This window comes from Corallococcus sp. CA053C, from assembly GCF_003611675.1.
Taxonomy (GTDB): domain Bacteria; phylum Myxococcota; class Myxococcia; order Myxococcales; family Myxococcaceae; genus Corallococcus.
In genome coordinates this window covers 1-57,671 of sequence record NZ_RAWA01000007.1, presented here as the reverse complement: position 1 = coordinate 57,671, position 57,671 = coordinate 1, and the positions used below count along the sequence as shown (strand labels likewise).

Annotated in this window: 34 protein-coding genes and 1 pseudogene (1 of these 35 running past the window's edge); 21 read left to right on the top strand and 14 right to left on the bottom strand. The window is 69.4% G+C overall.

Features of this window, described 5'->3' with window-relative positions; translation table 11 throughout:
• Positions 1-911: the 3' portion of a hypothetical protein gene (locus D7V97_RS02125; RefSeq protein ID WP_147444652.1), read on the top strand. The gene continues 388 nt to the left of window position 1, outside the view; the window shows 911 of its 1,299 coding nt (coding positions 389-1,299); its start codon lies off the left edge, out of view; it ends in the stop codon at positions 909-911.
• A 378-nt stretch (positions 912-1,289) separates the two neighbouring features.
• On the opposite strand, the gene D7V97_RS02120 is transcribed toward D7V97_RS02125, so the two are convergent.
• Both D7V97_RS02120 and D7V97_RS02115 read right to left on the bottom strand, forming a co-directional pair.
• Positions 1,290-2,255 carry a polysaccharide deacetylase family protein gene (locus tag D7V97_RS02120; protein ID WP_120608895.1) on the bottom strand — a complete coding sequence of 322 codons (966 nt, stop codon included), beginning with the start codon at positions 2,253-2,255 and terminating at the stop codon, positions 1,290-1,292.
• A gap of 37 nt (positions 2,256-2,292) precedes the next feature.
• The gene (locus D7V97_RS02115; protein ID WP_120608894.1) at positions 2,293-2,778 is read right to left on the bottom strand and encodes a DoxX family membrane protein; all 486 of its coding nucleotides are present in this window, start codon (positions 2,776-2,778) and stop codon (positions 2,293-2,295) included.
• A gap of 96 nt (positions 2,779-2,874) precedes the next feature.
• On the opposite strand from D7V97_RS02115, the gene D7V97_RS02110 reads away from it, so the two are divergent.
• The 4 genes from D7V97_RS02110 to D7V97_RS02095 all read left to right on the top strand — a co-directional run bounded on the left by D7V97_RS02110 (position 2,875) and on the right by D7V97_RS02095 (position 27,053).
• Entirely contained in the window at positions 2,875-3,828 is a 954-nt protein-coding gene (locus D7V97_RS02110; protein ID WP_199728674.1) for a LysR family transcriptional regulator, read from the top strand.
• 374 nt (positions 3,829-4,202) lie between these two features.
• Entirely contained in the window at positions 4,203-5,498 is a 1,296-nt protein-coding gene (locus tag D7V97_RS44470; protein WP_158623247.1) for a hypothetical protein, read from the top strand.
• A 151-nt stretch (positions 5,499-5,649) separates the two neighbouring features.
• The gene (locus D7V97_RS02100; protein WP_120608892.1) at positions 5,650-25,929 is read left to right on the top strand and encodes a non-ribosomal peptide synthase/polyketide synthase; all 20,280 of its coding nucleotides are present in this window, start codon (positions 5,650-5,652) and stop codon (positions 25,927-25,929) included.
• Positions 25,930-25,970: 41 nt separating this feature from the next.
• Positions 25,971-27,053 carry an SMI1/KNR4 family protein gene (locus D7V97_RS02095; RefSeq protein WP_120608891.1) on the top strand — a complete coding sequence of 361 codons (1,083 nt, stop codon included), beginning with the start codon at positions 25,971-25,973 and terminating at the stop codon, positions 27,051-27,053.
• A 211-nt stretch (positions 27,054-27,264) separates the two neighbouring features.
• On the opposite strand, the gene D7V97_RS02090 is transcribed toward D7V97_RS02095, so the two are convergent.
• Positions 27,265-28,482, bottom strand: coding sequence for a hypothetical protein (locus tag D7V97_RS02090; RefSeq protein ID WP_147444651.1), 1,218 nt, complete (start codon positions 28,480-28,482; stop codon positions 27,265-27,267).
• A gap of 348 nt (positions 28,483-28,830) precedes the next feature.
• Here D7V97_RS02090 and D7V97_RS02085 point away from each other — a divergent pair, with 348 nt between their 5' ends.
• Positions 28,831-30,861 (top strand): PHB depolymerase family esterase, encoded by a 2,031-nt coding sequence (locus D7V97_RS02085; protein WP_233582462.1) that lies wholly within the window; start codon positions 28,831-28,833, stop codon positions 30,859-30,861.
• A gap of 310 nt (positions 30,862-31,171) precedes the next feature.
• Here the strand turns inward: D7V97_RS02085 and D7V97_RS02080 are convergent.
• Positions 31,172-31,465, bottom strand: a pseudogene (locus tag D7V97_RS02080) (helix-turn-helix domain-containing protein); the annotation flags it as partial.
• Positions 31,466-31,692: 227 nt separating this feature from the next.
• Here D7V97_RS02080 and D7V97_RS46430 point away from each other — a divergent pair.
• Positions 31,693-31,821: a hypothetical protein gene (locus tag D7V97_RS46430; protein WP_255424743.1), complete on the top strand. Its 129-nt coding sequence runs from the start codon at positions 31,693-31,695 to the stop codon at positions 31,819-31,821.
• Positions 31,822-31,873: 52 nt separating this feature from the next.
• Here D7V97_RS46430 and D7V97_RS02075 read toward each other — a convergent pair whose 3' ends face one another.
• On the bottom strand, positions 31,874-33,673 hold the full coding sequence (locus tag D7V97_RS02075; protein WP_120608888.1) for an SIR2 family protein: 1,800 nt from the start codon (positions 33,671-33,673) through the stop codon (positions 31,874-31,876).
• Positions 33,674-33,796: 123 nt separating this feature from the next.
• Positions 33,797-33,940, bottom strand: a complete 144-nt coding sequence (locus D7V97_RS02070; protein WP_199728676.1) for a hypothetical protein — start codon at positions 33,938-33,940, stop codon at positions 33,797-33,799.
• Between the two features lie 389 nt (positions 33,941-34,329).
• Here D7V97_RS02070 and D7V97_RS02065 point away from each other — a divergent pair, with 389 nt between their 5' ends.
• The gene (locus D7V97_RS02065) at positions 34,330-35,040 is read left to right on the top strand and encodes a CARDB domain-containing protein (RefSeq protein WP_158623246.1); all 711 of its coding nucleotides are present in this window, start codon (positions 34,330-34,332) and stop codon (positions 35,038-35,040) included.
• A 100-nt stretch (positions 35,041-35,140) separates the two neighbouring features.
• Here D7V97_RS02065 and D7V97_RS02060 read toward each other — a convergent pair whose 3' ends face one another.
• Both D7V97_RS02060 and D7V97_RS02055 read right to left on the bottom strand, forming a co-directional pair.
• Positions 35,141-36,373, bottom strand: a complete 1,233-nt coding sequence (locus D7V97_RS02060) for a cytochrome P450 (RefSeq protein ID WP_368668863.1) — start codon at positions 36,371-36,373, stop codon at positions 35,141-35,143.
• Positions 36,374-36,576: 203 nt separating this feature from the next.
• A complete protein-coding gene (locus tag D7V97_RS02055) occupies positions 36,577-37,350 on the bottom strand; it encodes a lipoxygenase family protein (protein ID WP_233582461.1) in 774 nt (257 codons plus the stop codon).
• Between the two features lie 35 nt (positions 37,351-37,385).
• Between D7V97_RS02055 and D7V97_RS02050 the strand changes: the two genes are divergently transcribed.
• Positions 37,386-38,783: an Ig-like domain-containing protein gene (locus D7V97_RS02050; RefSeq protein ID WP_120608886.1), complete on the top strand. Its 1,398-nt coding sequence runs from the start codon at positions 37,386-37,388 to the stop codon at positions 38,781-38,783.
• 28 nt (positions 38,784-38,811) lie between these two features.
• Here D7V97_RS02050 and D7V97_RS02045 read toward each other — a convergent pair whose 3' ends face one another.
• Entirely contained in the window at positions 38,812-39,384 is a 573-nt protein-coding gene (locus tag D7V97_RS02045; protein WP_120608885.1) for a hypothetical protein, read from the bottom strand.
• Positions 39,385-39,530: 146 nt separating this feature from the next.
• Here D7V97_RS02045 and D7V97_RS02040 point away from each other — a divergent pair, with 146 nt between their 5' ends.
• On the top strand, positions 39,531-41,318 hold the full coding sequence (locus D7V97_RS02040; protein WP_120608884.1) for a serine hydrolase: 1,788 nt from the start codon (positions 39,531-39,533) through the stop codon (positions 41,316-41,318).
• A gap of 92 nt (positions 41,319-41,410) precedes the next feature.
• On the opposite strand, the gene D7V97_RS02035 is transcribed toward D7V97_RS02040, so the two are convergent.
• Positions 41,411-41,689 carry a hypothetical protein gene (locus D7V97_RS02035; RefSeq protein WP_120608883.1) on the bottom strand — a complete coding sequence of 93 codons (279 nt, stop codon included), beginning with the start codon at positions 41,687-41,689 and terminating at the stop codon, positions 41,411-41,413.
• A 258-nt stretch (positions 41,690-41,947) separates the two neighbouring features.
• Between D7V97_RS02035 and D7V97_RS02030 the strand changes: the two genes are divergently transcribed.
• Positions 41,948-42,604, top strand: coding sequence for a hypothetical protein (locus tag D7V97_RS02030; RefSeq protein WP_120608882.1), 657 nt, complete (start codon positions 41,948-41,950; stop codon positions 42,602-42,604).
• 82 nt (positions 42,605-42,686) lie between these two features.
• Here D7V97_RS02030 and D7V97_RS02025 read toward each other — a convergent pair whose 3' ends face one another.
• Positions 42,687-42,926 carry a hypothetical protein gene (locus D7V97_RS02025; protein WP_147444650.1) on the bottom strand — a complete coding sequence of 80 codons (240 nt, stop codon included), beginning with the start codon at positions 42,924-42,926 and terminating at the stop codon, positions 42,687-42,689.
• Between the two features lie 302 nt (positions 42,927-43,228).
• On the opposite strand from D7V97_RS02025, the gene D7V97_RS02020 reads away from it, so the two are divergent.
• Positions 43,229-44,614, top strand: a complete 1,386-nt coding sequence (locus tag D7V97_RS02020) for a bifunctional lysylphosphatidylglycerol flippase/synthetase MprF (protein WP_120608880.1) — start codon at positions 43,229-43,231, stop codon at positions 44,612-44,614.
• Between the two features lie 67 nt (positions 44,615-44,681).
• Here the strand turns inward: D7V97_RS02020 and D7V97_RS02015 are convergent, their stop codons facing one another.
• Positions 44,682-46,214, bottom strand: coding sequence for an FAD-dependent monooxygenase (locus D7V97_RS02015; protein ID WP_120608879.1), 1,533 nt, complete (start codon positions 46,212-46,214; stop codon positions 44,682-44,684).
• 318 nt (positions 46,215-46,532) lie between these two features.
• Between D7V97_RS02015 and D7V97_RS46585 the strand changes: the two genes are divergently transcribed.
• From D7V97_RS46585 to D7V97_RS01995, 4 genes are all read left to right on the top strand, one after another.
• Positions 46,533-48,443: an ATP-binding protein gene (locus D7V97_RS46585; RefSeq protein ID WP_120608905.1), complete on the top strand. Its 1,911-nt coding sequence runs from the start codon at positions 46,533-46,535 to the stop codon at positions 48,441-48,443.
• Positions 48,440-49,069 (top strand): response regulator transcription factor, encoded by a 630-nt coding sequence (locus D7V97_RS02005; protein ID WP_120608878.1) that lies wholly within the window; start codon positions 48,440-48,442, stop codon positions 49,067-49,069. Before D7V97_RS46585 ends, D7V97_RS02005 begins: the two co-directional genes overlap by 4 nt.
• Positions 49,070-49,182: 113 nt before the next feature.
• Positions 49,183-50,397 (top strand): DUF5050 domain-containing protein, encoded by a 1,215-nt coding sequence (locus D7V97_RS02000; RefSeq protein ID WP_120608877.1) that lies wholly within the window; start codon positions 49,183-49,185, stop codon positions 50,395-50,397.
• Between the two features lie 59 nt (positions 50,398-50,456).
• Positions 50,457-51,737: an ETX/MTX2 family pore-forming toxin gene (locus D7V97_RS01995; protein ID WP_120608876.1), complete on the top strand. Its 1,281-nt coding sequence runs from the start codon at positions 50,457-50,459 to the stop codon at positions 51,735-51,737.
• A 128-nt stretch (positions 51,738-51,865) separates the two neighbouring features.
• Here D7V97_RS01995 and D7V97_RS01990 read toward each other — a convergent pair whose 3' ends face one another.
• Complete coding sequence (locus D7V97_RS01990; protein WP_120608875.1) at positions 51,866-52,483, bottom strand: hypothetical protein; 618 nt, start codon at positions 52,481-52,483, stop codon at positions 51,866-51,868.
• Between the two features lie 81 nt (positions 52,484-52,564).
• Between D7V97_RS01990 and D7V97_RS01985 the strand changes: the two genes are divergently transcribed.
• From D7V97_RS01985 to D7V97_RS45665, 4 genes are all read left to right on the top strand, one after another.
• Positions 52,565-53,527 carry a LysR family transcriptional regulator gene (locus tag D7V97_RS01985; RefSeq protein ID WP_120608874.1) on the top strand — a complete coding sequence of 321 codons (963 nt, stop codon included), beginning with the start codon at positions 52,565-52,567 and terminating at the stop codon, positions 53,525-53,527.
• A 100-nt stretch (positions 53,528-53,627) separates the two neighbouring features.
• Positions 53,628-54,932: a cytochrome-c peroxidase gene (locus D7V97_RS01980; RefSeq protein WP_120608873.1), complete on the top strand. Its 1,305-nt coding sequence runs from the start codon at positions 53,628-53,630 to the stop codon at positions 54,930-54,932.
• A 12-nt stretch (positions 54,933-54,944) separates the two neighbouring features.
• On the top strand, positions 54,945-56,063 hold the full coding sequence (locus tag D7V97_RS01975; RefSeq protein WP_120608872.1) for a metallophosphoesterase: 1,119 nt from the start codon (positions 54,945-54,947) through the stop codon (positions 56,061-56,063).
• A gap of 24 nt (positions 56,064-56,087) precedes the next feature.
• Positions 56,088-56,888, top strand: coding sequence for a c-type cytochrome (locus D7V97_RS45665; RefSeq protein WP_233582460.1), 801 nt, complete (start codon positions 56,088-56,090; stop codon positions 56,886-56,888).
• Positions 56,889-56,898: 10 nt separating this feature from the next.
• On the opposite strand, the gene D7V97_RS01965 is transcribed toward D7V97_RS45665, so the two are convergent.
• On the bottom strand, positions 56,899-57,198 hold the full coding sequence (locus tag D7V97_RS01965) for a hypothetical protein (protein ID WP_147444649.1): 300 nt from the start codon (positions 57,196-57,198) through the stop codon (positions 56,899-56,901).
• On the opposite strand from D7V97_RS01965, the gene D7V97_RS01960 reads away from it, so the two are divergent.
• Positions 57,197-57,671 (top strand): hypothetical protein (locus tag D7V97_RS01960; protein ID WP_147444648.1); only part of this gene is annotated, 475 nt, incomplete at its 3' end. The two genes, D7V97_RS01965 and D7V97_RS01960, sit on opposite strands and share 2 nt — an antisense overlap.

Genomic DNA, 57,671 nt, shown 5'->3' with positions numbered 1-57,671 from the left:
TCTGGGATTGCCTCTGTTGTTGCTGGCCTTCGGAGGATCAACGGGTGACGGAAGTCCGGTCCGCCACGCTCCACTCCTCCGGCAAGGTCCTCTCAAGCGACTGCATCCAGGTGAACTTCTCCTCGAACCTGGACTACCTGGGCGACTGTCTTGTCAATGGCCGGCACCCCTTCGAAGCACTGTTGGAGGAAATGCATTTCAAGGTCGAGATGCAGGTCGTCAATGCCATCCAAGACCTGTTCCTGCGCAAGCAACTCGGCCGCAAGTACACCCGGCTGATGGCGTATCTGTTCCTGGTCCTGCACCGGCTGACGTTCGAACATCACAAGGGGGCGGGAAAGAACCGCTTCCTCTTCCTGCCGCGCTTCGACCTCCTGGACCTCCGCGAACGCTGCCTGAACGGCAAGGACCGACAGGTCCTGGAGGGCATGGCGCTCGAGGACATCGCCCAGCTCCGGCCCACGAAGGGGCACCTGCCACTGACAAGCTGCTTCAGCCCGGCGTATCAACAGGTGCAACGCGGCGGTCTCTCCCCGGTGCAGAACACGGTCGAGGAGTTCCTTCGTGCGGTCCTCCATGGAGACCTGGGGGGACTCGACCGGAAGGTGGTCACCGAACACGTCATGCGCGTCCCTGATTCGACCCTGCCCCGCTGGGTGGACGGGGCCGACAACATCGTCTTCGAGGGGCGGCTCGGTACCTGGACGCAGTTTGCCGGAGAGGACACCGACCTGGATGACCTGAGCCACCAGGGCATCCTGGATGCACTCAAGCAGGGCCTGACGTGCCTGGGCGACATCGTGACGGGGTACGACGTCGCTCCCATCACGGAAATGGTCTCACTGGACGTCTCCGACTCCAGCGAGAGTGATCACGACGGCCTGCTGATCTCCCTCCACGAGAGCCTCTGAGCCCTGACAGCAGGCGGCAGGGCGCACCTGCTACCTTCGCCCCATGACCGCGTTCATCCGTGGCGACGACGAAGCCTCCCGTGAGCTCGAAGCCGTCGAGCCCGACCGGGTGGGGGCACGCGAGGAGGCCCTGCTCCTCGGGCTCCGGACGCAGCCGGATGACGTGGCCCGGTGGCGGGAGTATGCGGAGGCGATCTCCGAGGCCCGGCCTGACCACGCCGCACGGATCCGGTCCGCCTGCGACAGGGGAGCCCCGAGCGGACTGGAAGGCGTCCTCGCGGCCCTGCTCGACACGCTGCCGGATGCGCTCCGGGCCCCTCCGTCCCTTCGTCGAGACGGCCAAGGAGCTCGCAGCGAAGGCAGTGTGAGCCTCGCGGGTCACGGTGCGGGGGACGTGGCCTGCTCCAGCGTCCAGCGTGCCAGGGCGTCCTTGCGCGCGAACCAGACCCCTGGCTGGCGCTGGGCATACCGGATGAACTCCTCCAGCACCTTCACGCGGCCCGGCCTGCCGGAGATGCGGTCGTGCATGCTGATGGACATCATCCTGCGGCGCTCGCCCGCCTCGGCGTACAGCGCGTCGAACTCGTTCTTCAGCTCGCTGGCGAACTGCTCGGCGGTGTAGTTGCGCGACTCGTAGTTGACGATGTCGTTCATGCCCAGCGTGTAGGGCACCACCGCGAAGGGCCTGCCCCGCACGTCCACGACGAAGGGCTCGTCCCGGCTCACGTCGTCAATGTGATACAGGAAGCCCAGGTCCTGGAGCAGCTCCAGCGTCCGGGGCGTGCCTCGCATCCAGAAGGCATTGAAGCCCACCGGCGTCTGCCCCGTGGCCCGCTGGATGACGCGCACGTTGGCCTCGTAGGAGGCGCGCTCCTCCTCGGGCGTCATGGAGAACTGGGGCGTCCATGTCTGTCCATGCGCGGCGGCCTCATGCCCGCGCTCGACGATCTCCTTCGCCAGCGCCGGGTGGCGCTCCACCGCCTGCCCCACCATGTGCGAGGTCACCTGGACGCCCCTCCGCCCGAGCATCTCCAGCAGGCGCGGGATGCCCTCCCTCACGCCGTACTCGTACCAGGTGGCGGCGGGCAGGTCCGGGTACTTCGCGTCGATGGGTGGGAACGGGCTGCTCGCGCCGCGCTCGGGCTGCGCGCCCGACTCGAATTGGAGGGACAGGGAGATGGCCAGCCGGGCGCCTCCCGGCCAGAAGCCCTTCTTCGCGGAGGCGGTCCGCGCCTTCCTGTCGCTCGGGGGGGCTTCGGGTGCGGCGGCGCTCGCGGCGCGTGACATCGCGAGGGCGCCACCGGCGAGGGCGCTGCGTGAGAGGAATTGGCGTCGGGTGCTCATGGAGGACTCCAGACAGGAAGGCGGTGGTTCGTGGAGGTCACGGCGCCGGGCGCGACGTCGTCGTCGCAATGACAGGCAGGCGCAGGCGATCCAAGGACAGCTTGTTGAAGCGCGCGGTGCCCAGCAGCGCGGAGTAGAGGCCGACGTAGAGCATCTGCACGCCCAGGGTCTCCCACTCGCCTCGGAGCGCCGTGCCGAAGACGAGGGCCAGCATCAGCAGTCCCCCCGCGGCGAGCACCTGTCGCGTCAGCAGCCCGACCAGCAGCAGCGCCCCCACCAGGGTCTCCGCGAAGGGCAGGCCCAGCGCGAAGGGGCGCACCAGCACCGCAGGCATCAACGAACCCGTGAACGCCTTCACCAGGCTGTCGGCGAAGGCGCCGGGGCCGCTCACCAGCCGTGTCACGCCGTGCAGCAGGATGTTGAGGCCCAGGGTGACGCGCAGCAGGGCGTAACCGGCCTCGCCGTCGGTGAGCCCGAACAGGTGCCCGGAAGTGGGGGGATTCTCAGTGGGAAGCGTTCGCATGGGTTCGACTCCTCCGGGGACGCGGTTCACGTCCCGAGGCCCTTGTCTTGCGCCCGGAGGCCGGGATTGGGAACGTGGCCCCGAGGAACGACGCCTGTGCCCCCGCGGAAAAGAACGAACCCCCTGCTCTTCGACGAGATGATGCCCCTGCACGCCTTCGTGCGGGCCGTGGAGGACGGCGGCTTCTCCGCGGCCGCGCGCCGGCTGGGCGTGACGCCTTCCGCGGTCAGCAAGCAGGTGGCCCACCTGGAGGCGCGCCTGGGTGCCCGGCTGCTCCGGCGGACCACGCACCACGTGAGCCTCACGGAGGCGGGCAGCGTCTTCTACCAGCACTGCCGCCGGGTGCTGGCGGAACTGGAGGACGCCACGCTGTCGGTGACGGCCCTGGATGCGCGGCCCCGGGGCCTGCTGCGCATCTCCGCGCCCGCGGTGCTCGGGGAGGTCCACGTCGGAGCCATGGCCGCCGCGTTCCAGGACGCCTTCCCCGATGTGCGCGTGGACCTGGACGCCAGCGACCGGCTGGTGGACCTGGTGGAGGAGGGCTTCGACGTGGCGATCCGCATCGCGGACACGCTGGAGGACAGCACGCTCGTGGTGCGGCGGCTCGCTCCGGAGCAGCGCCTCCTGTGCGCGAGCCCCGCCTATCTCCAGCGGCGCGGGACGCCACGCACCCCGGAGGACCTCGCGGACCATGACTGTCTTGTCTTCAAGCGCAGCCACGCTCCGCTGGAATGGCAGCTCGAAGGCCCCGGAGGACGGCGCGAGCTGCGCGTGTCCGGGCCCTTCCAGTCCAACAACAACCTGGTCCTGCGACACGCCGCGCTCCAGGGACGGGGCATCGCGAACCTGCCGGCGTACCTGGTGCTGGACGACCTGCGCGCGGGCTCGCTGGTGGCCCTGCTCCCGGAGACACCGGTGGTGGGACGCAGCATCTTCCTCGTCCATCCCCACCGCCGGCTCATCCCCGCGAAGGTGCGGGCCTTCGCGGAGTTCTGCCTTCACGCCTTCGAGCGCTTCCTGCCGCCCGCGCCGCGCCGGAACGGAGTGTAGGAGCATCTGCGAGCACCCGAGTCCACTGGCGAACGGCAGGCCCCTGGGGCCAGAATGCTCGCTTGCCTTCCCCCGGTGTGCGCGGCTCCGCACCCGGTTGCCTCGTGCCGTCAGGGGACCGCTCCCGGACCGCACGCGTCTTTCTTCTCCTGGGGGTTGTCATGCGCGTCCCTGTTGCGACCGTGGTTCTTCGTTCACACGTGCTGCGAACCGTGCTCGCCGCGGGGCTGCTCGGCGTCGCCGCCTGCACGGGCTCGACGGGCTCGGGTGGCTCCCAGGGCCCTGCGGGACCTCAGGGCCCACCGGGTGCCCAGGGCCCTCAAGGTCCCGAGGGCTCCGCGGGAGGGCCACAAGGTCCACAGGGGCTGAGCGCCTTGCTGCTCACCACGCCCGAGCCCGCGGGCGCCAACTGCGGCTTCGGCGGCGTCAAGTGGGAGACCGGCATCGACCGGAACAGCGACGGCGATCTGCTGGATGAAGGCGAGGTGAACGCGTCGGCCACGAAGTACCTCTGCAACGGCGCACCGGGGCCCAAGGGCGACACGGGCGCGGTGGGCGCGGTGGGCGCGGTGGGGCCCCAGGGTCCCAAGGGTGACACCGGCGACACGGGCGCGGTGGGCGCGGTGGGCGCGGTGGGCGCGGCGGGCCCGCAGGGTCTCAAGGGCGACACGGGCTCGCAGGGTCTCCAGGGTGAGTCCGGAGCGCTCGCGCTCGCCTACGGCGACGGCTCCGCGGGGGACTTCACCCTCTTCTCCGGCGCACAGACGCGGTCCTTCCAGGGCGGGAACTTCCCCCAGCCCGCTGGCGCCAACCTGATGTTCCACAACGTGACCATCGACAGCATGCTCATCGTGTCGAGTGGGACGACGATTCGCGCCACCGGCGACATCATCATCGGTTCGAGCGGCAGCATCGTCGTCATCCCCGACTCCCAGATCCAGACCCTCAACCCGTCGCAGAAGGGCATCGCCATGTCCGCCTCCTTCAACTACCTGGGGGGCAAGGGCCTGGACAAGGGGCGCACGTCATTGGTCTCCCGCGCCGACCTCCTGGGGGGCGGGAGCGGGTTCCGCTCGACGACGAACTCCGACATCCTCGGCGGCGACGGTGGCGGGCGGCTCATCCTCGCCGCCAAGGGCAACATCATCATCCGCGGCTACATCGACGCGAACGGTCGCCAGGGCATCAACAACAGCATTCCCACCATCAGCCGGCCCGCCGGAGCGCCGACCCCCGTGGCGGGCGGCGGTGGTGGTGGTGGCGGCGTCGTCAGCCTCATCTCCCGCGGCACCATCACCGTGGATACCAACGGCAGGATCTTCGCCAATGGAGGCAATGGAGCCCGTGGCTGGAATGGCTCCAGTCCGGTGGCGGGGCAGATGTACGGAGGAGGAGGTGGTGGCGGCGGTGGCATCATCCAGTTCCTCAGCGCGAACACGCCCGTCATCGTGAACCCCGTCAACGTCCAGGTGAACAGTGGCACCGAGGGCACGTCGGCCGTCTCTGGCACGGCCACCACGCTGGTCCAGACCGGCGGTGGCGGCGGCGCTTGCGCGGGCGATGGCGGAGAGGGCACGAAGTCCACGCTGAGCGCTGACGCCTCCAAGGCGGGCGCCACGGGAGACATCATCACCGTCAAGGCAGACCAGCCGGAGCTGCTCTTCTACTGAAACACAGGCCGGGGTGCCGCGGGTCGCGCGCCGCGTGCGTGAGGCCCTGTGCTCGCGGTGTAGATGTCACTGTAAATCGGAGTCACGTGAGACGGTGCTGTTACGGTCGCGCACCCGATTTGTTTCGGGTCTTCAAGGAAGTTGCGCAGACATGGCCTCTCCCGATTCGAAGCGCGCGCGACTGGCTGAACTGCTGCGAGGGAAGGGCCGACCGTCACCGCGAACGCCCGCCTCCTCCGGCCAGGAGCGCATGTGGTTCCAGGAGCGGCTGGCTCCCGGCGGCGCCACGTTGCACATGTCCGTCGCCGTCCACCTGTCCGGCGTGCTCGATGAAGTGGCCCTGCGCCGCGCGTTCAACGAAGTGGTGCGCCGCCATGACTCGCTGCGCACCACCTTCGTCGAGCAGGACGGGCGCCCCTTTCTGCAGGTGGCCCCCGCGCTCGAGCTCTCCGTGCCAGGGGTGGACCTGAGCGGTCTTCCCGATGCTGATCGCGAGCAGGAGGCCTGGCGCAGCCTGCACGAAGCCGTCCGCGTCCCGTTCGACCTGGAGCAGGGGCCCCTGTTGCGCGCGGTGCTGTATCGCCTCTCCGCGGCCCGCCACCTGCTGCTGCTGACCGTCCACCACATCGTGTCCGATGGCTGGTCCATGGGCGTGCTGGTGCGCGAGATGGCGGACCTGTATCGCGCCTTCACGTCCGGTGGGCCTTCAGCCCTCGCGACTCTTCCGTTGCAGTACGCGGACTATGCGGGCTGGCAGCGTCAGGGTTTGCAGGGCGAGGTGCTCGAAGCGCAGCTCGACTACTGGCGCCAGCGGTTGGATCCGCATGCCGTGTTGGAGCTGCCCACGGACCGGCCGCGTCTGGCCCAGCTCGACTCGCGCGGGGCTCGCTTCGCGCTGCTGCTGCCATTGCCGCTCACCCAGCAACTCAAGCAGCTGGCCCTGCGCGAGGGCCGCACGCTCTTCTCCGTGCTGCTGGCGGGCTTCAACGTCCTGCTCCAGCGCTACTGCGCCCAGGAGGATGTCACCGTCGGCACGCCTGTCGCCGGCCGCTCCCGCTCCGAGCTTGAAGGGCTCATCGGCCTCTTCGTCAACACGCTCGCCCTTCGCACGGACCTCTCCGGCGACCCTTCCTTCCAGCAGTTGCTGGGTCGCGTGCATGACACCGCCCTCGGCGCCTTCGCGCATCAGGAGGTCCCCTTCGAGAAGCTGGTGGAGGTCCTTCAGCCTTCGCGCCGGATGAATGGCTCACCGCTGTTCCAGGTGATGTTCGTCCTGCAGAACGCGCCCATGCCCGCCGTGTCGCTTCCCGGGCTGCGCATGGACTCGCAGCCGGTGGAGGGCGGCACCGCCCGTTTCGACCTGACGTTGATTGCCTCCGAGGAGTCGCAAGGCCTGCGCCTCACCGCCGAGTACCGCACCGCCCTCTTCGATGAAGCCACCGTCGCCCGCATGCTGGCCCACCTGCGCACGCTGCTTCACGGCGTCGTCCAGGACGTGCGCCTGCGCCTGTCCGAGCTGCCCCTCCTGGAGGAGGCCGAGCGCCGGCAGGTGCTCCTGGACTGGAACGCGACGGCGATGGAGTACCCCCGCGATGCCACCCTTCACGGCCTCATCGAGGCGCAGGTGGAGCGCACGCCGGACGCGGTGGCGCTCGTCTTCGAGGGAACCGCGCTCACCTACCGGGAGTTGGACGCACGGGCCAATCAGCTCGCCCACGCACTCATCGCGCTGGGAGTAGGGCCGGAGGTGCGCGTCGGTCTCCTGCTGGAGCGCTCGCTGGAGCTCGTCGTGGCGCTGCTGGCCACGCTGAAGGCGGGTGGGGCGTACGTCCCCTTCGACCCCGCCTATCCCGCGCAGCGCCTCACCTGGATGCTGGAGGATGCGCGCCCCGCGGTGCTGCTCGCGCAGGAGGGATTGCTGTCGCGCCTGCCCGCGCATGAGGCCCGGGTGCTGTGCCTGGACACGCAGTGGGAGGAGGTCGCGCTCCAGCCCCGGCATGCACCGTCACCGCGCGCCACCGCCGACAGTCTGGCCTACGTCATCTTCACGTCGGGCAGCACGGGGCGTCCCAAGGGCGCGATGAATGCGCATGGCCCGGTGGTGAACCGGTTGCTGTGGATGCAGTCCGCCTACGGCCTGGGCCCTTCGGAAGCCGTGCTCCAGAAGACGCCCTTCAGCTTCGACGTGTCGGTGTGGGAGTTCTTCTGGCCGTTGATGACGGGCGCGCGGCTCGTGCTCGCGCGGCCCGGGGGACACCAGGAGCCGGCGTACCTCGCGCGGATCATCCGTGAGGCGGGCATCACCACGCTGCACTTCGTGCCCTCCATGCTCCAGGTCTTCCTGGAGGAGCCGGGGCTGGAGGCGTGCACGTCACTGCGCCGGGTGGTGTGCAGCGGCGAGGCGCTGCCGCTGGAGCTCGCCGAGCGCTGCCTGCGGCGCCTGCCGTGGGCGGTCCTGCACAACCTCTACGGCCCCACCGAGGCCGCCGTGGACGTCACCTCGCACGCGTGCGTGCCGGGAGAGTCGCGGCGGTCAGTGCCCATTGGCCGGCCGGTGGCCAACACGCAGATCCGCCTGCTGGATGCGCACCTTCAGCCCGTGCCCGTGGGCGTGCCGGGGGAGCTCTTCATTGGCGGCGTGCAGGTGGGGCGCGGCTACCTGGGCCGCCCGGAGCTGACGGCCGAGCGCTTCATCCCGGATGGCTTCAGCGACACGCCGGGCGCGCGGCTGTACCGCACGGGCGACGTGGCCCGCTGGCTGCCGGAGGGCGTCATCGAGTACCTGGGCCGCGCGGACTTCCAGGTGAAGGTGCGCGGCCTGCGCATCGAGTTGGGAGAGATTGAAGCCGCGCTGGAGCAACACTCCGCCGTGCGGCAGGCGGTGGTGGTGGCGCGCGAGGACGTCGCCGGGGACAAGCGGCTGGTGGCGTACGTGGCGCGGAGGAGCGGCGCGGAGGCGGTGGACCTCACCGTGTTGCGCTCGCGGCTGCACGAGAAGCTGCCGGAGTACATGGTGCCCTCGGCCTTCGTCGTGCTGGACGCCCTGCCGCTCACGCCCAGCGGCAAGGTGGACCGCAAGGCCCTGCCGGCCCCCGAGGCCACCACCTCCTCCGCCGAGTACCTCGCGCCGCGCACTCCCACCGAGGAGAAGCTCGCGGGCCTCTGGGCCGACGTGCTCCGCGTGCCCCGCGTCGGCGCGCGGGATCACTTCTTCGAACTGGGTGGCCACTCGCTGCTGGCCACGCAGCTCGTCTCCCGTGTGCGCGCGGCCTTCGGCGTGGAGCTGTCCCTGCGCACCGTCTTCGAGGCCCCCACGCTGGAGGCGCTCGCCCGGCACCTCGACGCCGCGAGCCAGCAGGTGCTGGTGTCTCGTGGACCGGCGCTCGTGCCGGTGCCTCGCACGGGTGCGCTGCCGCTGTCCTTCGCGCAGCAGCGGCTGTGGGTCATCGAACAGCTCGACCCTGGCAGCCCTGTCTACAACATGCCCATCGCCCTGCGACTGTCCGGGGCGCTGGACCTCGAGGCCCTGCGCCGGGGGCTGGAAGCGCTGGTGCATCGGCACGAAGCCCTGCGCACCACGTTCCGCGAGGACCCCGCGGGCCCCGTCCAGATCATCTCCCCGCGCGCCGCGTTTCCGCTGGAGGTGGTCGACCTGCGCTCGTGGGCCCCGGATCAGCGCCAGGACGAAGCGCGCCGTCGCTCCGAAGCCGAGGCCGTGCGCCCCTTCGCGCTCACCACCGGCCCGCTGCTGCGCGCGTCACTGCTCATCCTGGAAGAGCGTGAGCATCTGCTGCTGCTGACCGTCCACCACATCGTGTCCGACGGTTGGTCCCTGGGTGTCCTGGTGCGCGAGATGGCGGACTTGTACCGCGCCTTCACGTCCGGTGGGCCTTCGCCCCTGGCACCACTGCCCGTGCAGTACGCGGATCATGCCGTCTGGCAGCGTCAAGCTTTGCAGGGCGAGGTGCTTGAAGCGCAGCTCGATTACTGGCGCCAGCGGCTGGATCCACATGCCGTGCTGGAGCTGCCCACGGACCGGCCGCGTCCGGCGCAGGTGGACTCGCGCGGGGCCCGCTTCGCGCTGCTGCTGCCAATGTCTCTCACCCAGCAGCTCAAGCACCTGGCCCTGCGCGAGGGCCGCACGCTCTTCTCCGTGTTGCTGGCGGCCTTCAACGTCCTGCTCCAGCGCTACTGCGCCCAGGAGGATGTCACTGTCGGCACGCCTGTCGCGGGCCGTTCCCGCTCGGAGCTCGAAGGGCTCATTGGCCTCTTCGTCAACACGCTCGCCCTTCGCACGGACCTCTCCGGCGACCCTTCCTTCCAGCAGTTGCTGGGCCGCGTGCATGACATTGCCCTCGGCGCCTTCGCGCACCAGGAGGTCCCCTTCGAGAAGCTGGTGGAGGTCCTTCAGCCCCAGCGCAGCCTCAGTCACTCGCCGCTGTTCCAGGTGATGTTCGCCCTGCAGAACGCGCCCATGTCCGCCGCGCCGATTCCCGGGCTGCGCATGGAGCCGCAGCCGGTGGAGGGGGGCACCGCCCGCTTCGACCTGACGCTGGTGGCCTCCGAGGAGCCGCACGGCCTGCGCCTCACCGCCGAGTACCGCACGGCCCTCTTCGATGAAGCCACCATCGCTCGCATGCTGGGCCACCTGCGCACGCTGCTTCAGGGCGTCGTCCAGGACGTGCGCCTGCGCCTGTCCGAGCTGCCCCTCCTGGAGGAGGCCGAGCGCCGGCAGGTCCTCTTCGATTGGAACGACACCCACTCCGACGCCCCGCGCGACGCCTTGCTGCCCCAGCTATTCGAGGCGCAGGTGGAGCGCACGCCGGACGCGGTGGCGCTCGCCTTCGAGGACCGCACGCTCACCTACCGGGAACTGGACGCGCGCGCCAATCAGCTCGCCCACGCACTCATCGCGCGAGGCGTGGGGCCGGAGGTGCGCGTCGGCCTCTTGCTGGAGCGCTCGCTGGAGCTCGTGGTCGCGCTACTGGCCACGCTGAAGGCGGGTGGGGCGTACGTCCCGATGGATCCCGCCTACCCGGCGCAGCGCCTCGCGTGGATGCTGGAGGACGCACGCCCCGCGGTGCTGCTCGCGCAGGCGCGGTGGCTGTCGCGAGTGCCCGTGCAGGAGACCCGGGTGCTGTGCCTGGACACGCAGTGGGAGGAGGTCGCGCTCCAGCCGCGGCACGCGCCGTCACCGCGCATCCCTCCCGATGCCATCGCCTACGTCATCTTCACGTCGGGCAGCACGGGGCGGCCCAAGGGCGTCATGGTGCCCCACCGCACCGTGGCCCACCTCATGAGCGCCACGGACTCGCTGCTGGGCACCACGCCCGGCACCTGGCTTGCGGCCTCCAGCATCTCCTTCGACATCCACGTCCAGGAGCTGCTCTGGACGCTGATGCGCGGCTTCAAGGTCGTCCTCTTCGATACGAAGGACTCCCTTCCCGACGTGCTGCGCCGCCACGCCATCACCCACTTGCAGTGCGCGCCGTCCTTCCTGCGCGGCGCCGTGCTGGCCCCCGAGGCCCTCTCCGCGCTCGGCCACCTGCGACACCTGGGGGCGGGCGGTGAGGCCCTGCATGGCTCCCTGGCGCAGCAGGCCCTCGCCGCGCTGCCGGACGTCACGCTGATCAACCTCTATGGGCCCACGGAGACCACGGTCTACTCGTCGTCCTACCGAGTGCCCTCCGGCGAGCTCCCCGCCGTCGTCTCCATTGGCGCGCCCATCGCGAACACCCGGCTCTACGTGCTGGACACGCGGTGGCGACCGGTCCCCGTGGGCGTGCCCGGCGAGCTGTTCATCGCGGGCGAAGGCGTGGTGCGCGGCTACCACCAGCGCCCGGAGCTGACCGCGGAGCGGTTCATCCCTGACGCCTTCTCCACCGTGCCGGGCGCGCGCATGTACCGCACGGGGGACCTCACGCGCTGGCGGCACGACGGCACGCTCGACTTCCTGGGCCGCACCGACTTCCAGGTGAAGGTGCGTGGCTTCCGCATCGAGCTGGGAGAGGTGGAGACCGTCCTCTCACGCCATCCGGACGTGGCCCAGGCGGTGGCGGGGACCCACCCGGACGCCTCCGGTGAGCACCGACTGGTGGCGTGGGTGCAGCCCCGGCCCGGGTGCGCGGTCGATGCGGGCGCGCTGCGGGAACATGCGCGCGCGCACCTGCCTGAGCACATGGTGCCCTCGCTCCTGATGATCGTGGACGCCTTCGCGCTCACCCCCAACGGCAAGGTCGACCGCAAGGCCCTGCCCGCACCGCAGGCGTCCGCCGCGTCCTCCGGGTACGTCGACCCGAGCACCCCCACCGAACAGAAGCTCGCCGCGCTCTGGTCCGAAGTCCTCGGCGTGCCCCGCGTCGGAGCGCGGGATGACTTCTTCGCGCTGGGCGGCCATTCGCTGCTGGCCACGCAGCTCGCCTCCCGCGTGCGCAAGGCCTTCCGTGTCGAGCTGTCGCTGCGTGCCCTCTTCGAAGCGCCCACGCTGGAGGCGCTCGCCCGGCGCATCGACGACACGGCGGGGGAGGGCAGGGCTTCGCTTCCTCCGCTCGTGCCGGTGCCGCGCGTGGGTGTGCTGCCATTGTCGTTCGCGCAGCAGCGGCTGTGGCTCATGGATCAGCTTGAGCCCGGCAGCCCCGCCTACAACATCTCCTCCGCCCTGCGGATCCACGGGGCCCTGGAGGTCTCGGCCCTGGAGCGGTCCTTCCGCGCCCTCATCGACCGCCACGAGTCCCTGCGCACCACCTTCGTCGTGCGCGATGGAGAGCCCGTCCAGCTCATCCACACGGCTTTCGACTTCCACCTGCCCGTGGTGGAGGTGACTCGACTCGGCGAGGAGTCCGAGCGCGATGCCGAGGTCCGGCGCCTGGCTTCAGAAGAAGCCGCGCGTCCGTTCAGTCTTGCGCAAGGGCCGCTGCTGCGCGCCTCGCTGCTGAAGCTGGCCGAGGACGAGCATGTGCTGCTCCTGACGATGCACCACATCGTCTCCGACGGCTGGTCCATGGGCGTCCTCGTCCGCGAGCTCGTCTCCTTCTACGAGTCGCTCTCCTCCGGCCACACCCCGCGAGCCCAGGCCCTTCCCATCCAGTACGCCGACTACGCCGTCTGGCAGCGCGGGTGGCTGCGGGACGAGGTGCTCGAAGCGCAGTTGGGCTACTGGAAGCAGCAGCTCTCCGGCGCTCCGGCCCTGCTGGAGCTGCCCACCGACAAGCCCCGTCCCGCCGTGCGGACACAGCGTGGCGCGTCCCTTCCCATCCACCTCCCGCTGGCGCTGTCCGAAGCGCTGACGGCCTTCTGCCAGCGCGAGGGCGTCACACCCTTCATGGCCCTGCTGGCCGCCTTCCAGGTGCTGCTGTCGCGCTACTCCGGCCAGGACGACATCGTCGTCGGCTCACCCATCGCTGGCCGCACCCAGGCGGAGACGGAGGGCCTCATCGGCTTCTTCGTCAACACCCTGGTGCTGCGTGCCCGGGTGGAGCCCCAGGCGTCGTTTCGTCAGTTGCTGGGACAGGTGCGCGGCACGACGCTCGCGGCCCATGAGCATCAACACCTTCCGTTCGAGAAGCTCGTGGAAGCGGTGCAGCCCACGCGCGACCTGAGCCGTAGCGCGCTCTTCCAGGCGATGTTCATCCTGCAGAACGCGCCCACCGAAGCGCTGCGCATCCCCGGCCTGTCCTTCCAGGCCGTGGAAGTGAACACCCGCACCGCCAAGTTCGATCTCACCCTGTCGTTGCAGGACTCCCCGCGTGGCTTCGTCGGCGCGATGACGTACGCCACGGACCTCTTCGACGCCTCGACCCTCCAGCGCATGGCCGGCCACCTGGGCGTGCTGCTGGAGGCCATCGTGGCGGCGCCGGACACGGCACTCGCGAACCTGCCGCTGCTCACCGAAGCGGAGCGCCAGCAACTCCTGATCAATTGGAACGGCCCCCGCGCCGACTTCGCGCGTGACAGCTGCCTCCACGACGCCTTCGCCGCCCAGGCCCGTCGCACGCCGGACGCCCTGGCCGTCGTCTGCCGTGACGCACAGCTCACCTTCCGGGAGCTCGATGCGCGGGCCAACCAGCTGGCCCATCGCCTCCAGGTGCTCGGCGTCGGCCCGGACGTGCGCGTGGTGCTCTGCGTGGAGCGCTCCGTGGAAGCCCTCGTGGGTATCCTCGGCACGCTCAAGGCGGGTGGCGCCTACGTGCCCATCGACCCGAGCTACCCGCGCGAATGGCTCGCCCATGTCCTCCAGGACACGGGGGCCCCGGTGGTGCTCACCCAGCAGCGCCTGCGTGACTCGCTGCCTCCCCACACCGCGCACGAACTCTGTCTGGACTCCGATGCGGCGGACCTGGCCCACGAGTCCCGGGAGGCACCAACGACAGACGTGTCACCAGAGCATCTGGCCTACGTCATCTACACCTCCGGCAGCACCGGCCGCCCCAAGGGCGTGATGATCCAGCACCGCTCCGTGCTGAATCTGCGCCTCGCGCTGGCGAGCACCGTCCACGCCGACGCGCGGAAGGCGGAGCGGGTCAGCGTCAACGCGCCCCTGTCCTTCGACGCCTCCGTGAAGCAGCTCATCCAGGTGCTGGACGGCCACACGCTCTGCATCGTCCCGGACGAGGCTCGTGCGGACGTGGGTGAGTTGGTGAAGCGCATTGCCCAGGACTCGCTGGACGTCCTCGACTGCTCACCGGCGCATCTGCGCCTGCTCGTGGATGAGGAACTGCTGACGCGCGAGTCCGTCCCTCGCCGCGTCCTCGTGGGCGGCGAGGCGGTGGACCCGGCCACCTGGAGCCACCTCGCCGCGAATGAGCGGATGCGTGTCTTCAACGTCTACGGCCCCACCGAGTGCACGGTGGACGCCACCGCGTGCGCGTTCGACGCCTCGCCCACGCCGACCCTCGGGAGGCCGCTGCCCAACGTCCGTGTGTATGTGTTGGATCGCACCCTCCACCCGGTGCCCGTGGGCGTCGCGGGAGAGCTCTTCATCGGCGGAGAAGGCGTGGCGCGCGGCTACCTGGGCCGCCCCGAGCTGACCGCCGAGCGCTTCATCCCCGACGCCTTTTCCGCGCGCCCGGGTGCGCGCCTGTACCGCACGGGTGACGTCGCACGGTGGCGGGCCGACGGCATGCTCGACTACCTGGGCCGCGCCGACTTCCAGGTGAAGGTGCGCGGCTTCCGCATCGAGCTGGGCGAAATCGAAGCCACGCTGCTCCAGCACCCGGAGGTGCATGAAGCCGTGGTGCTGGCGCGCGAGGACGTCCCCGGTGACAAGCGGCTCGTCGCCTACGTCACCGCGGCCGAAGGCCACTCGCTGGAGGCGGAGGTCCTCAAGGCGCACCTGAAGCAGCACCTGCCCGGGTACATGGTGCCCGCGGCCTTCGTCCTGCTGGAGGCCTTGCCGCTGAACACCAACGGCAAGGTGGACCGCAAGGCCCTGCCAGCTCCCGAAGCCTCCGCTTCGTCCGGGTACGCCGCCCCCACCACGCCCACCGAGGAGCTGCTCGCGGGCCTCTGGGCTGACCTGCTGCGGGTGAAGCACGTAGGGCGGGAGGACCACTTCTTCGAGCTGGGCGGCCACTCGCTGCTCGCCACCCAGCTCGTCTCGCGCCTGCGTGGGGCCTTCCAGGTGGAGCTGCCGCTCCGGGCGTTGTTCGAAGCCCCGACCCTGGCGGCCCTGGCCGCGCGTGTCGACGCCGCCCTCCAGTCCGGGCAGCTCGCGGCGGCCCCTCCCATCCAACGCGTGCCTCGCACCCAGGCGCTGCCTGCCTCGTACTCGCAACAACGCGTGTGGCTGCTCGACCAGCTCGCTCCCGGCGGCACGGCGTTCAACGTGCCCGTCGCCCTGCGATTGTCCGGGGCGTTGGATGTCGAAGCCCTGCGTCAGGGACTCGAAGCGCTGGTGCACCGGCATGAAGCCCTGCGCACCACGTTCCGCGCCGGCCCCGAGGGCCCCGTGCAGCTCATCGCGCCTCCGTCGGCCCTGGGCCTCCAGTGCATCGACCTGGGCTCGCTACCCGTGGATGCACGCTCGCTGGAAGCGCAGCGACTGGCTGGTGCCGAGGCCCTGCGCCCCTTCGACCTGGCCACGGGTCCGCTGCTGCGCGTGTGCCTGCTGGCCCTGGATGCGGAGGAGCACGTCCTGCTCCTCACCCTGCATCACATCATCTCCGACGGCTGGTCCATGGCCGTGCTGGTGCGCGAGCTGGCGGAGCTGTACCGGGCCTTCGCCTCCGGAACGCCCGCGTCCCTGCCTGTGTTGCCGCTCCAGTTCGCAGACTACGCCGCGTGGCAGCACCAGTGGCTGCAAGGGGACGTGCTGGAGGAGGCGCTCTCCTGGTGGCGGGGGCAGCTCGACGGGGCGCCGCGAGCGCTGGAGCTGCCCACCGACAGGCCCCGCGCGCACCACGCCCTGGCGCGGGCGGCCCTGCTCCCCGTGGCGTTGCCGCGTGAGCTGTCCGAAGCCGTGGAGGCGCTCTGCGTCCGGGAGGGCCTCACGCCCTTCATGTTCCTGCTCGCGGCCTTCCAGCTCCTGCTGTCGCGCTACTCGGGACAGGATGACATCAGCGTGGGTTCGCCCGTGGCCGGCCGCAACCGCGCCGAGCTGGAGGGGCTCATCGGCTTCTTCCTCAACACCCTGGTGCTGCGCACCCGCCTGGATGGAGCCCCCACCGTGCGCGAGCTGCTGCTGCGCGTGCGTGCCACCGCGTTGGGCGCCTTCGCGCACCAGCACGTGCCCTTCGAGCAGCTCCAGCCAATGCGCGACCTGCGCCAGGCCCCGCTGTTCCAGGTGATGTTCATCTTGCAGAACACGCCCCCGGCGGAGCTCTCCGTGCCAGGGCTGACGTTCCGCCACCTCCCGCAGACAGGCCTCTCCGCCAAGTTCGACCTGACGCTGTCGCTGAGCAGGACGGTGGACGGCTTCACGGGCGCGCTGGAGTACGCGTCGGACCTCTTCGATGCCTCAACCGCCGAGCGGATGATGCGGCACTTGCGCGTGCTGGTGGAGGCCCTGGTGGCCGCGCCCGAGCGCCCCGTGTCCTCGCTGTCGCTGCTGACCGGAGACGAGCGCCGCCAGGTGCTGGTGGACTGGAACGCCACGCGCGCGGACTTCCCGGACACCTGCGTGCACTCGCTCTTCGAGGCCCAGGCGCGACGCACGCCGCACGCGCTGGCCGCGACGTTCGAGGGCACGCACCTGACGTACGCGGAGCTGGATGCGCGGGCCAACCAGCTCGCGCACGCCCTGCGCCGCTGGGGCGTGGGGCCCGAGGTGCGGGTCGCCCTCAGCGTGGAGCGCTCGCTCGATGTTGTCATTGGCCTCCTCGGCATCCTCAAGGCCGGTGGCGCGTGGGTGCCGGTGGATCCGCTGCTGCCGCGCGAGCGCCTGGCCTTCATGCTGGAGGACAGTGGTGCGGAAGTGCTGGTGACACAGGCGGCGCTGCGAGACCGCTTCCCCGAAGCGCACCGTGCCCACGTGCTGTGCCTGGACTCCGAGCGCGAAGCCCTGGCGGCGGAAGCCACGGAGGCACCGTGGACGGGCGTGACGCCGCGGCATCTGGCCTACCTGCTCTACACCTCCGGCAGCACCGGCACGCCCAAGGGCACGGCGGTGGAGCACCGCAGCGTGGTCAACCTGGTGACCCATGAAGCGGTGGCCTACGGCATCGGGCCTGGCAGCCGCGTGTTGCAGTTCGCCAACCTGAGCTTCGATCTGTCAGTGGAGGAGATCCTCACCACGCTGTGCGCGGGGGCGACGCTGGTGCTGGCGCCGCTGGAGAAGCTCATGCCGGGCGCACCGCTGCGGGCGCTGCTGCGGGAGGAGGGCGTCACCGTCATCAGCCTCACGCCCGCGGCCCTGGCGGCCACGCCCGCGGACGGGCTGCCGGCGCTGCGCACGGTCATCTCCGGAGGCGAGGCCCTGCCACGGGAGGTGGTGGCGAGTTGGGCGCCCGGGCGGCGCTTCCTCAACACCTATGGCCCGACGGAGGCCACGGTGGTGGCCACGCTCACGGAATGCGTGGAGGACGGGCGCGTGCCCGCCATCGGCCGGCCGTTGGCGAACGTGCGCACCTACGTGCTGGACGGCCGCGGCGAGCCGGTGCCCGTGGGCGTGCAGGGCGAGCTGTACGTGGGCGGCGTGGGCGTGGCGCGAGGCTACGCGGGACGCCCGGCACTGACCGCTGAGCGCTTCCTTCCAGATGGCTTCAGCGACACGCCGGGCGCGCGGCTGTACCGCACGGGCGACGTGGTGCGCTGGCGCGAGGACGGCACGCTGGAGTTCGTGGGCCGGGTGGACGCGCAGGTGAAGGTGCGCGGCTTCCGCATCGAGCTGGGCGAGATCGAACACGTGCTGCGCGGGCACCCGTCGCTGAAGGACGCCGTGGTGCTGGCCCGGGAGGATGTCCCCGGAGACAAGCGCCTCGTCGCGTACGTGGTGGCGGGGGAGGGGACCGGGTTGGACCTGGAGGCCCTTCGTGCCCACGTCCAGCAACACCTGCCCGGGTACATGGTGCCCGCGGCCTTCGTGCCGCTGGCGTCCCTGCCCCTCACACCCAACGGCAAGGTGGACCGCAAGGCCCTGCCGGCGCCGGACTTCTCAAGCGACGCGAGCGAATACATCGCGCCGCGCACGCCCACCGAGGAGCGCCTCGCCGGGCTGTGGCAGCGGCTGCTCAATGCCCGGCGCGTGGGCGCGAGCGACAACTTCTTCGACCTGGGCGGGCACTCCCTGTTGGCCACCCAGGCCATCAGCCGCATCCGTGAGGCCTTCGGCGTGGAGCTTCCGCTGCGCGGACTCTTCGACGCGCCCACCGTCGAAGGGCTGGCCTGCCTCATCGACGCGGCCCTGGAGGGCAGGGGCGTGCCGGCCCCGTCCCGGCGGCGTGAAGGCCCCGCGCTGTCCCTGCCCATCCTCCCGCTGGAGGAGATCGCCGCGCGCGAGCTGGCGCGGCCCCGTCCGGTGGAGCCGCGCGATGACACCGCCAGCGTCCATCCGCTCACCGACGCCGAGCGCCAGCAGGTGCTCTTCGATTGGAACGCGACGGCGACGGACTTCCCCCGCGATGCCACCCTTCACGGCCTCATCGAGGCGCAGGTGGAGCGCACGCCGGAGGCCGTGGCGGTCGCCTTCGAGGACACCACGCTCACCTACCGGGAGCTGGACGCGCGGGCCTGGCGGCTCGCGTGGCACCTGCGCTCACTGGGCGTGGGGCCGGAGGTGCGCGTCGGCGTGCTGCTGGAGCGCTCCCTGGAGCTGCCGGTGGGGCTGCTCGCCATCCTCAAGGCGGGCGGCGCCTACGTGCCGCTGGCACCCGAGTATCCCGCGGCACGACTGGCCTTCATGTGGGAGGACGCCGCGCCGCAGGTGCTGATCACCCAGCGGCACCTGGTGGACCGGCTGCCCGTGCGGGATGCGCGCGTGGTGTGCCTGGACGCCGAAGAGGCCCTCGGGGTGGACGTGTCGGAGGACGCGCCGGACAGCGGTGTCGGGTCCGGCAACGCGGCCTATGTCCTCTACACCTCCGGTTCCACGGGGCAGCCCAAGGGCGTGGTCATTCCCCATCGCGCGCTCGTCAATCACATGGCGTGGCTGCTCAACGCTTTCGGCCTGGGGCCTGACGACCGGGTGCTCCAGAAGACGCCCCTGAGCTTCGATGCCTCGGTGTGGGAGTGCTGGGCGTCCCTCATGTCCGGAGGCCGGCTGATCATCGCGCCCCCGGAAGCGCACCGCGATGGCGCCCTGCTGCTGGACGCTGTCGTGCAAGGCCAGGCCACCGTGCTCCAGCTCGTCCCGTCATTGCTGCGGGCGCTGTTGGACGAGCCGGGCCTGTCGCGGGCCACGAGCCTGCGCTGGCTCTTCTGCGGTGGAGAGGCCCTTCCTGCGGAGCTGGAGCCACGGCTGCGCGCACGGCTGCCCCTCGTCACGCTGGTCAACCTCTACGGCCCCACCGAGGCCACCATCGACGCGACGTCGGCCCGCTGCCCCACGTCCAGCACGGGCAGGACGGTGCCGCTGGGACGGCCCATCGCGAACACCCGGATCTACCTGCTGGATGCCGGCTTCCAGCCCGTGCCGGTGGGCGTCGACGGGGAGCTGTACCTGGCGGGAGAGGGCCTGGCGCGCGGCTACCACGCCCGGCCCGCGCTGAGCGCGGAGCGCTTCCTGCCCGACCCCTTCAGCACCACGCCCGGAGCGCGGCTGTACCGCACGGGCGACGTGGCCCGCTGGCTGCCAGATGGCAACCTGGAGTTCGTGGGCCGCGCGGACGCGCAGGTGAAGGTGCGCGGCCTGCGCATCGAGTTGGGAGAGATTGAAGCCGCGCTGGAGCAGCACCCCGATGTGCGGCAGGCGGTGGTGGTGGCGCGCGAGGACGTCGCCGGAGACCCGCGCCTCGTCGCCTACGTCGTGCGGAGCGGCGACGCTGGCGCTGTGGAGGTCACCGCGCTGCGCTCGCGGCTGCACGAGATGCTGCCGGAGTACATGGTGCCGTCGGCCTTCGTCGTGCTGGACGCCCTGCCGCTCACGCCCAGCGGCAAGGTGGACCGGAAGGCCCTGCCAGCCCCCGGAGCGTTGCAGGCCCGCGTCCCCACCCGTCCGCCCCGCTCCGACACCGAGCGCGAGCTGGCGGCGCTCTGGGGCCGCGTGCTCCACGTCGAGGTGGTGGGCGGCGAGGACGACTTCTTCGACCTGGGCGGCCACTCCCTGAGCGCCACCCAGGTGCTCTCGCGCGTCCGTCAGCACTTCGGTGTCGAGCTCTCCCTCCCGGACTTCTTCGCGTCCCCGACCCTGGATGCGGTGGCCCGCCGCATCGACGCACGGGTCCTGGATCGGCCCGCGGCGTCCGTGCCACCGCTTCGCGCGCGGACCGCGCACGGCCCTTCGCCCCTCTCCTTCGCGCAGCAGCGCCTGTGGTTCCTCGCGAAGCTTGATCCCGACAGCGCCCCCTACAACCTCCCCGTCGCGGTGCGCCTGGAAGGCCCGCTCGACGTGGCGGCGCTCGCGCGCGGCCTGCGCGACCTGCACCAGCGCCACGAATCACTGCGCACCACGTTCCAGGAGCACGAGCACCAACCGGTCCAGGTCATCACCGCGGAGCCCCCATTGCCCGCCGCCTGGACGGACCTCAGCGCCCTGCCCGAGTCCGAGCGCGAGGCCGCGCTCCAGCGCCTCCTCGAACACGAGTCCGGGCAGCCCTTCAATCTGGAGACCGGCCCGCTCTGGCGCGTCCTCGCGGTCCGCCTGTCCGAGCGGCAGCACGCGTTGCTGCTCACCCTGCACCACGTCATCTCGGATGGTTGGTCCATGGGCGTCCTCGTCCAGGAGCTGACGACGCTGTACACGGCCCACGCCGAAGGGCGGCCCGCGCTCCTGGAGCCGCTCCCGGTCCAGTACGCGGACTTCGCTCGCTGGCAGCGCGGCTGGCTGCGCGACGAGCTGCTGGACGCACAGCTCGGCTGGTGGCGCCAGCAGCTCCAGGGCGCGCCCCCAGCGCTGGCGCTCCCCACGGATCGGCCGCGTCCATCCGTCCCGACCTTCCAGGGCGGCGCGCATCCCTTCCAGTTCCCGCCCGAGCTGTCGGACGCGATGAACGCCCTTTGCCGGAAGGAGGGCGTTACCCCGTCCATGGTGGTGCTCGCCGCCTTCCAGGTGCTGCTGTCGCGCTACTCGGGCCAGGACGACGTCGTCGTCGGCATGCCCATCGCGGGCCGCACGCATGCGGAGCTGGAGGGGCTCATCGGCTTCTTCGTGAACACGCTGGTCCTGCGAACGAAGCTGGACGGAGTCCCCAGTTTCCGCGCGTTGCTTGCCCGCGTGCGGGACCAGACGCTGGGGGCCTACGCCCACCAGGATGTGCCCTTCGAGAAGCTGGTGGAGGCGCTGCGGCCGGAGCGCGTGCCCGGCCGCGCGCCCCTGTTCCAGGTGATGCTCGCGTACCAGAACGCGCCCACGCCGCGAGTCATGGGCCCGGGTCTGCGGATGGAGGCCCTCAGGGTCGAGAACCGCGCCGCGAAGTTCGACCTCGTCCTGTCCATCAGCGACCGGGGGCAGGGGTTGAGGGGACAGCTGGAGTACAGCACCGACCTGTTCGCCGCTTCGACGGTGGCGCGCATGGTGGAGCACCTGCGCGTGCTGCTGGAGGGGGCGCTCGCGCAGCCCGAGCTGCCGCTCTCCGCGCTGCCCCTGCTCACGGTCCGTGAGCGGCACCTGCTGTTCCACGCAGCCGCCGCCACCCCGGAGGACGCGTGCCTGCATCGCCTCTTCGAGGCCCAGGCCCGGGTCGCGCCACACGCGGTGGCCGCGGAGCTGGAGGGACAGACGCTCACCTGGGCGGAGCTGCACCTGCGAGCCCGTGGGGTGTATCGGTCGTTGATCGCGCAGGGGAGGGTGGAGCTTCCCGCGCCGCCGCCGCTCGTGCCGGTGCCGCGTGGGAATGCGTTGCCGCTGTCGTTCGCGCAACAGCGACTGTGGTTCATGGATCAGCTTGAATCTGGAGGCGCCACCTACAACATCTCCTCCGCCCTGCGGATCCAGGGGGCCCTGGAGGTTGAGGCACTGGAGCGGTCCTTCCGTGCGCTCATCGACCGCCACGAATCGCTGCGCACCACCTTCGTCATGCGTGATGCGGAGCCCGTCCAGCTCATCCACCCGGCCATCGATTTCCACCTGCCCGTGGTGGAGGTGGCTCGACTCGGCGAGGAGTCCGAGCGCGACGCCGAGATCCGGCGCCTGGCTTCAGAAGAAGCCGCGCGTCCGTTCAAGCTTGCGCAAGGGCCGCTGCTGCGCGCCTCGTTGCTGAAGCTGGCCGAGGACGAGCACGTGTTGCTCCTGACGATGCACCACATCGTCTCCGACGGCTGGTCCATGGATGTGTTCGTGCGGGAGATGGCGGGGCTCTATGGGGCCTTCATCCAGGGCCAGCACTCACCCCTCGCGGCCCTTCCCGTGCAGTACGCGGACTACGCGGTCTGGCAGCGTGGGTGGCTGCGGGATGAGGTGCTGGAGGCGCAACGCGGTTACTGGAAGCAGCAGCTCGCGGGGGCACCGGCCCTGCTGGAGTTGCCCACGGACAAGCCGCGTCCGGCCTTGCAGACGCAGCGTGGCGCCTCCGTGCCCGTCCAGCTTTCGCGGGCCGTGTCGGAGTCGCTGACGTCCTTCTGCCAGCGCGAGGGCGTCACGCCCTTCATGGCGCTGCTGGCGGTCTTCCAGGTGCTGCTGTCGCGCTACTCCGGGCAGGACGACATCGTGGTGGGTACGCCCATCGCGGGCCGCACGCAGGGGGAGACGGAGGGCCTCATCGGCTTCTTCATCAACACCCTCGTGCTGCGCTCACGGCTGGAGCCCGGGGCCTCCTTCCGGCAATTGCTGGCCCAGGTGCGCGCCACCACGCTGGCGGCCTTCGAGCACCAGCACGTGCCCTTCGAGAAGCTCGTCGAGGAGTTGCAGCCGCAGCGCAGCCTCAGCCACTCGCCCCTCTTCCAGGTGATGCTGGTGCTGCAGAACGCACCCGCCGCGCCGCTGAATCTGCCGGGCCTGCGCTTCCAGCCACTGGAGCGCGAGGTGGAGGCCACGAAGTCGGACGTCACCCTCACGCTGACGCAGACGCCCGAGGGCCTGCGCGGCACGCTGGGCTACCGCACCGACCTCTTCGTCCCGTCCACCGTGGCCCGCATGGGCGAGCACCTGGGCCTGCTGCTTCAGGCGGCGCTCGCCGCACCGGATTCGCCGCTGGGACAGTTGCCGCTGCTCACCGAGGCGGAGCGCGCCTTGTTGTGCGAGGACTTCGTCACTCCCAAGGCCCCGCGACCGCGACTTCGTGCGGTGCCGGCCCTCATCGCGCATCAGGCGACCCTGCACCCGGAGCGTCCGGCCGTCGCGTGTGATGGGCAGGTGCTCTCGTATGGGGAGTTGGAGGCGCGAGCCAACCAGCTCGCCTGGCACTTGCGCGCTCTCGGCGTGGGCACCGATTCCTGCGTGGCCCTCTGCCTGGAGCGCTCGGTGGAGACTGTCATTGCGTTGCTGGGGGTCTGGAAGGCGGGCGGTGCCTACGTGCCGTTGGATCCGGCCCAGCCCTCGCAGCGCTTGCAGTCGCTGGTGCGGGAAGTCGCCGCGCCCGTCGTCGTGACGGTCTCGCGCCACGCGGCCTCTTTCGCTGATACGTCCGCGCAGATCGTCCGCCTGGACGGAGACGCGGAGACACTGGCGCGGTTGCGCACCGACGCGCCTCCGGGCGAAGTCCTGCCGGAGTCACTGGCCTACGTCCTCTTCACCTCGGGCAGTACGGGGCGGCCCAAGGGCGTGGCCGTCGCGCACGCGCACCTCGCCACCTACGTCCAGGCCGCCACGGAGCGCCTGGGTTTGGAGTCTTGCGCCAGCTTCGCGCTCGTCTCCACCTTCGTCGCGGACCTGGGCAACACCGTCCTCTTCCCGGCCCTCTGCACCGGCGGACTGCTGCACGTCCTCACCCAGGAGTGCGCCAGCAACCCGGTGGCCCTCGCGGACTACTTCCAGCGCCACCCCATCGACTGCATGAAGGTGGTGCCCTCGCACCTCGCCGCGCTCCTCACCGCGCCGGTGCCCGCGCAGGTGCTGCCACGCAAGCGACTGGTGCTGGGAGGCGAGTCCTCCACCTGGGCGCTGCTGGAGACGGTGCACGCGCTGGCCCCCGAGTGCGAGGTGCACAACCACTACGGCCCCACCGAAACCACCGTGGGCGTGCTGGCGGGCCGTGTCCAGCCGGCGCCTTCGTCGGTCCCGCTGGGCCGTCCGCTGGCGCACTCGCGCCTGTACGTCCTCGACGCGGTGGGGGGCCTGGCACCGCTGGGCGTGCCCGGGGAGCTGTTCGTCGGAGGCGCCCAGGTGACGCGCGGCTACGTGGCACGCCCGGACCTCACGGCCGAGCGCTACCTGCCGGACCCATACAGCCCCGAGCCCGGTGCTCGCATGTACCGCACCGGAGACCGCGTGCGCTGGCTGTCGGACGGACGCATCGAGTTCCTCGGCCGCGCGGACTTCCAGGTGAAGGTGCGCGGCTTCCGCGTGGAGCCCGGAGAAGTCGCCTCCGTCCTGCGCGAGCTTCCTGATGTGCACGAAGCCCTCGTCCTCGCGCGCCAGGAATCGCCGGGAGACACACGCCTCGTCGCCTACGTCGTCCCGCAGGGAGCCCCGCCGCCCACCGCCGCGAGCCTGCGCGCGCACCTCCTCCAGAAGCTCCCCGAGTACATGGTGCCTGGTGCCTTCGTCCTGCTGGAGGCCCTGCCGCTCACCCCCAACGGCAAGGTCGACCGCAAGGCCCTGCCCCCACCAGGCGCCACCGAATCCCGCGCCCGCTTCGTCGCGCCACGCACCCCCTTGGAGCAACTGCTCACGCAGACCTTCGCCGAGGTGCTCCACCTGGAGCGAGTCGGCGTCGAGGACGACTTCTTCGAGCTCGGCGGGCACTCCCTGCTCGCCGTGCGCCTCCTCGCGCGCCTCCGCGAGCAGACGGGCCAGTCCCTGCCGCTGGCCGCGCTCTTCCAGGGCGCCACCGTCGAGCGGCTCGCTGCCCTCCTGGAGCCCTCCACCCGCCCCCAGGGCACCGGGCCCAACGTGGCGCGGCTCAACACGGGCGACCCTCGGCGCCGGCCGCTGTTCCTCGTCCACGGGGGAGGCGGTGGCGTGCTCAGCTTCTCCAGGCTCGTCCGCGAGCTGGGCGATGAGCGGCCCATCCACGGCCTCTTCGCCCCCGGGCTTGAAGGAGGCGTGCTGCCTCCTGGCTCCATGGAGTCCCTGGCCCGGCTCTACGTGGATCAGGTGCGCGACGTGCAGCCTCGCGGCCCGTACCGGCTCGCGGGTTGGTCCCTGGGCGGACTCGTGGCGTACGAGATGGCGCGGCAGCTCCAGGCCCTGGGCCAGGAGGTGGAGTGGCTGGCCCTGCTCGACAGCACGGCGCCGTCGGGACAGCAGCAGCCCGAGCCACCGCTGCTGGCACGGCTGGCTGCCTTTGGTCGGACGGCGGGGTTTGCCCTCCAGGACCTCCCCGCGCAGGAGCTGGAGCACCTGAGCGCGGTGCAGGACCCAGAGCTGCTCCCACGGATGCTGGAAGTGCTCCGCGACCTCCCCGCCGCGGGAGGGCTGGAGCCCGGGCAACTGGAGCGCCTCTTCGCCGTCCACGAGCGGCTGGGTAAGGCCAATCGCAACTATGTGCCCGCCAGCCGCTACAGCGGCCCCGCCGAGCTCTTCCGCGCCGCCGCGCACGCGGGTGACCCCACTCGGGCCGCGGATGGCGGCTGGTCCGAATGGGTGCCCGGAGGTCTGGCGGTATGCCAGGTGCCGGGCGATCACTTCTCCCTGCTCCAGGAGCCGCACGTCCTCACCCTGGCGGAGCGGCTCACCGAACGCCTGCGGGCCCTGGATGAGAGCATCCTGGCCCCGGAAACTCCTCCCGGGCGAAGGGCATGAGTCAGGCATTCACCGGCCGGATTTATGTAGGGTCCGGTGCCATGACAACCGAGCTGCGCCCCAAGGGCGTCCCGCCCGAAGCGACCTTTGATGCCGACGCCAACCTCTGGCGAGATGGCGGCCCGAGCGACGCGCGCGAGCGCCTGTGGATCCATCCGTCGGGCCTCCTGCTTCTCGACGCCCCACGCAAGAACGGCAAGCTCGACGGTGAGGTCAAGTGGTCGCTCGCCATCCACCAGATGTCCGAGCACGCGCCGCGCGTGGCCCTGCAGGCCGCGCTCGGCCTCCCGAAGGGACCGAATCAGACGATGCTCGCGACGTTCGCGGACGGTGCACTGGTCGAGGTGCGCTTCCGCGCCGGCTTCGACTTCCCGGACACGCTGCGGGTCCCGCTCCGTGACGGCGCGGTCGACGGCACCGTCGAGTGGGTGGTCGGGCCGGTCGACGGTGCGCTGTTCGAGTATGCCGGCACCACGCTCCAGGCCAAGGTCTTCAAGGTTCCCAAGCCATGGCCCCATCGCCTGACGGCGGTCTTCGTCAAGGGCAAGCTGAAGAGCGTGGCGTACTTCGCCAAGGACGGCACGCCGCTCGACATCCCCTCCACCACGATTGCCGAGTGGGGAGAGGACGTCGAGGCGAGTGCCCTGTCCGGCTACATCGAGCGCGGCGACTTCGCGGCGGACGCGGCGCGCTTCTTCCCGAAGGCGGGCCGCGTGGCGAAGCCTGGCAGTGAGAAGGTCCGCGCCGCTCCCGCGGGCCGCGCGCTCGACGACGCGGTGACCGGCGGTGGCGTGCCAGTGATGACCATCGCGTTCGACTTTGAAACCTATGGCTTCGACTGCAAGAAGAATGACTTGTACGGAGCAAACGACGACAAATACGTCGGCATCGCGAGCGATGGCTCCGGAGAGATGTTCCTTCTCGACACCACCACGGGAGAAGTCGTCCGCTACGCCCACGAGGAAGGCACTGTCGCACCGGCCTTCACGTCGCTCGATCTGCTCGCCTTTTCGCTCCTTCGCGTCGAGGCGGCCGCCAAGAAGCTGATCCCGAAGGCGAAGCTCTCGGCGCTGTTCAAGAGGCTCGGCCTGAAGACGGCCAGCGCACTCCTGAAAGAGTACTGAGCGCGCGTCCACGGCGCCGGTGCTGGGCGGCTCCCGGAACGTCCTCGCCATCCAGGGCTACCGGCTGCTCTCCTTCGAGATACCTCGCCATGGGCAAGGATGGCCTCCTGTTCATCGCGCGAAGCAATGGGAGCGTTGCCGCCATCGCGGTGAAGTGAGCCGCACGCGGTAGGGACGCAGGAGCGCGACCCTGCGTCCTTCCGCGCCGGAGTCAGTGGGCCTGACCGGTGAGGAACTGGTTGCGCACCTGGAGCATCGCCACGCGGACGTTCTCCAGGCTGCCCACGAAGAGGAAGCTGCGGAACGAGTAGGTGCCGGGCGCCAGGCCGGTGCGGCGGAACACGGCGCTCCACTTGGTGGTGGAGTTGGCGGGGTTGCCGCCGTCGATGAACGAGAAGCGTGCGTAGCGGCTCGCCGTGCCGCCGTCCGGGAGGTTCGGAGACCAGACGCCCAGGGCCGCCGAGCCGTCCGGCAGCGAGATGATGACGGGCTCGTCCTGCTCCGTGTTCGCCGGGGACTGCGCGATGAGCCCTCCCGTGGCGAAGTTCATGGCGTAGAACGAGGAGAACTCGCCGGACAGGTAGGCCGTGGGGCCCTCGAGCTGGAACGCGCTCGCGTACCGCGGAAGCTGCACGGCGGTGATGAACTCGATGGCGTGACGAATGCCGCCGAAGCCCACGCGCACGTCGGTGTTCATCCGGTAGTCGGACACGTTCGTGGTGTTGACGGCGCGCACGCAGTTGCCCGAGGGGAACGGGTGCGCCTGCCCCGCGGCGAGCCAGTAGGCGGGCAGGTTCTGCACGGCCAGGCGCGAGGGCTCCGTGTAGACGCCCTCCAGCACGCTGGTGGTGGTGGACGCGAGCCCGTCGTTGCTGCTGCCCGCCTGGGTCGGGTTGTAGCACTCGCCTTGGTTATCGATGATGACCGCCGTCTGGAGCTGGCGGCCGTGGTCATACGAGTTGATGAACTCGCGCCCGTTCCACATCAGGCTGTCGATGGCGCCCGCCGTGCGCGTGGAGGCGCTGATGCGGATGATGTCGTTCCCCACCGTCCAGCGGCCGTAGCCGCCCGCGTAGTGGCCCTGACGGCCCTCGTTGGCGCCGTAGATCAGATAATGATTGAGGGCCCCGGTGTAGTTGCCCGCGCCGTAGGCCGCGCGCACATCCGCGTGCAGGTCCAGGTACTGGCGCGTGTGGAAGCTGGACACGGCCTGCCGCCCCTCGCGGATGCCGCTGGCCTGCCAGTGGTTCATCGCCTGCTGCGGCGTCCGGTAACCCGCCCGCATCAGGTCCGCGTTGTTGTTCAGGTAGAACAGCCAGTTGAAGACGCGCGGGTCAAAGACGTCCTGCGCCTGCGCGGCCTGGGAAAACCCCAGCGTCCCCAGCACCAGCGCCAGCTTCAGGACCGCTGCCCATCGGGTGTGCCTCATCGTCACGGCCTCCTCGCGCGGCTTCCTCTCGCGCATGCCGCCCAGCCTGGAGGAGGAAGGGTATTCTGGGAAGTCAAGTTTTCAAGAAATGCCTGTTACGCGGTAGGCCATGACGTGTTCACACGTTTCAGTTGAGGCCTCTCGGTTGGGAACCCCGGGGACGGCGCAGTGCGCAAATGCTCTCATGCGGAGAAGTTGATGCATGATTCAGGAATCATCTTGGCGCCGCCCGTCAAGGTGATACCTTGCGCCCTCTTTCCAGGGAGGGTTTCCATGCACGGTCAGCGCTTTGGACGTCTTTGCTGTGGGCTCCTCGCATTGACTGTCCTGGGGTGCGACCCCCTGGGGATGCCGGTGGAAGGGTCTTCCGGGGAAGCACCCGCGTTCGCCGAGGTCCAGAGCGGGCTGACGCAGGTCACCAGCTTCGGCACCAACCCCGGCAACCTGAGGATGTGGACGCACGTGCCGGCCAGCATGCCGGCCAACGCGCCCCTGGTCGTCGCGATGCACGGCTGTACCCAGACGGCGGCCGCCTACGCGAACACCGGGTGGAGCGCGCTGGCCGGGTCGCTCAAGTTCTACGTCGTCTATCCGGAGCAGGTGAGTGGCAACAACTCGACCAGTTGCTTCAACTGGTTCGAGCCTGGGGACACCGCACGCGGTCAGGGCGAGGCGCTCTCCATCAAGCAGATGGTGGACCAGATGAAGGCCACCTACTCCATTGATCCGAGCCGCGTGTTCGTCACCGGCCTGTCGGCCGGCGGCGCGATGACGCACGTGATGGCCGCCACCTACCCGGATGTCTTCTCCGGCGCCGCGGTGATGGCCGGCATTCCGTACGGGTGCGCCACCTCGATGACGGGCGGCTTCAGTTGCATGAGCCCGGGCGTGGACAAGACGCCCACCGCGTGGAGGGACCTGGTGCGAGGCGCATTCCCCACCTATACGGGCGCCTACCCGCGCATCTCCATCTGGCACGGCACCTCTGACTTCACCGTGAAGAACACCAACCTCACCGAGGGGGTGGAGCAGTGGACCGCGGTGCACGGCATCGACCTGACGGAGGACGTCAACGAGACGGTCGCCGGCTACCCCCACAAGGTCTACAAGGACGCCGCGGGCAGGGCGCTGGTGGAGACCTACTCCCTCACCGGCATGGGGCACGGCACGCCCATTGATCCGGCGTTCAACTTCCCCGGAACCACCGTGGCCTGCGGCACGGCGGGCGCATACGTGCTGGACACGGACATCTGCTCCACCTGGTACGTGGCGAAGTTCTTCGGCCTCGACAACACGGATTCGGTCGCGCCCACCGTGAGTCTCACGGCGCCGGGCAACGGCTCCACCGTGAGCGGCGCGGTGCAGGTGACCGCCACCGCCGCGGACAACGTGGGCGTCTCGCGGGTGGAGTTCTTCATCGACAACGCGCTGGCAGGCACCGACCCGGCCGCGCCCTACGCGTTCACCTGGAACAGCGCCACGGCGGCCAATGGCATCCACGCGCTGGTGGCCAGGGCCTACGACGCGGCAGGCAACACCGCCACCTCGAGCACCGTCACGGTCACCGTCACCGGCGGCACCTCCGACACGACCGCCCCCACGGTGAGCTTCACCGCTCCCACCGCCGGGGCCACCGTCTCGGGTGCCGTCACCCTTGCCGCCAACGCGACGGATGACCGGGGCGTGACGAAGGTGGAGTTCCTCGTCGATGGCGCCGTGGTGGGGCAGGGGGCGGCGGCGGCGCAGGCCGGGCGCTTCGAGCTCAGCTGGGACACCACCGCCTACGCCACCGGGACGCACACGCTCCAGGCGCGTGCCTACGACGCGGCGGGCAACTCGGCCGTCTCCGCGTCGGTGCTGGTGACGGTGGCCCGGACTTCGGCGAGCTTCACCGAAGGCTTCTCGGCCAACGGGCCGGACAACGCCGGTTGGAGCCTCACCACGTGGGCGCTGGACGCCAGCGACCAGACGGGCAGCACGGGCAGCAAGTCCATCCTCGGAGCGGCCACCGCGGCCTTCAACACCGTCACCCGGACGGCCAGCGTCAGCGTGGCGCTGACGGCCAACCCCCGGCTGACCTACTGGCGCAAGCTGGACCTGTCCTGCGCCAACACCACCGCCTCGGCCGCCTTCCGCGTCATCGTCAATGATGGCGTGGACACGGTGGTGGACTCGGCGGTGAAGAGCGGCCTGGGCACCCTCACCGAGGCCAACTGGACGCAGCGGGCGGACCTGGACTTGTCGGCGTTCGCCAACAAGAACGTCGTCATCAAGTTCGTCGTCACCGTCACGGACACCAGCACCAGCAATCTCAGCCGGTCCAAGGCGTGGGTGGACAGCATCCGTGTGGGGCCGCAGGGCACGCTTTCCCCACGGTGATGGCCCGGGCGGAGTCGCCACCGCGCGAGCCGCCCAGGTGACGGCAGAAGACAGCGGCTGTGGAGCTGGCCCGGACGCTGGTGAGAATGGCAAGACACGTCGACTCAGCCCGAGGAAGCCCCTCCGTTTATTTCTGTGCGCCAACTTCGCCGCAAGAGTGCCCTGGCTGGCACGCGCCGGGGCCGCGCAGCGACTCGTTTGCTTGCAGCCGTTCCTCGCGCTGCTGGGCGAAGAGCTCCCGGGCCTTCGCCTGCTGCTGTTGGTCCAGGAGCGGCTCCACGTCTTTCCAGGCGGCGTTCTCGTTGTTCTCCACCGCGCGCTGCACGGTGCGCACGCTGGCCTCCAGGCCCTCCTGGGCCAGCAGGGCCTGGACCACGACGGCGTTGCCCTCCGCGGCTGAGTCCCAGAGTTCCACCGCGCGCTGCTGCTCGGCCGCGGTGAGCCGCCGTGCCTTCGGCCGCACCTGCGTGTCGGCCCCGCGCCCCGCACGCAGGTAGCGTCTCACCGTGTTGCGCGCCACGCCCACCTCGCGCGCGATGCGCTTGTGGCCCCAGCCCGTCTCCGCCAGCGCGCGCATCCGCCGCACGACTTCCTGCTCGACCATCGACTCCTCCGCTGTCGCGCGGAGGGCTACTACTGCCGTCGCTCCCATTGCTGACTACCTCCCTGGTTTGCAGGCCCGGGGAGGGGGGCAGTTTTAGTGTCGCGAGGGGGTCAATTTTGCTGTCGCTCTACAGCTACGCCGCGGGCGTTGTGGCTTCTTTACTTCCTTCATGTCGGACACCGTACCTGCCTCTTCCTTGGTGTCCACTGAAGCGGATCACGCCCACCATGTATCCGCGCGGCACGGGCGCCAACTACCTCGAGTTCGGCGTGTACCGGGGCGGCAATAGGATCTTCGCGGCGGACTTCCGCGACGCTCGGTTCGCCTACGGGACGACGCGGGAAATCGTCCAGTAACGGGGCACGGCTCTCCACGCCATCGACGCGCGGGAAGACGCTGTGCGCTTCCTCAATCGCGAGGAGTTCCAGGCGCGATGAAGCGCACGGTGCTTCCGGCCACGGCCGCGAAGACCACTTCCTTGTCTCCGAGGTTCTGGAGCGGTCCCGGTGCCCAGCCCCGCTGGGGCGACGGCCAGACGTCCACCGTCCAGTCCTCTGGGATGTGGAACATCCGGGCGATGTCCCTGAGGCGGACGGGCGACCCCGTCGTGAGAGGGCGGGAGTCCGAGAACTCCAACGCCGGAATGTGAAGGTGGTGGTAGCTGGGCGGCCCTCCCTCCAACTCGATGGAAACCCAGATGCGCAGGTCCTCGCAGCCAAGGAACTCGGGCAGGTAGAGGCGTCCCCGGCGCAGCTCGGTATAGACGCCTGGATCCACCACGTGGACGACCATGCGGAGGTCGTCCGACGACTCCCCGGCGCGCGCGAAGTCGCCAAAGGCGCTGGCCATTTCAGCCAGTGCGTGCGCAGGTCGGAAGGGCGGTTTCGCGTCGCGCGCGCCATCCAGCTCCGGGCCGCTGGCGAACAACTGGGCATGCACCGTGGTGAATCCCATTTGCTGTGCGTGAGCCAGTAGGTTCCGCGTCGCCCAGTACACCGCCGCCAGGGTCCGCTCGCCATCCCAGTCGAACCTCCCGGCGGAAGACCTCTCTTCCCGCGCGACGACGGCGAAGACGGGATGGTCGCCATAGCGGGCCACGTAGTGTCCAAGCATGCGGTGAGGGACACCGGGCGCGTAGGTCTCAACGAGCTGCTTGATGGGAGGGCTGAGCCACAGGCGGCCGCGACCCAGCTCACCGCCTGCGCTCACGGCCAGGCAGCCATGGGCCTCCAGGGTATCGGGTAGCGGCGTGCTCTCCACCGAGAAGCACGCGGTGCGGGCTTTCGTCGGATGGGGGACCTGGTAGTCCCAGCGACTGGGCGTCGGAGCAACGGCGATGGCGTGCTTGAGCTCCCGCAGATGCCGCTGGCGGTCCGAGTGGTCCGCCAGGTTGTCCTTGGGCACCGCGTACTCGACGACGGCGACCTGGAACTCGCGCAGGAGGAAGTCCACGTCCAACTCACCTTCGGGGGCGAAGGCGAAGTGCAGGTGGCCGTTGGGACCGTAGAACTCGCGGATCTCAGAGAAGAGATCGAGGAAGTACTGCTCCTGCAGGCCGGAGCCCACGAACAGGAGGCTCCTGTTCCGGTAAACCTCCGCGAAGGTGCGCCGGAAATGCGGCTCCCGGTGAGTCACGCGGCGGTACTCCTCGTGGCCCACGATCAGCTCGGATGCCAGCTGGTTCTGCGAATCGAAGTGTTCGGCGCAGGGCGTGTCCAGGTAGCCCTGGATGGCCCAGAGCGCAGGGGACAGGGGCTCACGCAGGACGCGGCCCACCTGGAAACAATGCATGGGGGAGCGTCCGAGCACGAGCGGTCGGGTCTTCCACTTCGAGACGACGGTGGATGCATAGAGGTTGTCGTAGTTGGTGGTGATGACCAGCGGCCACCAGATGTCTGCGAGGCATTCGATGCCTTCCGGAATCCGCACGGGGGACGCGGCGAGCGCCTCATGAACTGCCTTCTCGAGCGCCCCTTGTCCGCGATGGCGGAGCGCGAGGACCGTCTTGTTCGCCCGACGGATGAGGGCTGCGGTGTCGCGCCCGGTGCCCACGCCGGTGGCCGCGGAGGTTTCCAGATGCGTGATGAAGTCTCCCCAGCCCGGGCACGTGGGGCGTGACAGTCCCGCGCCGATGAAGGGGACCAGGAGGCCCCGGTGGTAGAGCGAAGCGAGTCGTGGCGCGACCCACCTCCAGTCTGGTTTCACCATGGCGTTCCCCCAGGACGGACGCGCGCAGCTTGCCCGGACTTCCAGCACGCTTCCATCGTCGAATCAGCGGAGAGACTGACAGCGTAGCACCGTGGGACTGAGCAACGAGGGGCCGTGTGCGCGTCAGCGCCCCTGGAACCGGGGCGGGCGGTGCTCGGCGAAGGCGGAGAAGGCCTCCGCCAGGTCATGCGACTGGAGGAATGCCGAGTTCCACACCGCCACGTAACGCAGCCCGTCCGCTATGCTCCGGCGGGAATCATCTTTCACGACGCCGCATAGGCATCCACCGCTCTTTTGCAAATACTACCAAGGACGCGAAAGCAATAGTGGATTCCCCCGAGGGCGGAAACCACCTCGGACGGGGCAATTTTCACCCTCACCAAGAACTCTTGATTTGAATACCTGAGATTGTCCATTCTCAAGGAATGACAAAACTCAAACAGCTCCTGGTGGCGGTCTTCGCATTGACTTTCATTGCCGCGGCGCCTGCTCAAGCGGCGATCGGGGTCACGACAGTCACCGCCCCCGCGACGATTCCCAATCCCTATTCCATCTTCACGATCAACTATGGCCTGAATGGAAGCAGCCCGCTGGCGTCAGCACAGCTCCGGTTCTACCTGGCGGCCACCCGGCAGGGGACCAGCAACCGGGTCCTGATGCGCTCAACGCAGATCCTGCTCGGGCGGGCCGGAACGGGGCTCTACCTTCCTCCCACTGGCACCCAGTCGGCGTCCTTCTCCTACGCCACGGTCCAGGCCAGTGCGCAGGCGGTGCTGGACGCGGCCACGACCGCCTGCGTTCCGCAGAGCTTCTACATCCAGGTCGAAGCGGATTCTGGAACCCCGTGGGGCGACGACACGCTGATTGGCACCACCAAGCTGCCCGACTTCTTCTTCACGGCCGGGACGCTGACCCCCGCGACCATCACGCCGGGCGGCACCGTCACCTTCACGGCGGACCTCTACACCGCCTGCCCCGTGAATGCCCCGTCCACGCTGGGGGTCTTCCTGGCGGACGCCAACTACAACCTGCTCAGCTACATCGGCGGGATTTCCGTGGGCGCCGGAACGGGGACGTTCCCCGTCGCGCCCACGGCCATCACGTTCTCGTCGGCCATCGCACCGGGAAGCTACTACCTGGTCCTCGCGGCGGACGTGGACGCGGTCATCGCGGAGAGCAACGAGAACAACAACACGGGCGCCTTCAGCCTGCAGGTCGTCGCGAGTCAGCTGTTGGCGGTGCAGGGCTCGGCCAGCGCATTGGATTCCGACCTGCCCGGCCCGGTCCGCGCGAACATCGAGCAGGACGCCCCGTCGATGGGGTTCGTGGACGGCTACGTCCAGGCTTTCGGTACGCTGTCGCGCTGATGAGGTGAGACGCCCGCAGGGACCAGGGGCATCCGGCCCTGGTTCCTGCGGCGGTGTTGGAGATGCTGCGGAGTTGCAGGACGCCGTCCCATCCCGGAGTTCAGGCGCTCCGCACCCGCACGTCCAGTGACGCCTGGGCCGTCCGTGCAACGAACTTCCCGGTAACGCCCTTCGGCAGCACCACGCCGAAGAAGAAGCCCTCCTCGAAGGGCTCCGTGGAATCGACGTGGACCTTCACGCGGGAGGCAATCGTCGCGAGCGCCGTCTTCAGGAACACCATCGCGAAGTCCGCGCCCACGCATGCGCGCGGCCCCCGGCCGAACGGGAAGAAATGGCCGCTTCCCAAGGGGTCACGCACCGCCCCGCCGTCCAGCCGGCGCTCCGGCTTGAACGTGTCCGGCTCCGGCCAGTGGGCCGGGTCGCGGTGCAGGTGCTGATTCGTGATCATGATCATCGCCCCCGCTGGCAGCGTGACCCCGGCGAGCTGCGCGTCCTTCGACGGCGTGCGCGTCATCACCCGCACCGCCGGCAGGACGCGCAGTGACTCCAGGATGACCGCCTCCACCCACTTCGCCCCGTCCAGCTTCGCCACCGTCAGCGGCCCATCCATCAGGGACGCGGCTTCCGCGGCCAGCCGCGCATCCGCCTGCGGATGCTTGTTGAGCTGGTGGAACGCTCCCACCAGCGTGACGCTGGAGGAGAACGCCCCGCCGAAGTACGTGCCGCCCAGCATGTGCGCCAGCACTTGGTCATCAATGCCCGGCTGCTCCTCCAGGTAGCGCGACATGACGTCCACGGCCCGGGAGCCATGCCGCTTGCGCGCCTCGCGGATGCGGTCCACGAAGTGCCCGTAGAAGCGCGCCTTCGCCTCCTCGAAGCCCTTGGGCGGCTTGACGAACTTCAGCGGCAGTTTGGCCTGGATGCGCGCATCCGCCGCCTTCGCCAGCAGCATGAAGTCCTCGAACACCTGCTCCGGCAGCTTCTCGCTCACCAACGCGACCGAGAACGCATCGAACGTGAGCCGGCGCAGGTCCGGCGCGAGGTCGATGGCGTCCCGCTTCAGGAGCGCGTCCACGGATTCGGAGATGGCCGCTTGCATGGGGCCCACCATGTCCGCCAGTGACTCCGCGGCCCATGGCCGGGCCGTGGGCTCCATGGCGCGCTTCTGGACCCAGTCTCCTCGCAGCTCCGCAGTGAAGGACGTGTCGTCCGTCGTCGAGGGGCGGATCTGCTCACTGATGTTCCCCTTCTCGAACTCCGTCCGGCGGGGGGATTCGTAGACCTCCGCGATGAGCGCCGGGTCGTTGAGCACCAGCCCCGGGTTGGGCCCCATCCAGATGAGGGTGACGCCGCCGTACTCGCGGCCATAGCGCGCGCAGACGTCCCAGGGGAAGCCCCCAGGAAGTCCCCGGCGGTGCCGAGGATCCCCGGCTGGGGGCCGGGCAGCGACGCGAACGGCTTGCGCTTCGCGCCGAAGAACAGGTTGAAGATGCCGCGAGAAAGAGCGTTGGGCACGGGTGGTATCTCCTGGCGGCGCTAGACGGTGATGCCGCAGGGGATGCGGTCGGCCTGCAGGACGGTGTAGGGCACGGCGGCCTTCGCGTTGCGCGCCTTCACGGCCTCGCTCTGCGCGCGCAGGCGGGTGTGGAAGCGGTCGCGGATGGCGATGAGGTCCGGCTCCTGGAAGTAGTCCTCGCGCCAGCCGCCCTCGTGGAGCAGGTACTCCTCGTCGTCGCCGAAGCTGGACAGCGCGCGGCCCACCGCCACCTGCCAGAGCATCTGCGTCTTGGAAGGAATCATCGCGTCGATGTCCTTCTCACTGAGGACGCCCTTCTTGCGCGGCGGCGCCTGGCGCAGGCACAAGGGCGCGTTGGGCACGAAGGCGTAGTGCTCGTACTGGAGGTAGTTCACCGCCGCGTGCTGGACGCTGACAGTGAAGAGTACGGTGGTGAGGATGTCGGTGAGGTCGGAGACGCGCTTCAGCTCCGCGCACGGCAGCTTCTCCACGGGCAACCCGTGGTCGACGAGGTCCTTCCACCAGCGCTGCATGTCGGTGTCGCGCACCAGCTCCGCGTCGGACGCGTAGAAGTGCCCGAGCACCCCACCGACGTACTCCTCCAGGGCCTCCCACAGGAGCAGCGAGTCATCGCGGTAGGGGTAGTGCGGGAGCACCGCCGGGTCGAGCACGCCACGGCGCTCGATGTCCGGGCGCGGCTTGTTGTCCGCGAGCGTCCAGGCCCGGTACCCCTTCTTGCCCAGGAACACGTGGCCCTGGTCGGGGCCGCCCGTGGCGATGAGGTCGTCGAACACGCCGCCCGCTCTGGCACGGCACCTCCGACTTCACCGTGAAGAACACCAACCTCACCGAGGGGGTGGAGCAGTGGACCGCGGTGCACGGCATCGACCTGACGGAGGACGTCAGCGAGACGGTCGCCGGCTACCCCCACAAGGTCTACAAGGACGCCGCGGGCAAGGCGCTGGTGGAGACCTACTCCCTCACCGGCATGGGGCACGGCACGCCCATTGATCCGGCGTTCAACTTCCCCGGAACCACCGTGGCCTGCGGCACGGCGGGCGCATACGTGCTGGACACGGACATCTGCTCCACCTGGTACGTGGCGAAGTTCTTCGGACTCGACAACACGGATTCGGTCGCGCCCACCGTGAGTCTCACGGCGCCGGGCAACGGATCCACCGTGAGCGGCGCGGTGCAGGTGACCGCCACCGCCGCGGACAACGTGGGCGTCTCGCGGGTGGAGTTCTTCATCGACAACGCGCTGGCAGGCACCGACCCGGCCGCGCCCTACGCGTTCACCTGGAACAGCGCCACGGCGGCCAATGGCATCCACGCGCTGGTGGCCAGGGCCTACGACGCGGCAGGCAACACCGCCACCTCGAGCACCGTCACGGTCACCGTCACCGGCGGCACCTCCGACACGACCGCCCCCACGGTGAGCTTCACCGCTCCCACCGCCGGGGCCACCGTCTCGGGCGCCGTCACCCTCGCCGCCAACGCGACGGATGACCGGGGCGTGACGAAGGTGGAGTTCCTCGTCGATGGCGCCGTGGTGGGGCAGGGGGCGGCGGCGGCGCAGGCCGGGCGCTTCGAGCTCAGCTGGGACACCACCGCCTACGCCACCGGGACGCACACGCTCCAGGCGCGGGCCTACGACGCGGCGGGAAACTCGGCTGCCTCCGCGTCGGTGCTGGTGACGGTGGCCCGGACTTCGGCGAGCTTCACCGAAGGCTTCTCGGCCAACGGGCCGGACAACGCCGGTTGGAGCCTCACCGCGTGGGCGCTGGACGCCAGCGACCAGACGGGCAGCACGGGCAGCAAGTCCATCCTCGGAGCGGCCACTGCGGCCTTCAACACCGTCACCCGGACGGCCAGCGTCAGCGTGGCGCTGACGGCCAACCCCCGGCTGACCTACTGGCGCAAGCTGGACCTGTCCTGCGCCAACACCACCGCCTCGGCCGCCTTCCGCGTCATCGTGAATGATGGTGTGGACACGGTGGTGGACTCGGCGGTGAAGAGCGGCATTGGCACCCTCGCCGAGGCCAACTGGACGCAGCGGGCGGACCTGGACTTGTCGGCGTTCGCCAACAAGAACGTCACCCTCAAGTTCGTCGTCACCGTCACGGACACCAGCACCAACAACCTCAGCCGGTCTAAGGCCTGGGTGGACGGCATCCGAGTCGGGCCGCCGAGCGGCTTCGCCGACACCACGCCCTCGCCACGGTGAGGGCCGGGCGGAGTCGCCACCCCTCCGCTTATTTCTGTGCGCCAACTTCGCCGCAAGAGTGCCCTGGCTGGCACGCGCCGGGGCCGCGCAGCGACTCGTTTGCTTGCAGTCGTTCCTCGCGCTGCCGGGCGAAGAGCTCCCGGGCCTTCGCCTGCTGCTGGTTGTCCAGGAGCGGCTCCACGTCCTTCCAGGCGGCGTTCTCGTTGTCCTCCACCGTGCGCAGCAGTGCCTGCCGCTGCTTCACGGCCTCTTCACCCTCGAGTGGGGGGGGCTCTGCTGGCCAGGCGCTGGGGCCCGGGCTGCTCCGGGCTCCGACGCCGGGCGGGTTCCTTCGCGGCGGCGGGCGTGGGCTGCTGATCTCCCTGAGCCGGTCGTGTAGCGGCCGGTTCTTCGCCGCGAGGATTTCTTCCCGTTGCCCCAGCTGGATCATCTGGTCGGTGGTGAGCGCCAGTGCGTCGTGACGCTCGAGCAGCAGGGCGATGGGGGATTGGAAGAGGACCTGGGGCAGCAATGCCACGGGGCGCTCGGACGGCGACGGGCTCGCACATGCGCTCAGGAGGACGGTCAGCAGGGACCACCGCACGAGGGACTTCAGGGACATGGTTGCTCCGGGAGACATGACCGCATCGCCTCTTCGCGCGAGGCTACCAGCAGGAGTTGCCGTCAGCATTTGAGAGCCCCCTGTAATCGGGTGCGCTTCCACCCGTAGGGCAAGCGCCCCCTGTCCCGACACCGTGAGCCCTCCCCATGCGCCCGTCCCTCCTGAGGCTGTCACTCCTCCTGGCCACCCTGTTCCAGGAAGTGGCCCTGGCACAGCCCGCCGCGACTCCAGACGCGGGCCCCGCATCCCGGAGCGCGGATCCCGCGAAGGCGCTGGTGGGCATCTGGGGCGGGGAAGGCACCTACGGTCCCGAGGTCCGCGGTGGACTCACCCTCGTCCGCGACCCGGGCGGCTGGCGCGCGTCCATTGGAGGGTTCACCGTCCCTGGCGTCCTGGAGAAGCAGACCCTGACGTTCACGCTCCCAGGGGGCCAGGGTGACTTCCGCGGGTCGCTGTCGCCGGACGGGAAGCGCATCCTCGGGCATTGGATCCAGCCGCGCATCCAGGTGGGCGGCGTCCGCTACGCCACGCCCGTGGAGCTGCGCCCCCTCCAGAAGGACGTGTGGCGCGGCAGCGTGACGCCGCTGGAGGATCGCTTCACGCTCTACCTGGTCGTCCAGGAGATGCCGGACGGCGCCATCCACGCCTTCGTCCGCAACCCGGAGAAGAACCTGGGCCGGCAGGGCGCCTTCCGCGTCTCCCTGAAGGACGACGCCGTCCAACTCGTGGAGGTCCGCTCCGGCGGAATGCGTTTCACCGGCACGTATGACGCCAGCGCCGAGAAGCTGTCATTGAACGTCCTCTTCCTGGGCACGCTCGACCTCACCCGCCGCGAACGCGACCAGGCGGTGGGCCTCTATCCCCGCACGCCCGCCGAACCTGTCTACACCTACCGCAAGCCCATCGCCGACGGTGACGGCTGGGCGACGGCGTCCCTCGCGGACGTCGCCATGGACGAGGCCCCCATCCGCGCGCTGGTGCAGGGCATCCTCGATACGACCCCGGGCCCCACGCCCACGCCGCTCATCGAAGGCCTGCTCATCGCGCGCCACGGGAAGCTCGTCGTCGAGGAGTACTTCCATGGCCAGGATTCGGAGCGCCCGCACGACCTGCGCTCCGCTTCGAAGACCTTCGCCCCGATGCTGGTGGGCGCCGCCATCGACCAGGGCGCGAAGCTGCGGCCGGAGTCACCGGTGTACCCGCTGCTCCCCGGCGGCACGGCCCTGGCCGCGCAGGATCCGCGCAAGGCGCGCATCACGGTGGAGCACCTGATGACCATGACGTCAGGGCTCGCGTGCGACGACAACGACGACAGCTCCCCCGGCAACGAGAACACGCTCCAGGAGCAGCCTTCCGACTGGTACACGTACACGCTGAACCTGCCCATGGCCCGCGAGCCCGGCGCGGACGCGGCGGTGTACTGCTCCGCGGGCATGCACCTGCTGGGCGCCGTCCTGCACCAGACGACGGGCACCTGGCTGCCGGAGCTCTTCGAGCGCACCGTGGCCGCCCCGCTCCAGATGCGACGCCACCACATCAACCTCTCGCCCGATGGCGATGCGTACCTGGGCGGCGGGCTCTACCTCCGCCCCCGCGACGCGTTGAAGCTCGGGCAACTCTACCTGTCCGGCGGCATCTGGAACGGACGGCGGGTCATCAGCCGCCGCTGGGTGGAGCGCTCCACCGCCCGACATGCGGAGATGAGTCCGGGCAGGACCTACGGCTACGCCTGGTGGCGGCACGAGCTGAAGGTCGGTGGCCGCGTCTACGCGGAGTACGAAGCGGGCGGAAACGGCGGGCAGTACGTCATGGTCGTCCCGGAGCTCGACCTGGCGGTGGCATTCACCGGAGCCAACTACAGCCAGTTCGCACTGTGGAAGCGGTTCCGGGAGGAGCTGCTGCCCCGCTACATCCTCGCGGCCGCGCGACCCTAGGGGCCTTGGTGCAAGGAAGGCAGGCCGGAAGTTCCCGACCCGCCGATACCCTCCACGCTGCAATGACTTTCAGCGAGGACCGCGATGCCGCCTCAGGGGCAGAGGCAACCGCCCGTACACGCGTAGTCCTTGGTGCAGGCCGCGCCGCCACAGCCCGCGACACAGTTCGCCTCGGTGCTGTACCAACGGACGTAATTGCACGTCCACTTCTGCGTGCAGATGGCCAGCTGCGTGACAGTGCCTTCCGGGAGCTGTTCCTCGACAGGGGCCGACTCGGACGCCGGTGCCTGCTCCGGCTCGTACCCGCCACCGCAACCCGCCGAGAAGGTGACGCCCACGACAACAGCCAGCAGGGACAGGGTGATTCGCATGGGACAGACTCCTGGGTTCCACGGGTGGGACTTCAACGGCGCCTCCTGACCCGAGCGGTGACGCATGCGCGGTACCGGATGCGCCCCACAGCATGGAGGTCCTGGGGGAGGTTAGGAAGGTCTGAGCTGCGCGGTTGTCCACGTCAAGCCCGGACATGCGTGGCAGGCCTCCGCCCGGAGGACGGTAGGGCGGGGCAGGCGGTAGAGTGCCGCCGACTCCGGGCGCTCCTTCCCTCCGCCCGCTGAAAGGAATCCGCCGTGGTGCTCCTGAAGGCTGTCGTCATCCTGGCCCTTGCTTCGGCGCCTCCCGCGAAGCCAGCGGCGAGCGCTGGCTGTGCCACCACCAACATCGAGACCGCGCTCCGGCATCTGGAGGCACACCTCAAGGCGACCGTGAAGCCCGAGGCGAAGGACGATTCGGAAGATGATTCCGGGGCGTCCTTCGCCGAGGAGGTCGTGGGGCAGACCTGGAAGATCCGGGACGTGCCCAACGGCTACATGTCCACGGAGGACGACTCCGGCACGACCTACGAGGCCGCCCTGTTCAAGAACCCGGAGGGCTATCATCTTGCGCTCGTGGGCACCGGGGTCTCGGTGGTCAACACCGCTGTCTACCGCTGTGACAAGTCGGGACTGAAGCTCGAGAAGGATGCCCTGGAGGTTTCCCTCGAGAAGGCCATCCAGCTCTACGCCAACGCGGGGCTCATCGCCTCCAAGGGCAAACCTGGGCTGAGCGAGAAGTACCTCCGGGATTGGGGAGGCTCCATCCTGGCCTACCACCTGCCCCGAAAAGGCCGGGTCATTCGCATCACGTCCTACGTGGATGAGGACGCCGTCTATGGCAAGGAACTGGGCACCCTCGAATATGCCCAGTCGAAGTTCCAGGTCATCCCGCTCAAGAAGAAGGCGCGTTGAGGACTCGGTAGCGATGACACGCGCGGCTTCCTCATCAGATGTCTAAAGGGGTGCATCTCAAAGCCCGAGGAAGCCCCTCCGTTCATTCCTGTGCGCCAACTTCGCCGCAAGAGTGCCCTGGCTGGCACGCGCCGGGGCCGCTCAGCGACTCGCTGGCTTGCAGTCGTTCCTCGCGCTGCCGGGCGAAGAGCTCCCGGGCCTTCGCCTGCTGCTGTTTGTCCAGGAGCGGCTCCACGTCCTTCCAGGCGGCGTTCTCGTTGTCCTCCAACGCGCGCAGCAGGGCGATGGGGGACTGGAAGAGGACCCGGGGCAGCAATGCCACGGGGCGCTCGGACGGCGACGGGCCCGCACATGCGCCCAGGAGGACGGTCAGCAGGGACCACTACACGAGGGACTTCAGGGACATCGCTTCTCCGGGAGACATGACCGCGTGGCCTCTTCGCGCGAGGCTACCCCAGGCCCCGGTGGCGCCCCGGGCCCCGGCCAGAGGGCCAACCCACCGGCCAGGCGCACAACCCGGCCGGCACCCGTCAGTGGACCGTCTCCGCCCCGCTGCTCTTTCTGGAGAGAAACGGCTCTTATGCTCTAATCAACAGGGCGGGACGTAGCTTGAGCGCCAACCCCATGGGTGTCTCCAACGAACAACCCGCCCCGGACGCGGGGGGCGAGCGGGCGCGGGTGCTGGCGCTGCTGCGGCACCACGGCTGGAACGCGACGTCCTTCCAGGTGCTGCAACCGGGCTTCCGCTACTGGTTCGCGCCCGGGGGGAACGGGTGCGTGGCGTACGTGGACACGGGCGGCGCGTGGGTGGCGGGAGGCGGCCCCATCGCCGCGCCGGAGCGCGTGCGGGAGGTGGTGGAGGGCTTCCATCATGCGGCCCGGAGCGCGGGCCGGCGCGTGAGCTTCTTCGCCACCGAGGCGCGCTTCTCCCAGCTCGTCCCATTCCGGGAGCTGCCCATCGGAGAGCAGCCGGTGTGGGACCCAGCGAAATGGGACGCGGTGGTGCGCGGCAGCCGCAGCCTGCGCGAACAGCTCCGCCGCGCCCGGGCCCACGGCGTGCGCGTCCGCGAGGTGCCCGCCGAGGTGATGGACACGCCGGGCCACCCGCTGCGCGCCGCGGTGGAGGTGCTGGCGGAGCACTGGCTGGCGTCGCGGCGGATGGCGACCATGGGCTTCCTGGTGGGGCTGGCCCCCGGTGCCTTCGCCCGCGAGCGCCGCGCCTTCGTGGCGGAGCGGGAGGGCCGCGTGGTGGGCTTCCTGTCGGTGACGCCCGTGTACGCGCGCGACGGCTGGTTCCTCCAGGACCTGCTGCGCGAACCCTCCGCGCCCAATGGCACCGCGGAGACGCTGGTGGACGCCGCCATGCGCGCCGCGGCGGCGAACGGACGCCGGTACGTGACGCTGGGGCTGGCGCCGCTCGCGGGCCCGGTGCGTCCGTGGCTGAGACTCGCGCGCACGGCGGGCCGGCCCCTGTTCGACTTCGAGGGCCTGCGCGCCTTCAAGGCCAAGTTCCGCCCCGACGCCTGGGTGCCCCTGTTCCTCTCGCACCCCGCGGACGAACCGGCCCCGTGGGCGGTGTACGACGCGCTGCGCGCCTTCGCGCGGGGCAGCCTGGTGAAGTTCGGACTCGTCACGCTGCTGCGCCGGCCCCGCCTCTTCGTGCGCGCGCTGACCGCGCTGCTGGTGCCGTGGACGATGCTGCTCGCGCTGCCGGTGAGCACGCCCTGGTTCCCCTCGCCGTGGGTACAGGGGGCATGGGTGTTGTTCGACGTGGGGCTCATCGTCGGACTGCTGCTCCTGATGCGCCGCTGGCGTGACGGGCTGGCCACGCTGCTGGGCGGGCTCACCAGCGCGGATGCCTGTCTCACGCTGGTGCAGGCAATCACCTACAACGCCGCCCGCGCCCGGGGCCCGTGGGACTGGGGCATCATCGTCGCGTCGGTGCTCGCCCCCGCCACCGCGTCCGCGATGCTGCTGCGCTCGCGCGACCTCCGCGTCCCCGAGCCGTAGGTCATGGTTTGAAGGTCGAGTGATACATCCGGAAGGACGTGCTGCGGAAGACGGTCGAGGAACGGGCTCAGCGCGGGCGGCTCGCGAACCATCTCGCCGCGGCGCGTGTGACTTCCTCGGGATTGGGAGTCGTATCGCTCGCCCATGCAACGAACCCATCAGGACGCACGAGCAGCGCGCTCAGTCCAAGGCGATCCCTGGCGTCGCTGGCCACGTACCTGACCGGGTCGCCCCAAAGGCCACCCAGCGCCTGGAGCGACGCCTGCCGGCCGAAGTCCAACAGCAAACCATTTCCAGCTCGGAGCAGTGTGCCGAGCCGTGTTCCGTCCTCCAGCTCGAAGTCCGGGCAGCTGCGGCCCACCAACGGGTGTTCATCGCCGAGGTCGTAGCGCAGGGACACCCCCCAGACACGTTCAGCGAAGTAGGTCGTGCCGTCGCGCGTGTCGATCAGGTCGCGCAGGATGGCTTCGAGCGCGCGGGAATGTCGGCTGGGTCGCATCAGCGCCACTTGGGCCCGCGACCAATCGAGGATGCGCGCCCCGACCGGATGACGCTCCGTGGTGTAGCTGTCGAGCAAGCCCTCGGGGGCATCGCCTCGGAGGGTGGCAGCAAGCTTCCACCCGAGGTTCATTGCGTCTCCAAGTCCGAGGTTCAACCCTTGTCCGCCGAGCGGTGAATGAATGTGCGCGGCGTCGCCCGCCAGCAGCACCCGCCCCTTGCGGTAGGTCGTTGCCTGGTACGCGCGGTCGGTCCATGTCGTGGCGACGTTCAACGCTTTGAGGGTCACGTCAGTGCAGGACACGCGCCGTAAGACGGCTTGCACGTGCTCGCGCGTGACCGGTTGGGTGCGATGGAATGCGCCGCCGTCGAAGTCGGCCATCGCGATCACCCCGGGCTGACCCTGATTGTACATACCGGTCGGCGTGTAATGACGGCCCGGGCGGAGTTTCTCCGGGTCGGCGAGTTCGACCTGGACCGAATATCCCGTGAACTCAGGCTCGGTCCCCACGAACTCGAAGCCACCTTGCTTGCGGACGGTGCTGCGGCCGCCGTCGCAACCCACGAGCCAACGCGCGCGAAAGCGCTGCTCGCCGGCACGGACGGTGACTTCATCGTTCAAAGGCTCGAAGCCTTCGACACCCTGGCCGCGCTGGATCTCGACTCCGACGGAGAGTGCATGAGCCGCGAGGACGCGCTCGAGATGCTCCGTTTCGCTCCCCAATTGGGTGTCCGCCGGGCTCGGGAGTCGGTACGTCCACCGCGACGAATCGATGTTGCTGTAGTCGAACGCGATGCCCGCGAAGTGTCCGGCCGGCCCGCGGGGCTGTGCTCCGGACGCCATGGATCCAGGTCTCGACTGGCCAGGGGCCCTCTCTTCGACACGACGTTGCGACGCAATCTGTTCCAGCAGTCCGCGCCGGTAGAACGCTTCGATGCTCGGGCCCCAGAGTCCTCGCCTTCCAAACGGAAGCCGCTTCAGGGGTGAGTGCGGATCCTCCGATTGTTCAAGCACCAGCACGGAGAGCTTCGCGAGCCGCAGCTCGCAGGCGAGGAACAGGCCGACCGGGCCGGCCCCTGCGATGATCACGTCGTAGACCATGGAATGATCTCTACCATGGCTCGATGCCCTCGAACGGGTGCACCGGAACCCGCTCATCCGCCATGGCGGGTCCTCCTTGCGAGCCACCCAACCCATGGAGCGACTCCAGGTTTTGCGTCAACCCAAGTGGCGGCCTGGGTCGCGCCCGCCGTGGTGACCGGCTGCGAGCGCACGACGTACGGGCCGGTGATGACCGCCTTCGAGTCCGACTTGGAATACGTGAAGTCGCGCTTCACGTAGTACTTCTGGTCGCCCCCACCCGGACGGACCTCGCGCTGGAAGGGGACACAGCGAACTCTTACGTTCAAAGTGTCCGCCATGTCCTGGCGCACCGTCTTTGTCTTCTGCATCCTGTCGCTGCTGTCCCCCCAGGCGGTGGCCCAGGAGGCGCGTCCGGCTGAAAAGTCCGTGCTCCTGTTCATTCCCGAGGATACGGCGCTGCCCGCCATGGCGATGCTCGTCGCCAGTCTCCGCTCCTCGTTGTGGGAGGCCCAGGGCGGCCCCATCACCCTGGATGTCGAGAGCCTGGATCTGGGTTGGGCCCGCGGGCCTGCCTACACACACGCCCTGCACACCTGGTATCTGGCCAAGTATCGGGAGCGCCGGCCGGATGCCCTCATCGCCTTCCGCTCCGACGCCATCCAGCTGGCCTCGCAGCTGCGCCGGGAGCTGTGGCCGGATATCCCGATGATCGTCCTCTCCGAGGACGCGCGGCTCTGGGAGCAGCAGCCTCGCCTGGAGCGGGTGGCGGGCCTCTGGTTGCATTATGACGTGCGGGCCACCGCGGAGCTGGCCCTGCAGCTGCTGCCCGGCACACGGAGGCTGGCGCTCGTCAACGGCTCCAGTCGCTGGGAGCGTGCTCAGCAGGAGCAGATGGTGCGAGAGCTGCAACCGTTGCTGGCGCAGCGGGGGCTGGAGCTCATCGACCTGAGCAACCTGCCGCTGGCCGAGTTGCTCCAGCGCGCGAGGACCCTGCCGGACGACACCACTGTCCTCGCCTTCAGCTTCATGACCGATTCCAGCGGGAGACCCTTCGTGGGGCGCGAGATCGCACGCATGTTGCTCTCCGCCAGCAACCGGCCCTGCTTCACCGTCCACGAGACCGTCCTGGGGCTGGGGTTTGTTGGCGGAGCGCTTGTCAGCTACGAGGCCGTGGGCCAACAGCTGGGCATGCTCACCTCCCGCGTGTTGCACGGAGCGCAGGAGGAATTCCTCGCGCCCCTGAAGCCGGCATCCGTGGACACGCTGACGGTCGATGCCCGCGTGCTGCGGCGCTGGGACATCCCCCGTGAGCGGGTGCCTCCCGGGACGCGGCTCACCTTCGACGAGCCCACGCTCTGGGAGCGCTACCGCTGGTGGGGCCTGGGAGCCCTGACGATCAGCGGCCTGCAGGCGCTGGTGGCCGGGGGGCTCGTGGTGGAGCGCCGCCGCCGCATGCGTGCCCAGGCCGAGCTGCTCGAGCGCCAACGCCTGGAGAAGGTCGCGGAGATGGAGGCACGTCGAACCCTGGATCAGCTGGCCCACATGAGCCGGGTGGCCGCCCTGGGCGAGCTGGCCGCCTCACTGGCTCATGAGCTCAACCAACCCCTGGCCGCGATTCTCAGCAACGCCCAGGCCGCACGCCGCCTGCTGAACGCCAGCCCCGTGGAGCTGGGCGAGGTGCGCGAGGCCCTCGGGGACATCATCTCCGACGACAAGCGCGCGGGCGAAGTCATTCACCGCATGCGCGGGCTGCTCAAGCGAGGGGAGCCCCGGCAGGAGCTCCACTCACTCAATGACCTGGTCTGCGAGGTGGCGCGCCTGCTGGCCAACGACACGCACCTGCGCGGTGCGGACCTGCGGCTGGTGCTGGCCCCGTCGCTGCCCGCCGTCCAGGGGGACGGAATCCAGCTCCAACAGGTGGTGCTCAACCTGCTCATCAACGCCATGGATGCCATGGCCGATGTCCCCGCGGGCCAACGCCAGCTGAGGGTCCGTACCGCCTCGCCAGTCACGGGTCAGGTGGAGTTGAGCGTGCAGGACTCGGGAGGAGGCATCGAGCCGTCGCGGCTGGCCCTCATCTTCGAGCCCTTCTACTCCACCAAGGAGCACGGGCTGGGCATGGGGCTGTCCATCAGCCGCTCCATCGTCGAGGCGCACGGCGGCCGCTTGCAAGCAGAGAGCCCTCCCGGGCAGGGGGCCCTGCTACGGTGCGTGCTTCCTGCGGCTCACACGGAGTCCTCGCCATGATGCAAGCCCCCGCCACCATCTTCCTCGTGGACGACGATGAGTCCGTGCTGCGGGGGCTGGGGCGGCTGCTGCGGGCCGCGGGTCATGCCACGAAGCCCTTCGCCTCGCCCTCCGAGTTCCTCGCACAGTTGCCCGGGGACACGCCGGGCTGCGCCGTACTGGACCTGCGGATGCCGGGGCTGAACGGGCTGGAGCTGCAGCAGGCCATGGAGTCCAAGGATTGCTACCTGCCTGTCATCTTCATCTCCGGCCACGGGGATGTGCCGGCTAGCGTCAGGGCCATGAAGGCCGGCGCCGTGGACTTCCTCCTCAAGCCCTTTGATGAGCAACACCTGCTGGGAGCAATCTCCCAGGCCTTGCTCAAGGACGCGGCGGCCCGCGTCGGCCGCGCCGAGACAGCCGCGCTGCATGCCCGTCATGCCGTCCTCACTTCCCGCGAGCGCGAGGTCTGCGCGCTGGTGGCCCAGGGGCTGACCAACAAGGAGGTCGCCCAGCGGCTGGGCACCACCGAGAAGACCATCAAGGTGCACCGCGCCCGCGTCATCCAGAAGCTGGACGTGGACTCGGTGGCGGAGCTGGTGCGGTTCGTGGACCGGCTGGGCCTGGGCCGAGCCCGTGCTGTGTAAGCACTAGGTCCAATATCCATGCGCTGGCACCCAGAGTAGAGGTGGCCGCGCTGGCGTGACGCGGCAGCTGCTCTGTCTACAGCGGCATGTCTGGCTCACCCCGAGGAACATTCATGTCATATCTGCTTTCGAGCTGGCGCACAGCGCCAGCCGCGGCATTGCGCGCCGGATTGGTGATGGGACTGGTCGCCAGCACCCTCGCAGCTTGTCGCAACAACGACCCGCCGCCCGACGTACCGCCGGTGGCCCGCGACGTCACCCCGGAGAACGACACGCCCACGCTCTCCCCGGTGGCCCACCAGAGCATCACCGCTGGCGGCTCGACTGGCGACCTGGCCTTCACCGTGGGCGACGTGGAGACCGCCGCCGACAGCCTCACGCTCACCGCCACGTCCTCCAATACCGACCTGGTGCCCAACGACCCCAGCCATCTGGTCCTCGGCGGCTCCGCCTCCAGCCGCACCCTCGACGTGGTCCCCTCAGCCAGCGCCAGGGGCTCTACCACCATCACGCTCTCGGTGAGTGACGGCTCCGCCACCACCTCCACCACCTTCACGGTCGACGTCACCGGTCTTGCGAGCCTCTACTGGATGACTGCCACCGGTTCGCTGTGGAGGATTGACGTGAACGGCACGAATGCCATTGAGCTCGCGAGCGGCATCAGTGGGGCATCTTCCATCGCCACCGACCCGGTAACCCGTACCCTCTTCCACACGCGCGACAGCGCCATCGTTCGCGCGGACAGTGATGGGGCGAACCCGGTCGATATCGTGGCGAACGGAGGCTACCCCAGCGGGCTGGCAGTCGATTCGACGAACCGCAAGCTGTATTGGTCCGATTTCACCGGAGCGCGCGTCATGCGCGCCGAGCTGGACGGCAGCAATCCAACGCAGGTCGTCGACGGCATCGATAGCCCGTCTGCCATCGCGTTCGATGTCCCGAGCGGCAAGGTGTATGTCATCAGCTACAACAACACCAGGCTCGTACGATTCAATTTCGATGGTACCCACCTGGAGACCCTCGCTTCAAACCTGGGCGGCCTGGGCGTGGGCCTGGCGGTCGACTCGAGCGGCGGGAAGGTCTACTACTCGACCCGCGGCAACAGCATCTATGTCGCCAACCTGGACGGCTCCAACGCCACCACCCTGGTGACAAACCAGACCACGGTGCACGGGATTGCCATCGATGTCACGGCCGGGCGGCTGTATTGGGCGGACTGGCTGGGTGGAGTGCTCCGGAGCGCCAAACTGGCCGACGGCAGCGATATCCAGGATGTGAACTCGGGCAGCGCCAGGAACCTGGGTCTGGCCTGGATGCCTGCGCCGTAACAGTGTTTTTTCTCGCACCACCTTGAGCTCATCAAGGGCTCATCAAAAGGATCGCCCCCATGTCAGTGGTCTCGAAACTTCCCGCTCCGGCTGCCGCGCCCCCGAATCTGCCTTCTGGTACCGTCAAGCTCTACCGAGATGCCAGCTGGGCGGGTGCGTCCTACTCCATCGTCATCAGCGACAACGTCAAGGACACACGCCATTCCATCTCCGGGACGAGCATCCAGGACGAATCAACCTGGATTGCGTTCAATCTCCCGGTAGGAACGGTCATGACCATGACGGACGCCGTTGCCGTCCCGGTGAACGGCAACGTCTACAACCTCGCAGGCTGCGGCAGGGTGGTCGACCTGGTGGGAACAGGCCAGACCGAGGGCGTGGATCTCACGAAGATCAACCTGAACGATTGCATCTCGTCGTTCTTCTGGCACACGCCCGAGCTGAGCGCCGGCGCCATCGAACTCTACGAGGGGGCCGACTTCACGGGGAACCGCACCGTCCTGTTTCTCTCGGAGTGGAGCGCGCAAATAGTCCACCCTCTGGATGGCTGGTACATCAAGGATCGCGCGAGCTCCGTGCGCTGGCCTGGACTGTTGGACGCACAGAAGGCCTCGTTGTTCGACCGCAACGACGGCGGAGGGGTGTCCTATTCAAACATCAAGGCTTGGGGCAGCTACACGGAGATCAAGAATCTCAAGGAGGTGGGATTCAACGACGCCGTCTCCAGCTTCTCCTGGGACAACCTCAATCCGAAGAAGGAGATCATCAAGCCGGTGGACGTCACAGTCCCGAACAAAGACGGGAATAGCCTGGTGGACAATGTGCATTTCGTGAACGACAGCTCTGCGGAGCAAACGAGAACCCTCTCGGTCGACTGCACGAAAGAACAGACGACCACGGTGGAGGTCACCAATCAGTATACGGCGGGTATGGATTTGAGCTATTCGCTCTCTGCCGTCAAGAAAGAAGGAACGAATGAGGTGTCCAAGGAATGGACACTCAGCCTCAGCTTCGCCTACACGCACAGCGACACCACGTCGGTGACCAAGACGCAAAACATCAAGCTCGTCATCACGCAGGAGCTGAAGGTGCCCGTCTACTGCACCTTCGACGCGGCGCTGTGGGTGCAGTTGGGGCTGCTGCCTCCTGGCACGAGATACAACACCACTGCCGAGCGCTGGTATGACCAGGAGCTCAAGGGAAGTACCTACGATCCCTCGAACGGCTGGTGGAAGCGGACGGAGTCCATCACCCTGAATCTGAGCGGATCTCTGGCTGTTGATCAGAGCACCGAGGTCAAGGCGGTAGCTCTCCCCGGCCACTCGGTCACTGAGCCATAGCTTTCTCCCTCTCGCCATCGCCGCCTCGAAGCTCGATCGAGGTGGTGATGGGAGGATTGGGGGATTGGATTCGCGGCCGCGTGGTGGGCGCTCCTGGCCACCGGGCCACTACCGGCTTGAAGCGCGGACTACTTCGCGCGCTGCATCGCCACCTGGAACTCGGTGGGCAGGTGGGTGGCGTCGGGGTTGCAGCCCCCGTTGGCCGGCCGGGCTCCGAAGAACAGCTCATCCCCCACGACCTTCACGACGTCCTGCTCCCAGGGGCAGGTGTTGAAGGAGAAGACCGCCGAACAGCCATTGGTGCTGGTGACGTCCTGCTCCTTGCCCACCGCCCACTTCTGGGTGCCGCACGTCCCGGGGGCGGCGGTGTTGAGGTACTGCGCGAAGCCGTCCGCCAGGGGCGTGATCTTCAGCGTCGCGAAGATGAAGTGCGCGGGATAGGCACCCTGCGTCGCGCCCGCCGTGGTGACCGTCTGCGAGCGCACGACGTACGGGCCGGTGATGACCACGCGGGACATCTTCTGGGCCTCGTTGCAGGTGGCGTCCATGTAGAAGGTGATGACCGCCTTTGAATCCGACTTCGAATACGTGAAGTCGCGCTTCACGTAGTACTTCTGGTCGCCCCCACCCGGCCGGACCTCGCACTGCGTGGACTTCCAGTGGCCCACGATGCTGGGGGGCTCGGCGGCGAAGGCCTGGGTGGCGAGGCACAGCGTGGCGATGGCGGCGAAAGAAAGACCCTTCATGGTGTGGCTCCTGGGCTTGGGGACACGCGAAAGGTACCCTCAGGCTGTGATTGAACAGCCTGAAAGGTCGTCACCTCCCGGATGAACAACCTTCACATCGACGTCCGCGACCTCAACCTCTTCGTCTTCCTGGACGCCGTCCTCTCCGAGGGCAGCAACCGCGCCGCCGCGACCCGGCTGGGCGTGAGCCAGTCCGCCGTGAGCCACGCGCTGGCCCGGCTGCGCCACCGGCTGGGAGACCCCCTGGTCATCCCCACCAACGGGCGCATGGTGCCCACGCCCCTCGCGGAGTCCCTGGCGCCCGTGCTCCGCGCGGCCCTGGAGCAGCTCCGGGGCGCGCTGCACGGCGCGCGCAGGTTCGACCCGGCCACCGCGCAGCGCACCTTCTGGCTGTCGTCGGCGGACCTGGCCGGCATGGTGGTGCTCCCCCCGCTGATGCGGGAGCTCACCCGCGTGGCGTCGGGCGTGTCCGTGCGCGTGCGCGGACCGGGCGAGGGGATGGAGGAGGCGCTGGAGCGGGGCAGCCTGGACGTGGCGCTCGGCGTCTTCGGGGACATGCCCGCGGCCTTCCGCGTCCAGGCCCTCTTCCAGGAGCGGTTCGTCTGCCTCGCCCGGGAGGGCCATCCCATCGCGCGGGGGCGGATGACGCTTACGCGCTACCTGGAGCACGGGCACATCAGCGTGTCGCCCCTGGGGAAGACGGGCAGCCTGGTGGACGACGCGCTGGCGCGCCTGGGCCGCTCGCGCGAGGTGAGGGTGGCGGTGCCGCACTTCTTCCTGGCCCTCTTCATGGTGGCGGAGACGGACCTGTTGCTCGTTGCCCCAGAGCGCATGTCGCTCCTGATGGCGCCCGCGTTCCGCTTGAAGCTGCTGCGTCCCCCCGTGGAGCTCGCGAACTTCACCGTGAGCCAGCTCTGGCACGAACGCATGCACCACGACCCCGCCCATGCGTGGCTGCGCAAGGCCATCGCGGACGCAAGTCGTCAGCCCGCGTCCACCAAGGTTCCAATCCCAAACACTTCCGCCACCCCATCGCCGGAGTGACATTGATCGGATGACGTGACTTGCGTGAAATGCGCGGCATCCGGCAACAGGTCGCGCGGATGTCCCGCGTGGGCTCCTGAAGGCTGGCGGGAGGGGTGTCATGCGGCTGCCTTCGGGCGTCGTCACGGTGCTCGCCGTGGTGCTCAACACCGGTGTGGGGCATGCAGCGCCCACGCCTTCGCAGGCCTCCCCGCCTCCTCCGCTGCCGCCGGGCGTCTCCGCGACGCTGTGGCGGCTGTCGGTGCCGCCGGGCTCCGAGCCCACGCCGGAGAAGGTGGCGCTGGGGGAGAAGCTCTTCCGGGAGAAGCGCCTGTCCGCGGACAACACCGTGGCGTGCATGACGTGCCACGAGCCGGAGCTGGGCTTCACCGACGGGAAGCCCCTGTCGGAGGGCATCCGCAACCAGAAGGTGACGCGCAACAGCCCCACGGTGCTCAACGCGGTCTTCAACGCCACCCAGTTCTGGGACGGCCGCGCGGGCACGCTGGAGGACCAGGCGAAGCTGCCCATCCTCAACCCCCGGGAGATGGGCATGCCCAACCCGGAGGCGGTGGTGCAGAAGGTGCGCGCCATCCCGGAGTACGCCGCCGAGTTCAAGAAGGTCTTCGGCCGCGAGGTGAACTACGACGACCTGGCCGCCGCCATCGCCGCGTTCGAACGGATGCAGTTCTCCGGCAGCGCGCGCTTCGACAAGTTCATCACCGGCGACGCCAAGGCGCTCTCCGCGTCGGAGAAGAACGGCTGGGCGCTCTTCAACGGCAAGGCGCGCTGCAACTCCTGTCACGCGGGCAATGCCGTGTCGCCGCTGTTCAGCGACCAGAAGTTCCACAACATCGGCGTGGCCGCGCACAAGCAGGACTTCGTCACCCTGGCGCGCAAGGGCGTGCAGGTGGTGCGCACCGGCGACGAGAAGCAGATCGACGAGCTGGCGCTCCAGACGGAGTTCTCCGAGCTGGGCCGCTTCCTGGTGACGAAGCAGGAGAACGACGTGGGCTCGTTCAAGACGCCCACGCTGCGCAACGTGGGCATCACTGGCCCGTACATGCACGACGGGTCGCTCACCACGCTGTGGGACGTGATGGACCACTACAACAAGGGCGGCGTGGCCAATCCCTTCCTCGACGGGGGGATGCAGCGGCTGGGGCTCACCGAGCCGGAAATCGATGACCTGGTGGCATTCCTCTTCGCGCTCACGGACACGAAGTTCGACAAGCTCAACAAGGAGCAGCTCGCGAAGCAGCGCGCCCGGAAGAACACCCGGCCGGAGCGGGACACCGCCATCGCCATGGGCAAGAAGGGCAACCTGGGCGACCTGGCCCCCAATCCCGACCTCTCCGTGAAGAACCCGGCGGACCTGGGCATCTACGGCGACGTCACCCCCGTCACACCCCCCCAGCAGCGGTAACGGAGGCGCGCCATGGCCAACAAGTTCCAGAGCATCGAGACGAAGCACTACGCCGAGCGCGAGGCCTTCTTCGAGGGCCTGAAGAAGCTGGACCGCCGCGCCTTCCTCCGCGTCGCGGGCATCTCCGCCGGCATCGTGGCGGGCATGGGCAAGCTCACGCCCAACAGCTTCCAGCTGGTCAACGTGGCGGACGCGGAGGGACAGAAGCCGAAGTTCTCCTTCGCGTACATCTCCGACACGCACCTGTATGAGAACAAGCTCAACGACCGCTTCGTGCGCGCCATCCTCAAGGCCGTGGACGACGTCAACGCGTTGGACCCGCAGCCGGACTTCGTCCTCTTCGGCGGAGACCTGGCGCAGCTGGGACAGGCGGGTGAGCTGAAGCTGGGCGCTCAAATCCTCAAGGCCGTGAAGGCCCCCCTCAAGATGATGGTGGGCGAGCACGACTGGTTCCTGGACATGGGCGAGCAGTGGCGCGACCTGTTCGGTGCGCCCAACTACTCCTTCGACCACAAGGGCGTGCACTTCGTGGTGCTCAACTCCATCCACGAGAAGGACTTCTGGACGGAGCGGAAGCTCACGCCCATGGAGCGGATGAAGATCGTCGCCGGTCTGGACAATGGCATCCAGTCCCGCTTCGAGGTGGGCGGCGAGCAGCGCCAGTGGCTCCAGCGGGACCTGGCGAAGGTGGCGAAGAACACCCCGCTCATCGTCTTCAGCCACTCGCCGCTCTACAAGTACTACAAGCCCTGGAACTTCTGGACCGACGACGCGGACGAGGTGCAGGCCATCCTCAAGCCGTACGAGAAGGTCACCGTCATCCACGGCCACACGCACCAATTGCTCAGCAACCGCATTGGCAACATCCAGTTCCACGGGATGCTGTCCACCGCGTGGCCGTGGCCGTACGCGCCGGAGGGCCTGCCCGCGCTCACGGTGCCCATGAACCGCGCGGATCCGTTCAGCCAGTTCGACGGCTGCGGGACCGGACGCATGGACGTGCTGGAGTCGGGGCTCGTGGACAAGGTCTACAACCTCTGGCAGCGCGACCCCATCACCGTGCGCGCCAGCTACCTGGGCTCCAATGGCAAGCAGGCCGCGCCCCCCAAGCCCAAGCTGCCCACCTACTAGGACCGGAAGAGGAAAGTCCCTCCCATGACCCTGCGAATGAAGCTGCTCGTGGTCCCGTGCGCGGCCCTGTCCTTCGCCGGGGGTGTGGCGCTCGCCACGTCCCCCGCCACGAAGCCCGCTCCGGAGCCCCTGCCGAAGCACGTCGTGCCCGCGTCCAAGGACGGCAACCTGGTGCTGGGCCTCTGCGACGGCGAGACGTCCCTGGAGGTGCAGGGCGTGAAGGACGGCCAGAAGCTCACGCGCGAGCAGGCCGTGCGCGCCACCTCGAAGCTGATGGACGACTGGCGGAAGAAGAACCCGGACGCGCTCTGGGACGACGTGCCGGGCCCGGCCCTGGCGCAGGCCACCCCGCCCGCGCCGCAGCCCAACCCTGGCTCAAAGCCCGCGGGCAGCGCCGTGCAGCAGGGCGGCGTGGGCGCGCAGACGGGCGCGAAGGCGGTGCCGAAGCAGGAGCAGGCGAACCTCCAGTCGGGCCACACCTACGGCGCGTACTCCGAGCGCGACGAGCAGGTGTGGGCGGACTCCACGCAGGCCTTCGTGAAGGAGGGCCACCGCGTGTTCCACGACGCGGAGGCGCTGGGCGGCACGGTGGGCGTGTCGTGCGATATGTGCCATCCGGACGCGGCCAACACCCACCCGGAGACCTATCCGAAGTACCAGGTGCAGCTGGGGCGCGTGGCGTTGCTGCGCGACATGATCAACTGGTGCATCGAGAACCCGCTGCGCGGCAAGCCGCTGGCGGACGGGGACCCGAAGATGCGCGCGATGGAGGCGTACATCTACGCGCAGCGCAAGGGCACGAAGCTGGAGTACGGCAAGCACTGAGGCCAAAGCCTCACATGCGGCCGATGAGCATGCGGACCAGCAGCCCCGCGGCCATGACGTAGGCATAGCCCAGCAGGGCCCGGGCGGTGAGCCGCATCCGGGTGGGCTTGCGGGGCGAGGTGTCCTCGGGGGGCGCGCGGCGTTGGTCGCGCATCAGCAGGAAGCGCCCCAGCCCGAGCGCCACGACGACGGAGAGGATGACCAGGTCCATTGCGTCCATGGCGGGCATCATCGGGTGCCCACCGGATGCAATCCAATCCGCGCCGGGGCTTGCCTCCACCCCGCGGGTGGCGGGTTGAATGCGGCCCATGTCCCTCACCCCTCCCTCCGACCCCAGCGGCCTGCTGGAGCGCGCCCCCCGGCTGGCGCAACTGCTGCCGGACGAAGCCCTGTCGGACGCGCTCGCGCGGGGGGATGCGTGGACGGTGCGCGCGGTGCTGATGCGCAGGCTCCAGCAGGAGCCTCCGGGGCCCACGCGGGACCTGCTCGCGTCGCTCGTGGAGGACCGGGCGGCCTTCGTCACCACGGTCCGCGCTCCCCGCACGCGCTCCGTGCTGGGCACCGGCCTGCGGTGGAAGGGCCGGCCCGCACCCGACGCGCCCCAGGCCCCCTTCGTCGCCGCGCGCACGGTGTCGGTGCTGGGGCTGTCGGTGTGGCCGCTGAACGACTACCTGGTGCGCGCCGGCCCGACGGCGCCGCTCCAGGTCATCGGGCAGGTGCCTCCCCCCGCGGGACGTGGGTGGCGCCGTGCGGGTGTCGTGGGCCTGTCGCTTATACACATCT

Bases quoted from the DNA above. Each gene is read 5' to 3' on its own strand.
- D7V97_RS02075 (WP_120608888.1), bottom strand. From the start codon at position 33,673: ATGGTGAAACCAGACTGGAGGTGGGTCGCGCCACGACTCGCTTCGCTC.
- D7V97_RS02035 (WP_120608883.1), bottom strand. From the start codon at position 41,689: ATGCGAATCACCCTGTCCCTGCTGGCTGTTGTCGTGGGCGTCACCTTC.
- D7V97_RS02090 (WP_147444651.1), bottom strand. From the start codon at position 28,482: ATGAGGCACACCCGATGGGCAGCGGTCCTGAAGCTGGCGCTGGTGCTG.
- D7V97_RS01995 (WP_120608876.1), top strand. From the start codon at position 50,457: ATGTCAGTGGTCTCGAAACTTCCCGCTCCGGCTGCCGCGCCCCCGAAT.
- D7V97_RS02000 (WP_120608877.1), top strand. From the start codon at position 49,183: ATGTCATATCTGCTTTCGAGCTGGCGCACAGCGCCAGCCGCGGCATTG.
- D7V97_RS02100 (WP_120608892.1), top strand. From the start codon at position 5,650: ATGGCCTCTCCCGATTCGAAGCGCGCGCGACTGGCTGAACTGCTGCGA.
- D7V97_RS01975 (WP_120608872.1), top strand. From the start codon at position 54,945: ATGGCCAACAAGTTCCAGAGCATCGAGACGAAGCACTACGCCGAGCGC.
- D7V97_RS02095 (WP_120608891.1), top strand. From the start codon at position 25,971: ATGACAACCGAGCTGCGCCCCAAGGGCGTCCCGCCCGAAGCGACCTTT.
- D7V97_RS46430 (WP_255424743.1), top strand. From the start codon at position 31,693: ATGTATCCGCGCGGCACGGGCGCCAACTACCTCGAGTTCGGCGTGTAC.
- D7V97_RS02040 (WP_120608884.1), top strand. From the start codon at position 39,531: ATGCGCCCGTCCCTCCTGAGGCTGTCACTCCTCCTGGCCACCCTGTTC.
- D7V97_RS02020 (WP_120608880.1), top strand. From the start codon at position 43,229: ATGGGTGTCTCCAACGAACAACCCGCCCCGGACGCGGGGGGCGAGCGG.
- D7V97_RS02085 (WP_233582462.1), top strand. From the start codon at position 28,831: ATGCCGGTGGAAGGGTCTTCCGGGGAAGCACCCGCGTTCGCCGAGGTC.
- D7V97_RS02115 (WP_120608894.1), bottom strand. From the start codon at position 2,778: ATGCGAACGCTTCCCACTGAGAATCCCCCCACTTCCGGGCACCTGTTC.
- D7V97_RS02060 (WP_368668863.1), bottom strand. From the start codon at position 36,373: ATGGGGCCCAACCCGGGGCTGGTGCTCAACGACCCGGCGCTCATCGCG.
- D7V97_RS02005 (WP_120608878.1), top strand. From the start codon at position 48,440: ATGATGCAAGCCCCCGCCACCATCTTCCTCGTGGACGACGATGAGTCC.
- D7V97_RS01965 (WP_147444649.1), bottom strand. From the start codon at position 57,198: ATGGGCCGCATTCAACCCGCCACCCGCGGGGTGGAGGCAAGCCCCGGC.
- D7V97_RS02045 (WP_120608885.1), bottom strand. From the start codon at position 39,384: ATGTCCCTGAAGTCCCTCGTGCGGTGGTCCCTGCTGACCGTCCTCCTG.
- D7V97_RS01980 (WP_120608873.1), top strand. From the start codon at position 53,628: ATGCGGCTGCCTTCGGGCGTCGTCACGGTGCTCGCCGTGGTGCTCAAC.
- D7V97_RS01985 (WP_120608874.1), top strand. From the start codon at position 52,565: ATGAACAACCTTCACATCGACGTCCGCGACCTCAACCTCTTCGTCTTC.
- D7V97_RS02065 (WP_158623246.1), top strand. From the start codon at position 34,330: ATGCGCTCAACGCAGATCCTGCTCGGGCGGGCCGGAACGGGGCTCTAC.
- D7V97_RS01990 (WP_120608875.1), bottom strand. From the start codon at position 52,483: ATGAAGGGTCTTTCTTTCGCCGCCATCGCCACGCTGTGCCTCGCCACC.
- D7V97_RS02015 (WP_120608879.1), bottom strand. From the start codon at position 46,214: ATGGTCTACGACGTGATCATCGCAGGGGCCGGCCCGGTCGGCCTGTTC.
- D7V97_RS02120 (WP_120608895.1), bottom strand. From the start codon at position 2,255: ATGAGCACCCGACGCCAATTCCTCTCACGCAGCGCCCTCGCCGGTGGC.
- D7V97_RS45665 (WP_233582460.1), top strand. From the start codon at position 56,088: ATGACCCTGCGAATGAAGCTGCTCGTGGTCCCGTGCGCGGCCCTGTCC.
- D7V97_RS46585 (WP_120608905.1), top strand. From the start codon at position 46,533: ATGTCCTGGCGCACCGTCTTTGTCTTCTGCATCCTGTCGCTGCTGTCC.